At 39.5% G+C, this 57671-nt stretch carries 58 protein-coding genes and 3 pseudogenes (2 of these 61 only partly in view); 24 read left to right on the top strand and 37 right to left on the bottom strand.

Annotated features, from left to right (window positions below; all coding sequences use genetic code 11):
• The 10 genes and pseudogenes from KTR06_RS07035 to KTR06_RS07080 all read right to left on the bottom strand — a co-directional run.
• Positions 1-553, bottom strand: the 5' portion of a protein-coding gene (locus KTR06_RS07035) for an STM4014 family protein (protein ID WP_120068055.1). It extends 458 nt beyond the left edge of the window; only the first 553 of its 1011 coding nucleotides appear in the window; the start codon lies at positions 551-553; its stop codon lies beyond the left edge, outside the window.
• Between the two features lie 3 nt (positions 554-556).
• Entirely contained in the window at positions 557-1630 is a 1074-nt protein-coding gene (locus KTR06_RS07040) for an STM4015 family protein (RefSeq protein ID WP_120068051.1), read from the bottom strand.
• A 215-nt stretch (positions 1631-1845) separates the two neighbouring features.
• Positions 1846-2979 carry an OmpA family protein gene (locus KTR06_RS07045; protein WP_207895147.1) on the bottom strand — a complete coding sequence of 378 codons (1134 nt, stop codon included), beginning with the start codon at positions 2977-2979 and terminating at the stop codon, positions 1846-1848.
• A gap of 401 nt (positions 2980-3380) precedes the next feature.
• Positions 3381-4967 (bottom strand): ATP-binding protein, encoded by a 1587-nt coding sequence (locus tag KTR06_RS07050; RefSeq protein WP_120068044.1) that lies wholly within the window; start codon positions 4965-4967, stop codon positions 3381-3383.
• Between the two features lie 682 nt (positions 4968-5649).
• Positions 5650-6855, bottom strand: a pseudogene (locus KTR06_RS07055) (carboxymuconolactone decarboxylase family protein).
• Between the two features lie 203 nt (positions 6856-7058).
• Entirely contained in the window at positions 7059-7634 is a 576-nt protein-coding gene (locus tag KTR06_RS07060) for a sugar O-acetyltransferase (protein ID WP_120068036.1), read from the bottom strand.
• 266 nt (positions 7635-7900) lie between these two features.
• Positions 7901-9058, bottom strand: a complete 1158-nt coding sequence (locus KTR06_RS07065; protein WP_120068033.1) for a MalY/PatB family protein — start codon at positions 9056-9058, stop codon at positions 7901-7903.
• 3 nt (positions 9059-9061) lie between these two features.
• On the bottom strand, positions 9062-9925 hold the full coding sequence (locus tag KTR06_RS07070; RefSeq protein WP_120068029.1) for a DUF3737 family protein: 864 nt from the start codon (positions 9923-9925) through the stop codon (positions 9062-9064).
• Positions 9926-9980: 55 nt separating this feature from the next.
• Positions 9981-11012, bottom strand: a complete 1032-nt coding sequence (locus KTR06_RS07075; RefSeq protein WP_118195306.1) for an alpha/beta hydrolase — start codon at positions 11010-11012, stop codon at positions 9981-9983.
• Positions 11013-11422: 410 nt separating this feature from the next.
• Complete coding sequence (locus KTR06_RS07080) at positions 11423-12190, bottom strand: class I SAM-dependent methyltransferase (RefSeq protein ID WP_120068026.1); 768 nt, start codon at positions 12188-12190, stop codon at positions 11423-11425.
• Positions 12191-12368: 178 nt separating this feature from the next.
• On the opposite strand from KTR06_RS07080, the gene KTR06_RS07085 reads away from it, so the two are divergent.
• A complete protein-coding gene (locus KTR06_RS07085; RefSeq protein ID WP_120068023.1) occupies positions 12369-14126 on the top strand; it encodes a 1-deoxy-D-xylulose-5-phosphate synthase in 1758 nt (585 codons plus the stop codon).
• 169 nt (positions 14127-14295) lie between these two features.
• Here KTR06_RS07085 and KTR06_RS07090 read toward each other — a convergent pair whose 3' ends face one another.
• Positions 14296-15186 carry an AraC family transcriptional regulator gene (locus KTR06_RS07090; protein WP_004304051.1) on the bottom strand — a complete coding sequence of 297 codons (891 nt, stop codon included), beginning with the start codon at positions 15184-15186 and terminating at the stop codon, positions 14296-14298.
• Positions 15187-15341: 155 nt separating this feature from the next.
• On the opposite strand from KTR06_RS07090, the gene KTR06_RS07095 reads away from it, so the two are divergent.
• Complete coding sequence (locus tag KTR06_RS07095; RefSeq protein WP_004297076.1) at positions 15342-16013, top strand: YitT family protein; 672 nt, start codon at positions 15342-15344, stop codon at positions 16011-16013.
• 156 nt (positions 16014-16169) lie between these two features.
• Here KTR06_RS07095 and KTR06_RS07100 read toward each other — a convergent pair whose 3' ends face one another.
• The 3 genes from KTR06_RS07100 to KTR06_RS07110 all read right to left on the bottom strand — a co-directional run bounded on the left by KTR06_RS07100 (position 16170) and on the right by KTR06_RS07110 (position 21091).
• Complete coding sequence (locus KTR06_RS07100) at positions 16170-19460, bottom strand: S41 family peptidase (protein ID WP_217290125.1); 3291 nt, start codon at positions 19458-19460, stop codon at positions 16170-16172.
• A 17-nt stretch (positions 19461-19477) separates the two neighbouring features.
• Positions 19478-20299 carry an MBL fold metallo-hydrolase gene (locus KTR06_RS07105; protein ID WP_128858898.1) on the bottom strand — a complete coding sequence of 274 codons (822 nt, stop codon included), beginning with the start codon at positions 20297-20299 and terminating at the stop codon, positions 19478-19480.
• A gap of 252 nt (positions 20300-20551) precedes the next feature.
• On the bottom strand, positions 20552-21091 hold the full coding sequence (locus tag KTR06_RS07110) for a flavodoxin family protein (protein ID WP_009039862.1): 540 nt from the start codon (positions 21089-21091) through the stop codon (positions 20552-20554).
• Positions 21092-21337: 246 nt separating this feature from the next.
• Between KTR06_RS07110 and KTR06_RS07115 the strand changes: the two genes are divergently transcribed.
• Complete coding sequence (locus KTR06_RS07115) at positions 21338-22027, top strand: Crp/Fnr family transcriptional regulator (RefSeq protein WP_074708081.1); 690 nt, start codon at positions 21338-21340, stop codon at positions 22025-22027.
• Between the two features lie 177 nt (positions 22028-22204).
• Here the strand turns inward: KTR06_RS07115 and KTR06_RS07120 are convergent, their stop codons facing one another.
• The 12 genes and pseudogenes from KTR06_RS07120 to KTR06_RS24730 all read right to left on the bottom strand — a co-directional run.
• A complete protein-coding gene (locus tag KTR06_RS07120) occupies positions 22205-23485 on the bottom strand; it encodes an alginate export family protein (protein WP_049702493.1) in 1281 nt (426 codons plus the stop codon).
• 29 nt (positions 23486-23514) lie between these two features.
• Positions 23515-24306, bottom strand: coding sequence for a cytochrome c biogenesis protein (locus KTR06_RS07125; protein ID WP_217290126.1), 792 nt, complete (start codon positions 24304-24306; stop codon positions 23515-23517).
• Positions 24303-25538, bottom strand: coding sequence for a cytochrome c biogenesis protein ResB (locus KTR06_RS07130; RefSeq protein ID WP_217290127.1), 1236 nt, complete (start codon positions 25536-25538; stop codon positions 24303-24305). The genes KTR06_RS07125 and KTR06_RS07130 overlap by 4 nt, the downstream gene beginning before the upstream one ends.
• A 23-nt stretch (positions 25539-25561) precedes the next feature.
• A complete protein-coding gene (gene nrfA / locus KTR06_RS07135; protein WP_009039867.1) occupies positions 25562-27043 on the bottom strand; it encodes an ammonia-forming cytochrome c nitrite reductase in 1482 nt (493 codons plus the stop codon).
• A gap of 39 nt (positions 27044-27082) precedes the next feature.
• Positions 27083-27682, bottom strand: a complete 600-nt coding sequence (gene nrfH, locus KTR06_RS07140) for a cytochrome c nitrite reductase small subunit (protein ID WP_008019659.1) — start codon at positions 27680-27682, stop codon at positions 27083-27085.
• A 153-nt stretch (positions 27683-27835) separates the two neighbouring features.
• Positions 27836-28327, bottom strand: a complete 492-nt coding sequence (locus KTR06_RS07145; RefSeq protein WP_004313310.1) for a DUF4625 domain-containing protein — start codon at positions 28325-28327, stop codon at positions 27836-27838.
• The gene (locus tag KTR06_RS07150) at positions 28324-30483 is read right to left on the bottom strand and encodes a TonB-dependent receptor (RefSeq protein WP_217290128.1); all 2160 of its coding nucleotides are present in this window, start codon (positions 30481-30483) and stop codon (positions 28324-28326) included. The genes KTR06_RS07145 and KTR06_RS07150 overlap by 4 nt, the downstream gene beginning before the upstream one ends.
• A gap of 87 nt (positions 30484-30570) precedes the next feature.
• Positions 30571-30882: a hypothetical protein gene (locus KTR06_RS07155; RefSeq protein ID WP_217290129.1), complete on the bottom strand. Its 312-nt coding sequence runs from the start codon at positions 30880-30882 to the stop codon at positions 30571-30573.
• A 173-nt stretch (positions 30883-31055) separates the two neighbouring features.
• Positions 31056-32268 (bottom strand): annotated as a pseudogene (locus tag KTR06_RS07160) (AAA family ATPase); the annotation flags it as partial.
• A 77-nt stretch (positions 32269-32345) separates the two neighbouring features.
• Entirely contained in the window at positions 32346-32963 is a 618-nt protein-coding gene (locus tag KTR06_RS07165; RefSeq protein ID WP_004313318.1) for a DsbA family protein, read from the bottom strand.
• A 269-nt stretch (positions 32964-33232) separates the two neighbouring features.
• Positions 33233-35479 (bottom strand): hypothetical protein, encoded by a 2247-nt coding sequence (locus tag KTR06_RS07170; RefSeq protein WP_217290130.1) that lies wholly within the window; start codon positions 35477-35479, stop codon positions 33233-33235.
• 371 nt (positions 35480-35850) lie between these two features.
• Positions 35851-36084, bottom strand: a pseudogene (locus tag KTR06_RS24730) (hypothetical protein); the annotation flags it as partial.
• 326 nt (positions 36085-36410) lie between these two features.
• Here KTR06_RS24730 and KTR06_RS07180 point away from each other — a divergent pair.
• From KTR06_RS07180 to KTR06_RS07230, 11 genes are all read left to right on the top strand, one after another.
• Positions 36411-36872: an SMI1/KNR4 family protein gene (locus tag KTR06_RS07180; RefSeq protein ID WP_008025556.1), complete on the top strand. Its 462-nt coding sequence runs from the start codon at positions 36411-36413 to the stop codon at positions 36870-36872.
• Between the two features lie 77 nt (positions 36873-36949).
• On the top strand, positions 36950-37291 hold the full coding sequence (imm45, locus tag KTR06_RS07185; protein ID WP_008025557.1) for an Imm45 family immunity protein: 342 nt from the start codon (positions 36950-36952) through the stop codon (positions 37289-37291).
• An 84-nt stretch (positions 37292-37375) separates the two neighbouring features.
• A complete protein-coding gene (locus KTR06_RS07190; RefSeq protein WP_008025559.1) occupies positions 37376-37843 on the top strand; it encodes a macro domain-containing protein in 468 nt (155 codons plus the stop codon).
• A 75-nt stretch (positions 37844-37918) separates the two neighbouring features.
• Positions 37919-38449 (top strand): hypothetical protein, encoded by a 531-nt coding sequence (locus KTR06_RS07195; protein ID WP_008025562.1) that lies wholly within the window; start codon positions 37919-37921, stop codon positions 38447-38449.
• 47 nt (positions 38450-38496) lie between these two features.
• A complete protein-coding gene (locus KTR06_RS07200) occupies positions 38497-38796 on the top strand; it encodes a hypothetical protein (RefSeq protein ID WP_118160708.1) in 300 nt (99 codons plus the stop codon).
• Between the two features lie 38 nt (positions 38797-38834).
• The gene (locus KTR06_RS07205; protein WP_008025567.1) at positions 38835-39164 is read left to right on the top strand and encodes a hypothetical protein; all 330 of its coding nucleotides are present in this window, start codon (positions 38835-38837) and stop codon (positions 39162-39164) included.
• Positions 39165-39253: 89 nt separating this feature from the next.
• A complete protein-coding gene (locus KTR06_RS07210; RefSeq protein WP_008025569.1) occupies positions 39254-39682 on the top strand; it encodes a hypothetical protein in 429 nt (142 codons plus the stop codon).
• Between the two features lie 101 nt (positions 39683-39783).
• On the top strand, positions 39784-40158 hold the full coding sequence (locus KTR06_RS07215; RefSeq protein ID WP_032812093.1) for a hypothetical protein: 375 nt from the start codon (positions 39784-39786) through the stop codon (positions 40156-40158).
• Positions 40159-40226: 68 nt separating this feature from the next.
• Positions 40227-40628, top strand: a complete 402-nt coding sequence (locus KTR06_RS07220; protein WP_008025573.1) for an SMI1/KNR4 family protein — start codon at positions 40227-40229, stop codon at positions 40626-40628.
• A gap of 77 nt (positions 40629-40705) precedes the next feature.
• Complete coding sequence (locus tag KTR06_RS07225) at positions 40706-41020, top strand: hypothetical protein (RefSeq protein WP_008025575.1); 315 nt, start codon at positions 40706-40708, stop codon at positions 41018-41020.
• A gap of 61 nt (positions 41021-41081) precedes the next feature.
• Positions 41082-41513 (top strand): hypothetical protein, encoded by a 432-nt coding sequence (locus KTR06_RS07230; protein ID WP_008643520.1) that lies wholly within the window; start codon positions 41082-41084, stop codon positions 41511-41513.
• A 180-nt stretch (positions 41514-41693) separates the two neighbouring features.
• Here KTR06_RS07230 and KTR06_RS07235 read toward each other — a convergent pair whose 3' ends face one another.
• Positions 41694-41915 carry a hypothetical protein gene (locus KTR06_RS07235; protein WP_049702484.1) on the bottom strand — a complete coding sequence of 74 codons (222 nt, stop codon included), beginning with the start codon at positions 41913-41915 and terminating at the stop codon, positions 41694-41696.
• Positions 41916-42092: 177 nt separating this feature from the next.
• On the opposite strand from KTR06_RS07235, the gene KTR06_RS07240 reads away from it, so the two are divergent.
• The 5 genes from KTR06_RS07240 to KTR06_RS07260 all read left to right on the top strand — a co-directional run bounded on the left by KTR06_RS07240 (position 42093) and on the right by KTR06_RS07260 (position 44609).
• Positions 42093-42605, top strand: coding sequence for a hypothetical protein (locus tag KTR06_RS07240; RefSeq protein WP_049702483.1), 513 nt, complete (start codon positions 42093-42095; stop codon positions 42603-42605).
• Positions 42606-42739: 134 nt separating this feature from the next.
• Positions 42740-43180, top strand: coding sequence for a hypothetical protein (locus KTR06_RS07245; RefSeq protein ID WP_227237032.1), 441 nt, complete (start codon positions 42740-42742; stop codon positions 43178-43180).
• 19 nt (positions 43181-43199) lie between these two features.
• Positions 43200-43538, top strand: coding sequence for a hypothetical protein (locus KTR06_RS07250; protein WP_004313330.1), 339 nt, complete (start codon positions 43200-43202; stop codon positions 43536-43538).
• 10 nt (positions 43539-43548) lie between these two features.
• The gene (gene lepB / locus KTR06_RS07255; protein ID WP_049703322.1) at positions 43549-44082 is read left to right on the top strand and encodes a signal peptidase I; all 534 of its coding nucleotides are present in this window, start codon (positions 43549-43551) and stop codon (positions 44080-44082) included.
• 38 nt (positions 44083-44120) lie between these two features.
• Entirely contained in the window at positions 44121-44609 is a 489-nt protein-coding gene (locus KTR06_RS07260; RefSeq protein WP_049703321.1) for a hypothetical protein, read from the top strand.
• Here the strand turns inward: KTR06_RS07260 and KTR06_RS07265 are convergent.
• Positions 44592-45137 carry a hypothetical protein gene (locus KTR06_RS07265; RefSeq protein WP_049702482.1) on the bottom strand — a complete coding sequence of 182 codons (546 nt, stop codon included), beginning with the start codon at positions 45135-45137 and terminating at the stop codon, positions 44592-44594. The genes KTR06_RS07260 and KTR06_RS07265 overlap by 18 nt on opposite strands.
• A 6-nt stretch (positions 45138-45143) precedes the next feature.
• Positions 45144-45530 carry a hypothetical protein gene (locus KTR06_RS07270; RefSeq protein WP_008643529.1) on the bottom strand — a complete coding sequence of 129 codons (387 nt, stop codon included), beginning with the start codon at positions 45528-45530 and terminating at the stop codon, positions 45144-45146.
• A gap of 937 nt (positions 45531-46467) precedes the next feature.
• On the opposite strand from KTR06_RS07270, the gene KTR06_RS07275 reads away from it, so the two are divergent.
• The 4 genes from KTR06_RS07275 (at position 46468) to KTR06_RS07290 (ending at position 49213) form a co-directional block, all read left to right on the top strand.
• On the top strand, positions 46468-47187 hold the full coding sequence (locus KTR06_RS07275) for a WGR domain-containing protein (RefSeq protein ID WP_008643530.1): 720 nt from the start codon (positions 46468-46470) through the stop codon (positions 47185-47187).
• Positions 47188-47296: 109 nt separating this feature from the next.
• Positions 47297-47887, top strand: a complete 591-nt coding sequence (locus KTR06_RS07280; RefSeq protein WP_217290131.1) for a hypothetical protein — start codon at positions 47297-47299, stop codon at positions 47885-47887.
• A 106-nt stretch (positions 47888-47993) separates the two neighbouring features.
• The gene (locus KTR06_RS07285) at positions 47994-48461 is read left to right on the top strand and encodes a macro domain-containing protein (protein ID WP_008025599.1); all 468 of its coding nucleotides are present in this window, start codon (positions 47994-47996) and stop codon (positions 48459-48461) included.
• Positions 48462-48640: 179 nt separating this feature from the next.
• Positions 48641-49213, top strand: coding sequence for a GrpB family protein (locus KTR06_RS07290; RefSeq protein ID WP_009039877.1), 573 nt, complete (start codon positions 48641-48643; stop codon positions 49211-49213).
• Between the two features lie 101 nt (positions 49214-49314).
• Here KTR06_RS07290 and rsgA read toward each other — a convergent pair whose 3' ends face one another.
• The 4 genes from rsgA to KTR06_RS07310 all read right to left on the bottom strand — a co-directional run bounded on the left by rsgA (position 49315) and on the right by KTR06_RS07310 (position 52957).
• Positions 49315-50403: a ribosome small subunit-dependent GTPase A gene (gene rsgA / locus KTR06_RS07295; protein ID WP_118407525.1), complete on the bottom strand. Its 1089-nt coding sequence runs from the start codon at positions 50401-50403 to the stop codon at positions 49315-49317.
• Positions 50404-50620: 217 nt separating this feature from the next.
• Complete coding sequence (locus tag KTR06_RS07300; RefSeq protein ID WP_004313340.1) at positions 50621-51322, bottom strand: SIMPL domain-containing protein; 702 nt, start codon at positions 51320-51322, stop codon at positions 50621-50623.
• 84 nt (positions 51323-51406) lie between these two features.
• Positions 51407-52009: a DUF1062 domain-containing protein gene (locus KTR06_RS07305; protein WP_118407526.1), complete on the bottom strand. Its 603-nt coding sequence runs from the start codon at positions 52007-52009 to the stop codon at positions 51407-51409.
• Positions 52010-52117: 108 nt separating this feature from the next.
• The gene (locus KTR06_RS07310; RefSeq protein WP_118407527.1) at positions 52118-52957 is read right to left on the bottom strand and encodes an RteC domain-containing protein; all 840 of its coding nucleotides are present in this window, start codon (positions 52955-52957) and stop codon (positions 52118-52120) included.
• A gap of 331 nt (positions 52958-53288) precedes the next feature.
• On the opposite strand from KTR06_RS07310, the gene KTR06_RS07315 reads away from it, so the two are divergent.
• Positions 53289-53564 carry a putative quinol monooxygenase gene (locus KTR06_RS07315; protein ID WP_004313343.1) on the top strand — a complete coding sequence of 92 codons (276 nt, stop codon included), beginning with the start codon at positions 53289-53291 and terminating at the stop codon, positions 53562-53564.
• 132 nt (positions 53565-53696) lie between these two features.
• Here KTR06_RS07315 and KTR06_RS07320 read toward each other — a convergent pair whose 3' ends face one another.
• From KTR06_RS07320 to KTR06_RS07335, 4 genes are all read right to left on the bottom strand, one after another.
• A complete protein-coding gene (locus tag KTR06_RS07320; protein WP_118219435.1) occupies positions 53697-54113 on the bottom strand; it encodes a pyridoxamine 5'-phosphate oxidase family protein in 417 nt (138 codons plus the stop codon).
• 81 nt (positions 54114-54194) lie between these two features.
• Positions 54195-55019 (bottom strand): helix-turn-helix transcriptional regulator, encoded by an 825-nt coding sequence (locus KTR06_RS07325; RefSeq protein WP_217290132.1) that lies wholly within the window; start codon positions 55017-55019, stop codon positions 54195-54197.
• A 37-nt stretch (positions 55020-55056) separates the two neighbouring features.
• Positions 55057-56535 (bottom strand): ammonia-forming cytochrome c nitrite reductase, encoded by a 1479-nt coding sequence (nrfA, locus tag KTR06_RS07330; protein ID WP_004313347.1) that lies wholly within the window; start codon positions 56533-56535, stop codon positions 55057-55059.
• Between the two features lie 39 nt (positions 56536-56574).
• Positions 56575-57671, bottom strand: the final stretch of a protein-coding gene (locus KTR06_RS07335) for a HAMP domain-containing sensor histidine kinase (protein ID WP_151922914.1). Its footprint extends 1333 nt past the window's final position; the window shows 1097 of its 2430 coding nt (coding positions 1334-2430); its start codon lies off the right edge, out of view; its stop codon occupies positions 56575-56577.

Consider the following 57671-nt stretch of genomic DNA (forward strand, 5'->3'; position numbering starts at 1 on the left):
GATTGATTCGTTTGGTATTATGAATCACTCCGTCCACTTGCCGCAGCGTAGTATAGACTACCCACTTATTCCGGTTGGGCTGATAACGAATCGCCATAATGCCTCCCGCACCCGAACCATAACGGGGTTTCAAAAAGCATCCTCTACCGCAATCGGCAAGAAGCTGCCGTAACTCATCGAAGGATTGTGGAGACGGTAACATCGGAGTCACTTTCAGACCTTTGTCCATCAGGACTTCTTTTGTTTCCTTTTTATCAAGAGCACGCAACAAAGCATCAGGAGTATTTAAAAAGCACACATCATCAGGCAGGCTCATCTCGCTCAAACGTTGCAATGTCTCCTTATATGCCTGATTCAACAGCGCATATTTCAGGAAATCAGTTTCATCACTTACACAAGGTTCCAGTTTGATAACTGCCTGCCGCAATAGCGGCAAGCAGCTAAAAAGTTCCTCATAAGTCATAAAACAAACTTCTGTCTGCAAGTGCTTACCTGCTTCAACAAAATATTCTATACGTTTGGATAAAGAGTTGCTGACAACGATTATCTGCATCTCCTATTCTGTAATCATCGGGTAATACCACAATTCACCATCATATTCATCCGCCTCTTCGGTTTCGGCAATGTCTATTTTCATAGGAAGGTTCTGCAACTGTTTCTTCATGTCCTTGCTCAAATAATTATAGCGCATATTGATAAACTTCAAGTGAGCGATTTTATCCATATTATCCAGTAACAACTGTGCACCTTCATCTTTCAGAGTACCAGCCGAAATATCCATGGTTTCAAGTTGAGGAAGAATATCCGATTCCAGGAACATTTCTACAATGCTGTCCTGTTCTTCAGAGTTAACAAGCCCCAGATAGGTCAGCTTCGGGAAACGCTCTTTGGAGAAAAGCGGACGGAAGATCTCAATATCACCTTCAAATCCGTAATCTTCCACACCAACATATAGAATCAGTTTTTCCAGATTGGGAAAGTCAGAAGCAAGAATGTCCTCTACCACTTCAGTAGGCATACCACCACTGATTATTTCCAGCGACCGCAACTCCGGACGTGAAGTTCTTCCCAAGCGCAGATTGTTTGTTCCTTTTATTTTCAGATCCTTCAATTTAGGCATACTATCGAGCAGCGGACTAAGGTCGGCTTGTTCAATCCATGAAATCTCCTGTTCTTCCTGTTCAATATCACCCCAGAACAGGCCTTCTATCTGCGCAAACTTGTCCTTATTTTCAATGAGGCCCTGTAATAAAGCCGAACAGTCATCACCTTCATAATCCCAACAGCCAATCGTTATTTGCTTATATTCAGAGAGATGCTTGTCTTTCAATATCTTATCCAAAAGCTTCACATCGTTTTCATACTCATCATAGCTCAATGTATATTTCTTAGCTTCCACTTTCATTTCACGTGCCGTTTCTTCGGCAGTTTCCACATAACCTTTCTTTGTCTTCTCTGCAATCAGTTTGTTGGCAGCCTTTTCAGCTTCTTCAGTAGTTGCGTAGTTTTTCACTTGTGTTTGTCCGGCAGTCCCCAGCTTACCATAATTTACAGTAACATCTGTTCCGACTACCTCTATACTCCAGAATTTCTGCGATTTAAAATCTTGAAAAACGAATACTCTCTTCATAATACAGTTTTTAATGGTTGATATTTGCACACTCAACACAGAACGCGCATGAACAATACTTGCAAAAATAGCTATTTTATGTAATGTACAAAGAAATCTGTTTACTAATCTTTCAGGCTTATTCAAAAATAAGCCGCTTATCTATAAAACCAGTACATACAACAAAGGCTGCCTTTTGGGCAGCCTTCATTATTCTATTTATGTAATCTATTTGTTTAATCTTCAATCGTACATATACTTACACGGTTCCAATCCGGTTCGGTAAACATGTCGCCTACGCCCTGACCTTCAGCAGTGATGCGGGATGCACTAATCTTGTATTTATTAACGAGGATAGTTTTTACAGCCTCTGCACGTGCAGCAGCGATTCTTGCGTTGACCTCCACACTACCTTCCGGAGAAGCGTATCCTTTAATAACTACTTTTGAGTCAGCATATTTCTTCATGTATGAAGCTACACGTTCCACGTTAGGAAGTTGGGAAGCGTCAACCGATGATTTACCTTGTCTGAAAGTAATGATAGATTCAGGTACACGGGCGGTTTTCACTACTGTCTCTACCGGAACAACCTTTGTACGGCAGGCTTCAAGTTCTTCTTGCAGTCCGTTGATGCGCTGGTTGGCGTTGCTGATCTGACCGTCTTTGTTGTTCACTTCCGAACGAAGCGCATTGATGGAAGAGTTCAATCCGTCAATTTCAGCTTGGTTGTACACTCTCACTTTTGCAAAATGATGTGTTCCGTTACTTGTCTTAAAGTGATATGTCAATCCGGCTGTCAATTCGAAACCTGCGTTATTGGCATTGAAACGACTCTTTGTTTCGGGGTAAGTGCCTTGCATATCATATACAATGACAGGTTTGATACCCAATGTCCATGCTTTGCTTTCGCCCAAGTTGAAGTTGAAATTCAATCCCAAACGGGTAGACCAAGTGTTCTGATCTCCATCACCATTCACATAATAATGTAACCAGCCCATTCCTGCAACGGCTTCCACTTCAAACAAACGGGGTTCGCCTTTGTAACCTGCAAACAGGTTCATCAGGTTGACTTTACCCAATACGCTGACATCGGAAGCATCGAAAGATGTTTTACTCGGAGTAGTATTAATGTATCCCATTCCTTGGAATCCCAAACCGAAGATAGGAGTTAATTGCTTGGAAACTCCCACTCCAAAAGCAGGACGCATACTTTTAAAGAAAGCACTGTGAGTAAGGGGAGTGATTGCACCCGCATTGACTTCCACAGACCAATTGTCTGTTACTTTTGTACCTTCTACAACTGATTGGGCATTTGCTGTAACGCCACCCAATATCAAGGCTAATAAAATAATCGATTTTCTCATAATCATAAGTTTTAAAATGTAATGTTTTATCTGCTAAATCATTAGAAATGTTTTATTTGTCCATGTCTAACTTTCTAGTTCATTTTTTAATTCGTTATTCACTTTAAACAACATATCATATCAAAAATTAGTTCGCAAGCCTGGTATCCAATTAACATCTATTGTGTTTTCGAGCAATCTAAAATATGAAAAATAGAACATCGACCGGGAGTTGTCAAAGGAAACATTAAAATCAACGTCTATATCGCATAGGGAACGGAGTAATGGAAGATATAAGCTATCGTTTCCTTCCTCATCCTTCCAAAAAGATTTCTAAAAAAAAACGCTCAAACGGATGCTGTTTTACCGTTTGGGCGTTACTTTTTGGGGTTGAAATTATATACTATACTTTTATTATCAATTCCCTACTATCCTTCTTCCTCTACTAACCATCGACTCAAATTGCGTTCTTCCTTACTGAACTCTGCACCTATTTTCACTATACGGCAACCATTAGTAGTATAAGGTATGAGATAGCCGCGATTATTAATCTGTGCCAATGCTTCTTCTGCGGTACCGTTTAGCTTAAATTCGAAGACATAAACAGCATTTGCTGTTTTCACCACAGCGTCAGCACGTCCCAGGGCACTTTGCACTTCGGCGTTAATAAACTGCCCCAGTAGTTTAAAAACAAGATAGAATACCACTTGATAGTGACGCTCTGTCTTATCATTCAGTTCGTAGGGAAAATCGGCAAAGAACGCACGAAGGCGGGTGAGGAAAGCCTCAACATCTCCTGCCCTTAGTTCTTTTACAAACTGTCCGATATAGAAGGGGGCTTTCGATTCATCCAACGAGGTATAAAACGGAGTGATAAAATTAAGAAAGCCATACTTCACTTCATCATTGGGGTAACCCAGCTTGTAGAGACGCAGTTCTGTATCATATCCTTTAATGGTCAGATAGCCGCTTTGATAAATCATTGGCACAGGGTTGTTTACGTCAGCACGGTCGTCGGTAAGAGAGGCGGCAGTTACTTCCAATCCGTCCAGTTCACGCAAATCATAATGGGTCTTCTTCAGCATTTCGGCAAGGAAAGTGGGTGTTCCGCTGGCAAACCAGTAATTCTCAAACATCCCGCTCCTAAGCACATTCAGTATGCTGAACGGGTTGTACATACCTTCCTTACGGACATAGTTGAAATGATATCCGTCATACATACGAGTAAGGTATGCCATACAGTCTTCTTTTGTCAAACCGTTCCTTTCTGCCAACCGTTCCAGTTCCGGGACGAAATTGGCTTCAATTTCCGGGCGGGTCATACCACAAAGAGCATTGTATTGCGGGTCGAAGCTGATATCGATCAGTTGGTTGAGAGTGCTGAATATACCCATTTGAGCAAATTTGGTCACTCCGGTGATAAAGACGAAGCGCAACCAGGGGTCTGCATCCTTCAATACAGTGTAGAAAGCTGTGAGCATTTCGCGGAACTTACTTTGTAATTCCGGGTTATGCATAGAGCGGAGCAGCGGTTTATCGTACTCGTCAATAAGAACAACTACACCACGACCAGTCTGTCGGTATGCCTCTTTGATAACTTGCATGAAACGACCGGAATAACTCAAGCCTTCCTCGCTGATTCCATAGTTTTTTTCCCAACTACGAAGTTGCAATTCGAGTCCGTTTCTCAATCCTTCTATTTCAGAGTAGTCTTCGGCATTCAGGCTAAGATGCAGTACAGCGTGTTCGTTCCATTCTGTTTCAAACTGTTCAATGGCAAGTCCTTCAAAAAGTTCTTTCTTTCCACAGAAATACGCTTCCAGCGTAGAAAGCAGCAGACTTTTGCCAAAACGACGCGGACGGCTAAGGAAATATGGATTGCCCGTTGAGGCAAGTTCGTAGACAAATGCTGTTTTGTCAACATACAAATAGCCGTCGCGACGAAGTCTCTCAAAACTTTGTATTCCGATAGGCAGATTGCGCCGGGGGCCTTTCAAACGGTCCATGATATCCATAACTTCTTCTCTTTATAAATGAAACCTTTGCAAAGATAACAAATCTTACAGTGAATCGATCATCAAATATGAGGTTTTATTATCTCGTCCTGCAAAGTTTCCGACAGATAAAAACAGGTATTCAAGGTGCATTTCAAAACAAAGCTGATAGATAACATAGAGTAACAATAACAAGAATAGTGGAGGAACTATATTTTATAAAATTAAATTACCCAGTCAACATATCAATTATTATTACCACAACCACACAAGTTTCTACCCTTTAGAGAAAGGTTATACAAAAAAGATAACAACCTACCACATAAACATAAAGAGCGTTATTAATAAATACTGTGACCGTTTATTATAAACGTCCCCCCTGTTTATTATAAACTTTAAAATCTGAATTTGCAAAAATATATTCAATAATAGGTTACAAAAAAGGCTGCGAACTCTATAAAGTTCGCAGCCTTTGGGCTATATCTGTTGCCTTATCCCCTAGTATAAGCTAAGGGAATGAGCTAAGTTCGTTGTAATATTATACTATTTTCCATCCATTTCATATCCATATTCCGTCTCTTTTTTCATTTAGTAATCATTCGTTTCATACTTTCCCGGACTACAAATATATAACATTAAAAAGCGTTTGTCAAGTCCCGGATAGATTTTAATCGTTATCTTTCGGGATGCATCAATGTCTTTATTATTTTTCCGGAATCACTTCGTTCAGACAGGCTATGGCATTGAGTGTGCGCGGATAACCAATAAATGGCAAGAGTTGCGTTACGACTGCCAGCAACGTATCTTTATTATTCCCTACGTTGGCATTTCCCTGTATGTGACTTTTTACCTGCGATTCACAGCCGCCTAAAGAAACAAGTATCGAGAATGTAATCAGTTCGCGGGTCTTTACATTCAGTCCGCTACGTGTCTGATAGTCGCCGAAACAGTTGGCGGAGAGGTAACGTTGGATGTGCTTCTGATTGTCGGGAGCGTTCTTATGCATCTGTTCTATCCGTTCACCAAATATGGATTTCTGCAATTCTAGTCCCTTATTGAAACGTGTTTCGGATGATACAACCGATTGTTCTTCCAAAGGAAGACGCACGCCACGGGCGAGCAATATATCATTGGTGATACCGATAAAATTTCTGACCTTAGCCATGCCCGCATAGGCTACTGACTGGTAAAGGATTTCTTTTATTTCTATCGGAGCAATGCCTTCATTAAGTGCGCTTTCGAGTGTGATGCGGTATTCGGCCTGCGCTTGTGAAGCAATATTGGATGCCAATGTTACCATAAGACGGGTTTTAATGTCCAGTGCACCGTATTCTTGCACTTCTTTTGTAAAATTACTAAATATATCGTCCTATTCAGGATCGGTAGCTTGCAGTCCGATTGCTACGTTACCTTTCGTTGCTTCGGCATACTGTTGGTCATCCACTCGTTCCAACCATGTATTCTGGTTGGTCTGCGGATTGCATCCGATAGCCAGATGTGAGAACCAACTATCGGGAGCGGCGCCATGCCAGTGTTCTATGTCCGGAGCAATTTCAACCACATCACCGGGAAGTAAACGGCGCGCCGCTTTACCACGTTCCTGATAATATCCCACACCGCCGACGGCAATCAGGAGTTGTCCACCCGTATGGCTGTGCCAATTATTCCGGCAGCCAGGCTCAAAAGTAACGTTGGACATGGGTACATTCAAGTCTTTGTTACCAGTCAGCGGTGCCAGCCAAGATCTACCCGTGAAATATTGTTCGAATCCTGTATTCGCTTTTCCTACCGGAAATGCGCTGATGTTTTGAGGTACTTCTTCTTTTTTCATATTCTGTGCATTTATAGATTGCATCGGGATTTGCATCATTCCGATAGCTGTTACAATAATAAAAAACAATTTTCTCATATAACTACGTATGGTTTATTATTTATGAACTCTCTGATAATGCAAAGTTAGCTATTCTGTTCCAACTCTTTATGATACAAATTACGGATATAGAAACCCAAATTACAGATTTTGAAGTATGTGCATTTTCTACACATTACGAACAAGAAGTTTTTACCACAATACAGGTAAATTATTTAATATATAGATGGAAAAAAGAAGCGTCAATCCTCTATCTGTTTAAGGATTCTACACGGATTGCCAACCGCCAGCACATTGACCGGAATAGACTTTGTGACAACGCTCCCTGCCCCAATAGTTGTATTATCGCCAATAGTTACTCCCGGAAGAATGATGCATCCTCCACCAATCCACACATTATTGCCAATAATCACCGGAGCTGTCTGCGACTTCCAAAAAGTACTGTTTTCAGAGGTTCTTTCCGATGCCTTTGTAGAATGAAAAACAGTATAAATATGTACTCCCGGCCCAATCCCCGAATTATCACCGATAACAATCTTGTTACAATCAAGAAAAACGCAATTCATGTTGATCTCTACATTCTTCCCGATATAAATATTCTCACCATAGTCCACAAAGAAAGGAGCACTAATCCAAACATTATCCCCCCTTGAACCGATTAATTCATCTAATAAATCAGAAATTTTACCTGCATCAGTAGTGAGAGTATTATTATACTCCTGTTGAAGCTGCTTTGCTTTATGCCATCTGGTCAATAACTCATTATCAGCACAATCATAAACTTCTCCCGCTAACATTTTTTCTTTTTCCGTTCTCATTTTTCAAATTATTGATTTATTCATCCTGATACAAATATAAGGAATTATATCATTAAAATGAGAACGTTTGACCAAGCTTTTTCTTTATAACTTTATAATTTGTTCTCCCCGCAAATGACAAATTCCAAGAAATATAATCCCGGTAGCCATAAACTAGAGTGCTCCGAGAAGGAAAGGCAAAAAGTCTTTCAAGGCCACTACTTTTTTTCATTCGTATTTACGGGGAGTGAGAAGGGGGATCTCTCAATAAACTGACAATTATTTTATTATTTCAAAGCCCGCTTCAATCTGTTTAATCCATCTATCAACCGCTGTCGCGGACAGGCAATATTGATACGGATAAATCCTTCACCAGCCTCTCCATACAGGCTACCTTCGTTTACCCAAAGTTTTTCTTTCTTCAACAAGTCTTTGACTATTTCCGCTGACGCCAGATGCAGAACCGAACAATCTACCCAAACTAAATACGTACCTTCCAACATCATTACAGGAAACTCCGGAAGATAGGTCTCGAAATAACCTTTTAAATAGATGTAATTCGCAAACAAATAGATTTTAAGTTCTTCCAGCCATTCTTCACCCTCATTATAAGCAGCTATCAACGCCTCCACTCCCAAAGGATTCACATCACAGACTTCATTTATATTAATCGCTTTATCTATCTGCCTCCGTACATCTGCATCTGCGGAAATGATATTGGCAATCTGAAGTCCTGCCAAATTAAAGGCTTTGCTAGGCGAAACAAAAGTGACCGAGTTCAGTAGGAATTCTTCTGATATAGAAGCAAAAGGAGTATATTCATGCCCCAGAAATACCAATTCACAATGAATTTCATCCGCAACCACAAAGACATTATTTCGAATACAAATCTCACCTATCCGCCTTAACTCTTGCTTACTCCACACTCTTCCGGCGGGATTGTGCGGATTACATAACAACAGAAGTTTGACCTTCGGGTCTGAAGTTTTCCGCTCCAAATCATCAAAGTCAATCTGATAGCCCCTGTTTCTATATACCAAAGGATTGGCAATCATCTCGCATCCGTTATTACGGATGGAGGAGAAAAAACAGTTATATACAGGTGTCTGCACCATTACTTTATCTCCGGGCAGTGTCAACGCTTTAATCACAGCAGATATTGCTGGCACAACACCGGTGGTGTAAATAATCCATTCTTTCTCTATCTGCCAGGCATGCCGTCGAGCAAACCAATTTAGAACTGCCTCGTAGTATGCATCAGGTACACGTACATAACCGAAAATCCCATGTTCCACCCGTTTCTTCAATGCCTCCACGACAGGGGGAGCCGTACGGAAATCCATATCAGCTACCCACATCGGCAATACATCCGCATCTTCAGCCGAATCCCATTTATAAGAATTCGTTCCTCTGCGTGGAATAATTTCATCGAAATTATACTTCATATTTCAATTAAAACAGGTTAGATCGTCCCAAAGTTTCAATTCGCAATTTGCTGGTGATTTAATATTTTCGTCCAAAATGATTGCTCCGAAACTTTCGGCAACAATACTTCCCGTACGAGGATTTTTTACGCTATGAACGGGACTTTTAGTCGTTGCCTTCACACTACTGTGTTCAAAAGCAAGGTCAGCATCTTCCGCCATCGTACAATTTTCCATCACCAGATCATGTGCGTAGCAAAGCGGTTGAGTCCCCGAAATCCTGCAATTTACCAGACGTAAGTTTTTAGAATGCCAGCCCAGATATTCTCCGTTCAGCTCGGAATCATAGACTGTTACATTTTCCGTATTCCAGAAAGCATCTTTGGAGTTGATAACTGCATTACGGATTTTTACATTCTTGCAATATTGGAACGAATAGTTCCCGTTTTGGGCATAGTTTTGTATCTTAATATTCTCACTGTGTATAAAAAGGTAATCCGCTTTATCAATCTGTACGTTCTTCAGCTCTATATTACGACAATACCAAAACGTTTCCAAAGCATTAGGCAACTGCACGTTTTCGAGTTTTATTCCGTCCATTTCACGGAACATCTTCGGTGCTTCTACCAAGGTATCTGCCATTTGCAGACTTTGAGAGTACCATAGAGCAGCACGGGCTTCCTCTGTAAAGAGACAGTTTTTCACAATGAATCCGTTGGTATGCCAAAAAGGATATTTTCCTTCAAAGCGACAGTTGATTGCTATAATATTACTACATTCTTTCAATGCAGATTCACCGGCGTGAATTGTTACATCTTCCAGTTGAAGGTCGTGGGTCGCGAACAGAGGACGTTCGCCTCCATATTCTTTATTTCTTATTTGTTCCATTAGTTTATTCTTTAATCTGTTATTTCAAAAGTTACATTTACACTTCCTGTTATCACTATTTCTTCAGATACTCCTTGAAGAAAGATTCCAGCTTGTCAAATGGTATAAGGCTTACACGGTCGTAAAGGTCTACGTGTCCGGCGCCGGGTACTATATACAGTTCTTTAGGTTCGGCGGCCAATCGGTAAGCGTCTTCACTAAATTCACGTGAGTGGGCATTTTCACCGGTGATGAAAAACATAGGGCGGGGTGAAATAGTCTCAATATCTTCGAAAGGATAGAAATTCATAAATTTCACATTACTTGAAAGTGTAGGATGAGTGGTGGTCATAGGAGTTGCTCCGTCGGGGGTAAATTCTCCTCTTTGTGTACGGTAGAACTCATAGAACTCCCGTTCAATCGGACTGGACTTTTCTGTCAGTTGATGTACAGTGCCACCGGTATATTTAGTTTCTCCACCTAAAAATTCAGCATAACGCTGTTCTGCTGCTTCAGCCATTATTTGCTTTCTCTGTTCCAATGTCAATGAGTGTTTTAGCCCGTTACGGCTAGCCGTACCCATATTGTACATACTGATTGTCGCAATGGCTTTAAGGCGAGGGTCTATTTTCGCTGCACTGATAGCAAAACTTCCACTGCCGCAAATTCCGATTACTCCAATCAGATTCCGGTCGACAAACGGACGGGTACCTAAAAAATCAACTGCGGCACTAAAGTCTTCCGCATAAACTTCCGGCAGAACAGCATTGCGCGGCTCGCCTTCACTCCCACCCCAAAAAGACAGGTCTATGGAGAGTGTTACAAAACCCCGTTCGGCCATTTTCGTTGCGTAAAGGTTCGCGCTCTGTTCCTTGACAGCTCCCATTGGATGTCCGACAATGATTGCAGGGTATTTGTCCCCTTCTTTCATATTCTTAGGCAGAAACAAATTTCCGGCTACCTTCATTTTATACTGGTTGGAAAAAGAAACTTTCTCCACACTTACCAAATCACTTTTATAAAAGTTATCTGCATCTGTCTGTGCAGAAGAAAAACTAGTTCCAAGCATCATCATAAATACAGTTGTTAATAATAAAATCCGTTTCATATCTCTTATTTTTAATTATTAAAGAATTGATTGTCTACTTTCTACATTGTAAAAATACGATGAAAGAAAGAGACTGTATGTAGATGAATTACTGACATTATTACCCGAATTACAGATTCTATTTTTTATCAATCTGCTATAATATCTATTCTAACCTATTTAAGGAAATGAAGTAAGTATCAAAACCAAGGAAGCCAAAGTCAGACTTCCTACTTTAGCGAACGCCAAATTTATTACGAGAAGTAACAAAAGAATCATTAAACAAAATGAGAAAAGTCAAAACTGAAAAAGAATTCTGATGAGTACTTCCAGTTCAAAAGGATGAAAACAGCCCCAAAAGGCCTTTAGGCAACCACGCTACCATACTGATTGCCGACAAATTACATTTTCACTTATTTATTAATAAAATCTCAATACACTAAGTCACATTGACAAATAAATATCTGTTTTGCCGAATTATCGTCAAATGCCTCTTCTTCAAATCCGCCATACTTATGAATAATATGAAAACCATTCCATTCCAAATATGAATCTAACTCTTGAGGGAAGAACATTCTCATATCCAGATTTTGAATAGAGTTGAACTTGCCATTGATAAAATAATGCCATTCGATACGGTTAATCTGAGTTTTATTTTCATATCGCATTGTCTGCTTTATCAATACTTCTCTACCGTCATCGGTTGTATATGCAGCAATTTCTTTCTGCTCTTTTTCACCTTCAACTATATATTGGATATTCGGATTAAAACAATCAAACAGAAATAAGCCACCGTCTTTGAGGTGATTCTTAACGACATTAAATACCTTAAATAAATCTTCATTCTTATATAAATGATGAATTGAATTAAACGGAATAAAGATAAAGTCGTATTTTTCCGGCAAATTCAAAGTTCTGATATCTGCCTCGATAAAACTTATTTCTAATCCTGCTTCGGAAGCTTTAATTTTTGCCTGGGCAAGCATTGAAGGGGTATAATCAATCCCAGTAATATCATATCCTTCCTTTGCAATGGGCAGAGTGAGCCTGCCCGTACCACAACAAAGTTCAAGTATCCGGGCATCCTTGTTTTCCGGCAGCCATCGCTTATAAAAGTACCAATCATCTAGATTAGTATTCATCGCATCATAAATATTTGCATCATAAATTAAATCGCCCACTTTATAATCACTATTCATATATGTTGTCCTCCAATATATATTATCTACTATTTTTATGTTTATCGTCAGTCCTATTTTCCAAGGTCGGTAATATAGGTAAAATAATCCGTAATCTATATACAAACCGAATCTAAAATCAGCAGTATCTTTGCAGTGTGATAAAGATAATAGGTATAAACGTAAAAAACAAATTGATATGTATTTAGAAAATATTTACTCTCCCGCAGACGTAAAGAAGTTATCGTTTAAAGAACTCAATGATTTAAGTAATGAAATCCGTGCATCACTCCTGCAAAAGTTGAGTGAACACGGCGGGCATTTCGGCCCTAATTTCGGAATGGTGGAAGCGACTATCGCTTTACATTATGTATTCAACTCACCAGAAGACAAGATTGTTTTTGATGTATCGCATCAGAGTTATGTACATAAGATGCTGACCGGACGGAAAGATGCTTTTCTCTATCCGGCAGAGTATGACAACGTATCCGGTTATTCCGAACCACAAGAAAGTAAGCATGATTTTTTTGTTATCGGTCATACTTCCACTTCCGTCAGCCTGGCTAGCGGATTGGCAAAAGGACGCGACCTGATCGGTGGCAATGAGAATATCATAGCTGTGATAGGCGACGGTTCCTTAAGTGGCGGCGAAGCATTTGAAGGATTGGACTATATGGCGGAGCTTGGTACAAACATGATTATTATTGTCAATGACAATCAGATGTCTATTGCCGAAAATCACGGTGGACTATATAAGAACCTGAAAGAATTGCGTGACAGTAACGGTCAGTGCGAATGTAACTTCTTCAAGGCGATGGGACTGGACTATATATATGTAAATGACGGTAACGATGTACAGGCGTTGATTGAAGCATTCTCCAAAGTGAAAGATATTCAGCATCCGATAGTAGTGCATATTAATACCTTAAAAGGTAAAGGTTATGCACATGCCGAACAAGATAAAGAGACTTATCACTGGCGCACTCCATTCAATCCGGAAACCGGAGAAGCAAAAGTCAGTTATGAGGAAGAAGATTACAGCGAAGTAACCGCTCAATATCTGCTAAAAAAGATGAAAGAAGATTCTCGTGTGGTGACAATCACTTCGGGTACTCCTGCCGTTCTCGGATTCACTCCGGACCGCCGCCAGGAAGCTGGCAAACAGTTTGTAGATGTCGGTATTGCAGAAGAACACGCAGTAGCTCTTGCTTCGGGTATCGCAACCAATGGCGGAAAACCTGTTTACGGAGTGTATAGTACATTTATCCAACGTTCATACGATCAACTTTCGCAAGATCTCTGTATCAATAATAACCCGGCTGTTTTGTTGGTATTCTGGGGTACACTGTCCGGAATGAATGATGTAACTCACCTCTGCTTCTTCGATATTCCGCTTATCAGTAATATTCCGAATATGGTTTATCTGGCACCGACTTGCAAAGAGGAATATCTTGCTATGCTAGAATGGAGCATCCGCCAAAATGAACACCCGGTTGCAATCCGTGTGCCGGCAACAGATGTTATTACTTGTGGGGAACCGGTGGAGACTGATTATAGTGTTCTCAATCGCTATAAAGTGACGCATCGTGGAGCGAAAGTAGCCATTCTTGCTTTAGGTTCGTTCTATGGATTGGGACAGTCGGTTGCATCACTTCTGAAAGAAAAAGCCAATATTGACGCAACACTCATCAATCCACGTTATATCACCGGTGTAGACAACGAACTGATGGATGAACTGAAAGCAGATCACGAATTAGTGATTACGTTGGAAGACGGTGTATTGGATGGCGGTTTCGGTGAAAAGATTACCCGTTATTATGGTGCTACAAACATGAAAGTTCTGAACTTTGGAGCTAAAAAAGAATTTGTTGACCGATATGATATACAGGAGTTTCTCCGTGCCAATCATCTGACGGATGAACAGATTGTAGAAGATATCACAGCAGTGATCGGTTAAAATCAAACCCATGCACTATATATTCAGGTAGGTTGATGTATACGGTCTTTAAGGACAGTTGCATCAACCTACTTCCATTTTCATTCAAATCAGTCAACTTATTATTTAAATTCATTATATTCTCTATTCAGTTCAGTAATTCCCCATTCAGTTCAGCAATCCTTTCCGTTCAAATCAATAATCCTTTCCGATAATTCAACGGAGTCTGTCCCGCATTTCTTTTAAAGAACTTACAAAAACCGGCTGCATCACTAAACCCCAGTTTAGCAGCAATCTCGCCAACCGTAAATTTGGTAGAACTCAATAAAGTACGCGCTTCCATTACTAACAATTCATTAATAAGGCTATTGATAGTCTTACCTGTTCCAAGACGTACAATGCGTGCCAGGTACTGTTCACTAATAGCCAGTTTATCCGCATAAAAGCTCACGAAATGTTCTTCCCTGAAATTACGGGTAACGAGTGCATGAAATTCTTGCAGAACATGGTCTTTACGACTGATCTCTTTTTTGATAACGGTCTTTCGAGAAAGAAAATCTGCTATATCCAAAAACAGAGAATTGCAGGCTGCCTGTATACGCCGGAAAAGGAAATGATGTTCAATATTCATCAGATGCATCAATACTTCCAGCTCCTTATGGATGATTTGAGCTTCATACTCTGTCAACTGAATCGTATATTGCTTATTCCGCCTCATGGTTGCCAACAGGATTGCCGTGATTTGTGTCAGATATGAATCGTCCGTCCGCATAGATTCGGAAAGGGCGAGAGTGATAAATTTAATATCCCGGCTTGAATAAAGATGTTCCGTGAGATAATTTGCTCCGTGAATAAGTAACATATTCGGTTCTATCGCAATAAACTCTCCATTCAGTAGAATTTCCGAACGGCCTTCAAGAACGAATATCATATAAAGCTCCCGATTGAAATAACATTCATTTGCCGGATAACTTCTATCTTTATATTCACTCCGGAAACAGACTACCTCCTCTTTATAATGAGGAAGTTCAGGATGCTCCTTCAACAACTGTGTATTATCAAATATACGAGATTTTACCATTTACACCTTTATTTTATGACGTAAAAATACGATTTGTTTCGGATATGACAAAAACTGTATGGAATTAGATAATCTATTTCAGAGTAAAAAACAAGACCTTTGCATATCCTTTTCAATACATGAAAAAGGAATCAATAGAAAGAGGTTAAAAAGACATGGAAATGAAAGAGATTTTTAAGAGGTATTTAGTGTTTGTTATCGGACTCTATTTTTTAGCGGCAGGTATCGTGTTGATTATACGCTCGGCATTGGGAACTACTCCCATATCGAGCATCAATTATGTATTAAGCCTGAATAGTCCTTTATCGTTGGGTACTTGCACATTTATCATCAACATGGTACTTATCCTGGGACAGTTCTGGTTAATCCGAAAGAATAGAACCCGACAGGATATTATTGAAATTCTTCTTCAACTACCGTTCTCTTTTATCTTTTCGGCATTCATTGATTTCAATATGATGCTGACAAGCGAACTGCATCCCGCTAATTATGGTATGTCGATTGCTTTATTACTTACAGGATGCATGGTGCAGTCTATCGGAGTAGTGCTTGAACTGAAACCAAAAGTAGCCATGATGAGCGCAGAAGCATTTGTGAAATATGCATCCCGCCATTATAACAAGGAATTTGGAAAGTTCAAAGTTTATTTTGATATTACTTTGGTTACATTAGCCGTGATTCTCTCGCTCCTGCTGACTCAAGGTATTCAGGGAGTACGCGAAGGATCACTCATTGCCGCTTGTATAACGGGGTATATCGTCAGCTTCCTGAATCAGAAGATAATGACTAGAAAAACCCTCCATAGATTACTGCCGGTCTGGAAGTAAGCCCTATATCTATTTAAAATAAACGCCTTATAAAAGAAGTCATATAAAAAGGTCAATATAAGAAAATCACTATAAAAGAAAGTCGCTTCTCTGTTAGAATCTGATTGATTCTTTCAAAGAAGCGACTCTTTATTTTAGATATAATTATACTCGTATTTACTTCTTCTGACTATCTATCTCTTTCAGAAGTTCATCCACAGCCATCTTTAGTTGGGTATCCTCTCCTTTGACTACTGTTTCCGGATTATTGGCAACCTTTACATCCGGTTCCAATTGGGTATTTTCCAAATAACTGCCGTCAGGCAAACGATAACCGACGATAGGAATACCAAAAACCAGTGAAGGATCTTGTAAAGTTTCCCAAGACACACTTGTCATAGTACCTGGAACAGGCATACCGACAAGTTTGCCAATCTTTTGATGTTTATATACCCACGGAGTTCCGTGTGCATTCGAGTAGTTGGCCTCACATTGCAACATAATGGAAGGTTTGTTCCAACGACGGCTCGGCATATCACAGGCTTCACGTCCGCGTACCACTTGTGTAAAATACTTCTGACCACTGAACAGTATTTCAATATCTTCATGCAGACGGCCACCACCGTTGAAACGGGTATCAATCACAATGCCTTCGCAGTTGTTATATTTTCCCAGAATGTCCGAGTATACAGTACGGAAGCTGTCATCTCCCATCGACTGAATATGAACATATCCCAAACGTCCTTTCGACCATTTTTCAACATCTGCCGCACGTTGTTTTACCCAACGTTTGTATAACAATCCATTCAGTTGCCCGTTGGTGACCGGCATCACCACTTCTTCCCAACGCTCTTTACTTTGTGGATTGTAGATTGAAATTAATGTTTTCTTCCCTGCTTTATTATTCAGCAAACAAGTTATGTCATTATCGAGAGTTATCTCTTCTCCATTAATCTTTTCAATGATGCAACCAGCCTTTACTTTGGTACGTGAATGATCGAACGGACCTTTTTCTATTATTTCAGCAATCTGCATTCCTTTTCCCTGATAATTCCAGTCGAACAAGAGTCCGAGATTAGAAGTGACATCTCCTTTTCCTTTGGGAGAATAACGTCCTCCGGTATGTGAAACATTCAGCTCACCCAACCACTCACTCAATAATTCTGCAAAGTCATAATTGTTATCAATATGAGGCAGGAACTTACGATAAGCATTAGTCATAGCATCCCAGTCAACCCCGTGCATATTGACATTGTAGAAACGTTTTTGATGCTGTTTGTACACATGGTCAAACATCGTTTCACGTTCGGCAGCCAAGTCCATTTTCATTTCAGCCTGATAGCTGATGGACTTCAACGCATCCGACTTGGCATCCATCTTTTGCATAATCCGGCTTCCCAACAAAAAGATATCTCCTTTTTTGTCCAGCATCAACGATGCCCAACCGGTATTGAGTTTGTGCAGACGCTTCGTATCTTTTTCACGGAGATTCATTTTCCAAAGGTCATATCCATTTTCGAACGCAGAGAAATAGTAAAGATCTTCCCCGTCTTTTGAAAGTATGGCACTACCCAAGTCGGATGAATTGGGAGTCAGACGTACGATACGGTCTTCAATGCCGTTCAGCTCGACAAGTATCTTTTTTTGGTCTGCCTTATCCTCGTCGATCTTGTCTTTGTCAGCATTTCCTTTATCTGCTTTTTCCGCCTTAGACTTCTTTCCGTCTTTCGTCTTCTCATCGTCTTTCTCTTTTACTTTCTTCTGTTCCTTTTCAAATTCCTTGAGTAATTCGAAATCTTCCTTACTCAAACGGTAACGATCATAAGCATCCTGATTGAGAAACACCAACATCACATCTTGCTGCGATCCCCAAGAAGCGTGCGCACGCATACCATAGCGTTCGGTTTGGAAAAGAATAGCATTCCCATCGAGTACCCAACGCGGAGCACCACTGATATATCCACTATTTGTCAGATTAGTAATTGCCCCTCCCTGTGCGCTGACAATGCCTACATCCGAATAAGGATCGTGGCGGTTGCCTATAAATTCAAGAGTGAACCATTTACCGTCAGGCGACCATTCGTAATCGAATCCACCTCCGGTGTTATACCATGTAGAACCATCCGTTACCTGACGTACCTTTTTTGTTTTCAAATTGAGTACCATCAAACGATTACGGTCTTCGATAAAAGCCAATTCTTTACCGTCCGGTGAATATTGCGGATAAGTACGTTCTACCGTTTTAGACGGTAATAATACTTCCTCTTCAATAAGAGTGGCATTAGGGAAATTCGGGTCTTCCTTACGACTTATTTTGGCGGTATAAAGTTGCCAGTTACCGGTTCGCTCGCTGGCATAAACCAGTGTCCGGTTGTCCGGAGCAAAAGAAACGGCAGCTTCTTTTGCCGAAGTATTTGTGATTTGCTTGGTGGTAGCATAATCAGTTGAAGTCACGAACACATCACCACGTACAATAAAAGCAATTTGCTTACCGTCCGGAGATACAGAAGCGGAAGTTGCTCCCTGTGAGAATTTAAGTGTAGCAAGCTGCTGCCCATCATCACGGACCAGTTCTACTTTTACTTTTTCCGGACGTGCACCAGACTTCTGTGTGTATAACTCACCATCATAGGTATAACATAAGGTACCTTTATCGCTGACAGACAAAAAACGTACCGGGTGAGTTTTGAAAGTAGTCACAGCTTTCACTTCCTGTGGAGTATTCAAAGAGAAAGTATACACATTGAAAGAACCTCCATCACGCTCACTTAAAAAATAGACAGCATTACCATCAGGTGCATACACAGGATTACGGTCCTCTCCTCCCCGGTTTGTCAGGTTCGTATGTTTTCCCGTTTGGGTATTATATAACCAAATATCTCTCGTAATGGAAGAAGTATGATGCTTTCTCCATTCATCCTCAAACCCTTTACGATCCTGATAAAGAAAGTTCTTCCCTGTTTTATCAAAACAGACCAGTTCGGCAGGAGTACCCAGCACTTGCTCGGTACGTCCGCCGGCAACAGGAACTTTATATAATTCCGTCATTGCTCCTGTAGGAAACAGGGCACTGCTTGCCGGATCCTGTATAGAGGCAGAGAAAAAGACATACTTTCCATCTGGAGTAAAAGCCGACGGTATTTCTGATGCAGAATGACAGGTCAATCGCCGGGCGGCACCTCCGTCAGCAGGCATAATGAATAAGTCAAAATTTCCATTCCGGTCACTGGCAAACGCAATTTGCTTGCCATCGGGCGACCAAACCGGATTGGCTTCATAAGAGGTTTGTGTGGTGAGTTGAACAGCTGTTCCTCCTTGTGCAGGGACTTTATAAATGTCACCCTTGTAACAAAAAACAATTTCTGATCCATCCGGTGATATACGTGCATCACGCATCCACAAAGGAGTAATTGCATAGCTGGATAATGCTGATAATACCAGCGCTAAAGAAGTTATTAGTTTCTTCATATCAAATTATTATAAATTTATTCCGATAAATCGGTTTGAATTAGTTTTCCCGTGTAATTATAAAATGTGTTGTCACCAAAATCTTTATAAAAGAAGGCATATTTATCCACTCCCGTACAATGACAAACGCCAATCTGTCGGGGAAGATATTCCTGTAAATAATCTGCAATGACCTGATATTTTTGTTTTTCCGCATTATGGATATGAAAACCTCCCAGAAGTAACTTACAAGGAGATTCGGGAAAGGCAGCCTGAACCGTACGCAAAATATTGGTTATTCCCCGATGAGAACAGGCACTTAATACGGAAAATCCTTCCGGTTCCACCAATACCACCGCCAATTCATCCTGAAAAGTATCCGGTATTTTGCATCCATCTTCTTGCTGAACCCAAAAACGTTCAAAATGGGTATCTGCCTGATTTATAATATCAATAGAGGGAAAAAGGAAAACTCCGGGAAGCAGTTCGATCTGCTTTGTAATAAAGCGGAAACGGGAACGATCGAGATTTTGTGTATGCATCATCCCGTTCTCACGTTCATCCTTGAATTTAGGAGAAAAAATCTCACGCTTACAGACAACGGTTGCCTGCGTATTCAATTCCAAAAAATAACGTAGTCCGCCCGTATGATCGCTATGACCATGAGATAATATCAAATAATCGACTTTTTGCAAGTCAATATGCAACAAGCGGGCATTACGGATAAACAAGTCAGATGCTCCCGTATCGAAAAGTAATCTATGTTCTTGAGTCTCGATATATAGAGAAAGACCATGTTCTGCCTGCAATTTACGTCCATAGACACAATTCTCCACAAGAGTCGTTATTTTATAGCCCATGATACTTAGTTAGTTATCAAACGAATTATACAAAATAAAAAGTTCTGCCACAAAATTATAATAATTCTGTGGCAGAACAAGCAATCCAGTCAATTAAGTAATCGTAAAAAGGGGAAAATCTGGAAAACATAACCGTCTTTTCCAGATTTCCCGTCAGGTTTTAAAAGTTAAGTTCAAAACTATATCTCAAATATTCGAACAAATCCATTTATCATATTCTTTATGAATATCTTTAATATGGAAAACAAACAGTTACACCATCTTTCCCATATTATATGCTTCCTGCATGTAGGGAGTATCTTTAATCTCTCCTACTTTCCATGCACCGATTCCATAGACCGTCCCTTTTTCCTGTGGTCCTTCCAAGCAATCGAGGAAGCCACGGAAGCCGTCGATAGTACGCTCCATCATTGCTTTATCGTTTTCTGCTGCCGCAATAATGAAATAAAATTCCTTATTGGTTATTTCCGTATAACGTGCGCAACAACGGTCAATCATAATCTTCATCTGCCCGGACATGGTATAGAAATAAACAGGAGTTGCCATTACAATCACATCGGCAGCAATCATCTTCTCCACGATTTCCGCTGTATCATCCTTCTGCGGACAAGGTTTACCGTACATACTGCAAACACTACATCCCGTACAAGGATGAACCGTTTTGTCTTTCAGAAAAATCTTCTCTACTTCATTGCCCGCCTCGATAGCACCTTTCATAAATTCATCACAAAGCAAATCCGAATTACCACCTTTACGTGGACTGGACGAAATGATCAAAACTTTTTTAGCCATAACTTTCTTTTATTACTTTTTATTTTCAGAATTCTTTTTATCAATAATTCATGTTGCAAAAATAGACAAATAAAGGTATCCTGCATGTAGATAAATTACAGAGAAAGATACCATAATTACAGATTCTATATTTTACATTCGTTTTAACAACTTTCTTGTATATAGTTATTCTACAAATAGTTCTGAAAGTTTCTTTCACTAATATATAATTCATATCTTTGCCCGTGATACAGACAACATGATACAATGAAAAAAATACAACTGACCGACTCACATAAAGAAAAGCTGTTTCAAATCCCCTTATTCAGGGATTTACCCTTAAACATCAAAGAATCCTTATTAGAAAAGCTGGATTTTGTAATCTATGCGGCTAATAAAAAAGAGATAGTCGTTACACAAGGAACACCCTGCAACAAGTTATTTGTACTTTTGGAAGGAAAACTACGTACAGATATTATTGACGGATTAGGTAATGAGGTGATGATTGAATACATTATCGCTCCACGTACCTTCGCCACTCCTCATCTTTTTAATTCGAACAATACTTTGCCGGCTACTTTCACTGCTCTTGAGGACAGTGTGATACTTATGGCAACCAAAGATTCAACCTTCAAAGTAATTAGTCAGGACCCACAAGTTCTTCATAATTTTCTTTGTATCGCAGGTAATTGTAACATCTGTACCGTATCCCGTCTGAAACCTCTTTCACGCAAAACCGTACGGGAAAGGTTCATTGTCTATCTATACGAACATAAGAAAAAAGATGCGTTAGTAGTAGATATCATGCACACCCAATCCCAGCTCGCCGAATATTTAAATGTGTCACGCCCTGCTCTATCTAAAGAAATCAATAAGATGATGAAAGAAGGACTCGTCATCATGGAAGGAAAACGAATCGAGATTTTAGATAAAACAACTTTGGAAAAGTATCTGTAACGACGTATCTAGAAAAATATCCGTAACAACAGACGTAACAATGAGAGTGTAGCTATCAAGAAGTGGTTAAAACAAAAAATCATCCTCACTTCAGATATACTGTGGCAAGGATGATTTTACAAATTCAAAACTTTCAAAAACTCTCTCTTTATTTAAATTCTATCTATTCCCTTGGATTTACCACTTCACAAACAATATCTTCGGATTAATATTCAACGATAGCCAACCCCAGTCCTGCCAGCTTTTATGATTGCCGGTTTTCACAGCGTCCATCGTCTTCGTACCACGCATAAAAGAATATCCGGCAGAGAGTTTCACATCTTTCATTATCGACCAGTTTATCTGATAATCGACTTCCGAACCTAAATATTTCTTCAAGTCCTGAACCTTTACGGCTGTGCTAAAGTAGTGATAATTAAGTTCCATATCCACTTTGTCAGAAGCACGGAAACGGCCTCCGATACGGGCATCCATCAATCCAGGGGCATAACCGTTCGCAAAGGTAGAAGCATAAAAATAATCCATTGCTCCATAGAATTTATGATGAGTTCCATAAAGAGGATCGAAAGCTTTGTACTTACCGCCATTTCCCTTATCACCACTTAGATAATCAAAGCTAGCCACAGCTCCCCATGTATGGTCAAACGTATAAGCAGCCTGTATGCTTCCCATCAAAGCTGAAACTTTATCAGCAGTTTTATTCTTACCCATCTGATAGTAGAAAGCACCATCCAGATTCCAGTTACTGTTCTTATAAGTGAGGTAGGTTCCCATTGTTTGTAAGTAACGGGTGTGAGAATCATCCGTAGCTTTATCGCCCGTTTCCAATCCCAAGTTCATAAACAATAAAGAAGCCCCGAACGGAACATTGTCCGCCTTATAGTGATACCAAACGGTTTGCATATTCTTATAAGGCTGTCCCGTAGAAGAATCATAGTAAGTGCCTCCGCTTGTTCTATTGTCATTATTCTGATTAAAAGCAAGAATCAAATGCACTTCATTATTTTTGTTGGCATACCCCAGCTTCAACGCATCGTGGTAACGACCCGCTACATTCCAGTCCAATCCTCCCAAAATACGTTCATCATCATAAATCAACGACTGACGTCCCAGTTGGGCAAAGAATCCTTCGCCAAAGTTCATCTTTGCCCAAGCCTCATTCAGCATAAAACGCCCGTTCTTTTCAATCTGCGGGTCCTGTCCCCAGACACCTACATGCTGTGCCGACATCTTCAGTTCCAGATCCGAACGTTTATAATCCATCGACAAACGTGCGCGGTTATTGATGAAGGACGTAGGAGCCACCCCTTCATCCCGTGGAGTCAAGGCACCGTTCCGATACTCTGCACGAGGTCTGATTTGCATAGACATCGTAAATTCATTCTCTTTCTCCGTGTTTTGTGTGTATGCCATGCTTGGCAATAGCATAAGCAAGAATGACCAATAAAATGTTTTCATTGATAGTGCAGTTTAAATGATTCGATATTTCAATTCAAATTATACGTATGTACACTGACTCCTTGTGCGGACGGAAGATAATTGATTCCATACCAACACATTTGTAATAAGACAAAAGAGACCAATAAAATAACCAATGCCGGACGTGCCTTCAATGGCTTTCCCAATCTGAAATGGATATATGCCAGATAAGCAAACCAAGTCGCCGCTGCCCAGGTTTCTTTCGGGTCCCAAGCCCAGTAGTGTCCCCAGGCTTCTTTCGCCCAGATAGCTCCTGTAAGCATACCTAATGTCATAAATGCCAAACCTACATAAGTGAGGTTATCGCACAAATCCATTTCTTTCCGTTCAATCTTTTTCTTCTTGAACCAAAGCAGATAGACAGCCATCACCGTCGCCGCTCCCAACATAGCGTAAGCAAACATATACACAATGACATGAGGAGCAAACCACGGACTTTGCAAAGCGGGCATCAACGTTTTATTGTGAATCTCCGGTTTGAAGATATTGATACAGATAAAGACGAACGAAAGGATGCAACTGAAACTAAGAATCCATTTATACTTCCAACGTACGTAGGTTATCAATCCCGCCAACGGAAGGAAGAAAGAATACCACAGCCGGGTCTCCCCCATGGTCCGCATCGGAGGGCGTTCCAATGAAATCCACATTCCGATAATGAAGCTGAAAAAAATAGCCAACCCTAAGAAAGTAAATCCATAAGCCCATCCCGGTTTTGTTCTTTTCCAGGCAGCAAAAGCTCCTAAAGCCCAACAAACCAGTGCAGCTATTGCAAATAATATAAAGTACTCCCAATTCATGCTTTGTCCTCCTCTTTTCTCTTTTGTGCACTGACGAACAAGCAGACAGCTCCTGCCATCATCATTATAATTCCTGCGTAAACGAACGGTAGCCACGGATCGCGAACCAGTTCGAAGACACTGACATCACTCCATCGTCCTTTTGTCTCATCGTAGCTAAGTTGATAGATTTTCCATCCTTCTATCTCCATCGGACGGTTCACTTCAATGGTACCTTCCGTTATCGTTCCTTCTTGTGTGTAAATTTTCACTTCCGATGCAAATCGCTGCGGTTCCCGTTCCGGCATCACAAGACTGGTTAAAGAATCCAGTCGGATTGCCTTATAAGGAAAAAGAAAACTGCCACAGCTTACCCAGCCTTCTTTTATTGTTTGATTCTTCTGATTGACTGCTTTCAGATAAACAGCATAAGTTGCTCCCATCGAATGAAATTCTGTAAACTTCAAGGTATCTTCAGTAGCCACAGAAGCTGCCATCGGGATAGATTGTTCGATTGTCAATTGCCAGTCCTGCAATGTTCCCTTTATCACTCCCTCTTCCAGCAATACATGTTCAGGAGATTTTTCGGGAAGCGTACGCCCGGTTTCGTTGTCAATCAGCATCAGTTTTGGAGGATATTCGTCGATAGTAAAATCCTTCAGTTCGATAGCCAATGGAAGTTCAATCAGTTGACCTTTATCGTCAGTAGCCCGCCATTCGGCACTCCCCATCCGGGTAGTCATTTTCAACCTTTGCATATCGGCATTTCCTAAAGTGGCTGTTATCAATGCAATAAACAATCCGATATGATTCAGAAGAAAAGAAATCCGGCTGACCTTCAAGGAGAAACCTGCACGAAGAATCGTCAGTCCCAATATAGTGACCATCCAGAAGTAGAGCAGAACAAAAGGCCAGGAGGCAATCATCTGCGAAAATCCTAACAGATCGGTCGAAGCATGACCGAAAGGAGCCTGCCGGATCAGTCCCATCACCACCGTCATGCCGACCACCCACAATAGAGACGAGACAGCAGCGGAATAATGGCTTAACCAACTGAATAAATACACACGTTTACGAAGAAGGTGCATGGCTATCAAGGCAACGATATAAACCAGCAGCACAATCACGTTGACCGGACAGGCAAACAAATCCCAGTTAATAGCACCCACTGTCATTTGCAGCAATATGCCTATTATCAGTAATCCTGCGCCAATCGCCAACCCTTCTTTATAACTCCACGGTTTGCTCCACATATATATCTATGCTTATATTTGTTTTATATCTGCGCCAAACGTCCATTTTCTTTTGCTTTCTCCAACCAGGCGGGAACGGTTATTTTCAGGAATTTCTCTTTCGCTGCTCTTTCAGCGTCCATATCCAAGCCGATATATTCCTGTGCCTTTGCCTTCGTCGAGATGTCCGGCATCGGAACATCACCAGTGTATCCGTTCTTCGCCAATACTTTGGATACAGCAAGACGGGCTTGCATAGCACGGTCAAGTCCGTGAGAAAGGATTCTCTGAATTTCCTGTGGTGCATGGAAAGAGCCGCCGTGTGAAGCCACTCCGAAATCCCAACGCCATTGTGCCTGACGAATCAATGCGAGAACATCTTTCATTTGAGCTTCTGTCGCTCCATTATCCCAGGCAAATTTAGCTTCGATATGCGCTTTCGCCAATTCCTGTTCCAAGCGGTTGCGGATTTCGTTCGCTTTGCGTTGTCGTTCGTAAACGTTATTGCGCAAAGTCTCTTCGCTCTCACGATGGCAAACCTGGCAGGTACGATCAATCATAGCCAACGGACTCTGAATGTGGTGATCGCTGAATTTCACACCGCCTTCACTCTTATACGGCATGTGGCAATCGGCACAAGAAACACCTCTTTGCCCATGAATACCCATTTGAGCAATCTCATAATCAGGATGCTGTGCTTTCAGAATCGGAGTACGACTCAATTTATGGATATAATCATAGAACCCGGCCTCATCATAATAAGCCTCCATATCTTCTACCGTGAAACCTTTATCCCAAGGGAAAGTCAGGTATTTGCCATCACCTTTGAAGAAATATTCAACGTGACATTGCGCACAGACCAATGAACGCATTTCTTGCGGAGTAGCTTTGGTGATGTCTTTACCTTGGCGTTGGAAAGCTTCAATCAAAGCCGGACGGCTGATATGAAGATTCATTGTTTCCGGGTCGTGGCAATCAGAGCAGCCAATCGGATTTACGATTTCGGCCCCCATAGCTCCCCATTTATTATTATAGAAAGAATCGACACCCAATGCTTCCATCATACGGGGAACATCCGGACTTTTACAAGTCCAGCAAGTAGACGGTTGCGGACCATCCGTCGGGTTCACAGGTGCACCGGTACGTAACGATGCCGTAATATCCTCAATAGCATGCATGTGCCCCCGTGGAGTAGAATAATCTTTAGAGAAAGCGTATCCCGCCCATAGAATCACCATTTCAGGACGTTTTTCCAAGGCATCCACAGCTATATTCCCATTAAATTCGCTTTCAAAGTCAGTCTTTGCAGTTTCCGTCCAAGTTTGATATTCACGGGGGAAATCATCCTTGAATAGTTCATTTCGCGCTTCAATCCCCTTGATGACGTTTTTACGGTTGTTGAAAATGCTGGCAACTTCCGCCCTCCGTTCCATCAACGCAGAAACGCATAATCCCAAAACAAATACAACGACCATTGAACCTCCGAACAACAGCCATCCTTGCCATGATTTTAATTTCTTTTCCATTGTATATCGGTTTTATTATTTTATTACGTATTTCATTTCCTATTTATCTTTCTGATTCACCATCTTCCGGAGCCATTCGGGAACGGGCGATTCCGGAAGAGGAACAATAGCTCCCGGAGTGCCGGACAGAGAGTTTTTTCCACCATGAGGAACATCACGATGGCAATCCCAGCAAGCCTTCCCCTCTCCTACTTGTGACATCATATAATCAATCTTCCCCGTCTTCACAAATTCCGTATTGAGTTGCGTATGACAGCGAATACAATTATTCATTATCACTTCGGAACTGGCTTCATGAGCCTGAATCACCTGCGGCTCGCTTTTGGTAAGAAATGCAGCTACGTGTTTCATTCCGTCCATCCCTTTAAAGGTCCATTTTTTCACAGCATTTTCATGCGGCACATGACAATCATTGCAGGTGGCATTCCGGGCATGTGAGCTATGAAACCAAGTTGCATAGTAAGGAGTCATAATGTGACAGTTCACACAGGCAGCTGGGTCATCTCCAAGATAGGTATGCGCCCGGAGCATGTACATAAACAATGCCCCTCCACCCACAATAACACCGCCAATGATGACAGCCGCTACTTTCCATTTAAAAGAAGGAAAGAATCGATTTATTATTGGAAACTTCATCATACGAAATAGAATTTTTCACAAAAGTAAAGGATTGGAAACAAAAAAGGTGTAATATCTATTACACCTTTCGAAAGAAAAAATACTCTTTATACAAAAAACAGCCTATCTATCGTCCTGTAGCCAACAGATATTCCAGTTCCTTTATATAGTTGTCTATTCATTATGATGGTGGTCTTCATCTTCCACCTCATTGCTCAATTTAATATTGCGCGCGATATAAGATTCGTTGCCTGCGGCATCTGTGCAATAAACCATCAAATGATAATCCCCTGCAGTCGCATTGGCTGGTATTACAATATCGTGATGATGAATATGTGCTGTTTTCTGTCCTGACACATCATACGATCTGTTAAAACTAAAATCTACTGTTTCCTGCACAGCCCTACTATTACCGCCGTGTGAATGATGGTCGAAATTGCTATGAATTTCGATCTTATAGGATTTCAGCATAACATCATCCGACAAATCCATCTCAAAATGAACTCCATGTTCGTTTCCGATCTCCAATGCCTGACCTTCTTCCGGTTCATGAAGTTCAATCAAAGGTTTGATCGTATCGCTGGAGTCATCATTATCACAAGAGGAAAACATGAAAGTAACTGTTGCCAAAAGGCTAACCATTGGGAGATAAAATTTATTTTTCATTTCAGTAATTTTTTAAATGGAACTTTGATTAATATCTGGAAGTTACGTCCCGGTTCGGGAATCTCAACTTTCCTGTAAAAACTAAGATGATTGTAATATCGGGTATTGAATATATTCCGGGCGGTCAGGGTAATTTCAATTTCATTATTTCCACCTATCGGAATGTTTAAAGATCCGCCCAAATGGAAGAGATTTGCTCCGGCTGTACGGTCTTCGTTACGGTCCACTCTATTTTGCCGAGCAATGCTCTGCCATTCTGCATACAACATATACCGGTTCTTTTGCCAGGTTAATGTATTGCGCATAACAGGTGGCGGCGAGAAACTCAATGGAATATGTTCATCACAATTATAGGTGTAAACGTATTCAGCGGAAATCCGATAATTGAAGTTACGCAGAAAATCAACATCTACGGTAGCTTCAGTTCCTGCGAACAGTGCTTCCGCTCCGGTATAGCGATAGATTTGTCCGGCATGAGGCAATACAGACCACTCTCCGGTAGGACGCAGAAAGATGTAATTGCTGAACCAACTGACAAATGGAGAGACGGAGAAAGAAATTCTCCGGTACTTCAGATGATAAGAAGCGTCCAGTTGCCAGCCCTGTTCCGATTTTAAATTGGCATCTCCCTGTTCATGGCGGAAAGTGCCGTGATGTACTCCGTTGGCAGCCAACTCATTCGCACCGGGCAGGCGGAAACTACGCCCGATATTCACCTTTACCAGATGCTTGTCGGAGGGAGTCCATACCAATCCCAGAGAAAGAGAATAATCACCATAGTGTTTTTTCACCTGGTGACTGTTCCACTTATAAAGGTCTATCTGTTCCTGGGTATATCCCTGTTTTTGAAGATAATCGGCAAGGTAAACATCTTCATGCGAAGAAATATTTATGTATCCGTAGTCATACCGAGCTCCTCCGCTGACGGAGAGCACATTGTTAGGTCTGTACGTTGTAAGCCAGAGCATTCCGGTGGTGGAACGGTGATATTCGGGCAATAAAAACGAATAGCCGGCAATGTTATTCCGTTGATGCTGTCCATCCCACCCCAATGTATGTTCCCATGAAGAAGATCCGATAAAACGAGCTTTCACTGAAGCACTGAAGGTGTTCAGATTAAATGCGAGTTCTTTGTCGGGGTCTTTCTCTGGTGCGGGTTGCGAGCCATAGTGAGTATGGAAAGCACTCCATTCTTCACGGTGATTGTTCTGGAAACCCAAATCACCTGACAAGATCAGTTTCTCCCACGCATATTGCTGATGGATGGTCACCTTCAGGTGATTCACTTTGCTATAAGGCAATTCGATATTACGGCTATCTCCATCATCTTCCACACGGGACGCATCGGGTATGCCATGCGCTCCGGGGAAGAAACCTGTCTTTTGATAGACATTACTCACGGAGAAATTCGCTCTATATGCCCTTCGCTGATATTGGGTAAAGAGTCCGATATTGCGTTCAATGCCTGCTGTATTCTTCAGTTTACGCCCATAGATGGGGATTCTCTGTGTCAGGTAGACAATAGAATCCGTAGGAATATGATAGTCGCCGAAGTGCTGTTCCGAATAACGAATGTGAGAGTACCATGCATTTTTCCTGATTCCCAGCATCAGTGATCCTCCGACGGTTCCATTGACTGATTTACCAAGCAGTGTGACATCTCCAAACACCCGATTATCCACAGGCACGGCCGGTGGAACAACATCTATCACTCCTCCCATCGCATCACTGCCATAAAGCAATGAGGAGGGGCCTTTCAAAACATTGACCGCTCCTATATTGAAGGCATCCAATTCTAAACCGTGATCGGCTCCCCATTGTTGTCCTTCCTGCTTGATTCCGTTTTCCAATACGGCAATCCGGTTGAATCCCATTCCGCGAATCATCGGTTTGGAGAATCCAGAACCAATATCCATTGCTTGTACTCCGGAAATGTTCTCCATCGCTTGCATGAAGTTTCCTGTAAAATGTTTGCGCAGAAAATCCTGATCTGCTACATCAACCGTAAGGGCAGACTTTTTAGCTTGACGTTGTTGGTACGTTTCGGTCACCACAACATCAGGCAAAAGCATACTCTTGATTGAATCGGATTTCTGTGCATGGACGGATAAGGTTACAAATAACCCTATTACGCCCGAAATAATTCCGATACGCATCAATTACAATCTTTTATATAATGTGTAAAATGAATAGGAGGACAGATTGAAGGTCAATCTATCTCCTTTGAAAATATGATTATGTAATCAAGCGACGGGAGGTCCGCGTAAGTGATGCGAATAAGTTCGTTTGCAAACAACCTTATCCTGATAAATAACCGGCTCGTATGGGACGAGCGTCAATGTACAATGAAATTCTACCGGTTGAGGTTCCGTAAAAAGAGAAAGGGAGTATTTACATATCGCACAATCATCAGAAGGATTATGGGAATGTTTTGCATGGGAACATGATGTCTCATCTTCACTTCCATGATAGTGAAAGGTTTTCACCACAAAGAAGGGAATGAATGTCATCAACAACACCCACGCTATTACCTTTATGTCTCTCTTTTGATACATTCTCCCTCTATTGATAATATAGAATAGCGAGGACAAATATAGATGTATGAAAGAGAAGGTGCAAATTATCAGGCTTAATATGTGTTATCGTGAACGATCAAAAAGAATCAATAACACACCCTATTCGATTTTAATCTCTTTCAATGCCAAAATGGAGATATACACAACTATGCCAATAGAATATTACGCATTATTTTATCAGGAAAAGCCATATAATATTTATCTTTTAAAGTTATCACTCCATAAAAGAATAAAATAATAGGATAAAATCTTATATCAAAAACTCTCTGTTTATCAAGCTTCTTTGAGAGGTCAGAGAAATTATAAGGCAACTCATCATCAATAATCAATGCATCCAACATCGCTTTCGCGTTATCCAGTGAAAGGGTAAGCCGACGAATCCAATTAATATCGGTACGTAGATTTTCATCCACCAGTTCGTCGGGAATACTACCGGCATTGGCCGCAAACTTCTTGAAGAAATAAGTCAAGATAGTAGCATTGAACAACCGGTCACCATTGGGACGGAAACGATAACCATCATAGTTACTTACAATTAGCTGCCAGATTTCATCAAAACGTTCTTGTCCTGTGGAGTATTTATCAAGTACATAACGCAGATATGTCTCTGTCTCTTCGTATGTAAACCCGAGCATATTCAGAAAATTAGGTTCAAGAGTCAATATCTCTGCTATATTATATCCACTGGTCAAATCATCCATCGTAACAGGTAATACACCTGTACAGAAACAGGTACGGATACTCCCCTCACCTATTCCGGCTTTTATCACTTTAAAGAAAGTACGCAAAAAAACTGTCATTCGTCGTCACTTCCTCATAAAGCGGATCGTTGTATGCTGTAAGCAACTGATTAGTGAAGTTATCATATTCATCAATCAATAGATAAACTTTTGGAAATTCATGAGAACGGGCATAATTAAGAACTTCTTCCAACATTTTGGAAGCGTCTCCCCGAGTAGTAAACTGAAAATCACCGAACAAATCTCTGTTATGCTCTACCATCACATCTACCGGACCACAGTTCAAATCATTAAAGTTTTGAGCCAATCCTTCAATAGTATCCGCCATTACCATTTTCGAAAAATCGTAGCGAATAATCATATAACTGTTATGCTCTTTTGTCGGATGGTTACCTATCCAGGTTCCCCCAAACAGTTCTTCAAACCGATGCGCTTTTGTACGGTCATAATAGCAAGCTAATGTAGAAACCAACAAACTTTTTCCAAAACGACGGGGACGGAGAAATACAGGAGCATTATAATCCTCTAATTTAGGAATATAATCAGTCTTATCAACATAATAAAAACCACGTTCACGCAAATCTATGAAATCCGCTACTGCATAAGGAATAGTTATTCTTGCCATAATCTTACTATTTTCTCTATATACAAACAAAGGTACAAAATTGTTAGCAAAAAGAAGGACAATTACTTATTATAATATTATTCTTCCTGTTTCCATACATAAAACACATTCCTTCCCGCCCCTCTCTTACGCAGTTTTCCCTCCTGAATAAAAGTATTCAAATCATCAACAGCTTTCAGCCGGGCTACTCCTGTCAGTCTGCTGTATTCTATGCGGGTGATTCCTCCATTCTTCTTCAAAAACTCCTGTAACATTTGAAGACGTTGTTCAATAGGTATCTCCGTTTTACTGACAGTACGTCCCGATTTGGGAACACGTTCAAGTCTCATTTCCCGTCTTACCTTCAATTTAAAATTTTTGGAAGTACGCAGGTGTACATTGTCAAAACAGATAGATTCAGAACGGATTTCTTTTTTAGTCATTACCTTCTGAGTGCATTTCAAAGAGACACTAAGATGTCCCAGCTCTCCAAGCTCCACAATATAGCCACGCGCCAAGAGACTACCAAGTTCATCTATTACAGCCCCCAACACCCCGTCAACCATATTCTGGGGAAAATGTTGATAACGTGACACACGTTCTATAAACTCTTTTTGGGAATAAGTCCCGCTCGGAACTATCCGCGCATGAAGGGGTTGCTTCTCGCCGGTATTCTGAACGTCCGGTGTCTCATACAAATCATAATACGCACTCATAAGCAGCTATATTTTATTGATTATCATTTATCATTTTCTTGCCTGATATTTAATCTCTCTTATACCAATCATTAGTTCTTGGCTAGCATATATTTATTCGTCTGACTATAGTGTAACTTGCATCTAACTATAGTTATTCTTTCGTCTGACTATAGTTAGACGAAAAAGTAACTATAGTCAGACGATTAGTTTATTGCATACAAAGATATACTTTATCGCAATACAACTTATAAATATTAGGAAGAAAAGATTCAGTTAACCGCTAGAAATTAATCACCCAACAGCAACTTAGTCACAGCAGCCGTATTCAATGCCCATTCACGGGTATATACTTCATCGGCTTCCGGTGTATCAGCCAACTTCAAACCCTGTGCTTGTGCTTTGATTGCCAACAGTTCGCCCACAGTGGTTTTGGCTTCCAGTTTATCCAGATACTTTTCAATAGTCTGTGTATCCAAAGAAAGAACCGTCTGTCCGCCGAAAGGAATTTCCAACCATACCACTTCCCGTTCCTTCACTTTCAGGACTCCGAAAACAAGTCCTTTCTGCACGCTTTGAGAAACTCGCACCTGATGCTGAACACAAGAAGGGTCATAAGCCACTCCGTTTCTCTCCGATATTTTCATCGGGTAAGCGGAGTTCATCCAACCTACCACCAGATTAGGAGAGATAGCCCCATTGCTATACGCATTGCAGGTGAAAGCAACATATTGCGCACCTACACGGCTCAAATCATTCAAATCCAATTCGATATACTCGGCAGTACCTTTCTTGTCGGGGATGCTTCGGATATCTCCGCTATGTTTAGCACCAATAGCTTTCAGATTGAAGTAGGAACATACTTCTGTCGTTGAGGGCAAAGCGATATGACAGCTCAAGTCCATATCCAAATGCTGTGCCGGAAGTCCCTTTCCCCATTGCATAAACAATCGAACTTTATCTCCTTCCACCGGGAAACGTGTACCCTGCAAGGCACAGGAAGTATCCTGAACCGTTTCGCTACGGTCACCGATAGACAATGGAATATGAAACAACATAGGATCAATATACATACTTGCGCTTCCACTTCCGGCACCCGCATTGGCAAAGCGGGTAGCAACAACCTCTTTACACAAATCCTGTACCTCTTTCACCATCTCTTTAAGCTGGTCTTCCATATAAAGACTCACCAAATAGTGAGGCTCTATCAAAAGCGCATTACCACCCAAAGGTTTCACCATTCTCTTATGTCCTTGCTCAAAGTAACTCTCCGCATACATACCCAAAGTGACCACCAAACGAGCCGGCAACAAATGAACGACTTCTTTAAATGCCGCCAACGTTTCTTCCGGACCGAACCAAAGCATATTGGCAAACAAGGAACGTGCAAACATACCCGGACGTTGCTTCAACAAAGCGAATGTCTGTGCCGCATCTGCTTTCAAACGGCTACGTTCCACTTCTCCCTGCCAAACTGTATATGCCTGACAGTAGAATACGTCCATCAACTCTTTCAAATTTTCGAATCCCGGTTTACGAGCATATTCCGCCAAACGCAATGCACGTATCATACGTACCCACATTTCCCTTTTCGAATGCATCATTTCACAAGACTTCTCCGGTGTCATCGCCAAATTGTTCAACCAAAGAGCCACCATTTTACACTCGCGACGGGTATATTTCAGTTTTAATTCTTCCCGCTTTGCCTGGGCAGCCGAACGGCTTTTATCCAAAGCATTGCACAGATGTGCATTGTTTCTACCCGCTTTACGAATGAGGGTCTTAGGCTCTATGATTTGTAAGAATCCGGTTTTCTTATACCACAAATAACGCAATATATCATTCGGAGCAGAGAAATAAATCTGCGCTTCCTGTGCCCTATCCTGCTCTACCAGTGTGTCGATCACCAGCATCAGAGTTTCTTTCATCTTGATTCCGACTGCCGGCAACGGAAGTTCAGCCAGCAAGATTTTCAAGCTGTCCGCTTGTGTTGCATCAAGAGCCGTACGTGATTCCAGCAAGTCACCAAAGAAAACATTCAGCTCTTTTTCCTGCCAAAGTTCCAACACTTTCAGTTTACTGGCTTGTCCGAAATATTCTGTAGATGCCGTTTCAAACGGAGTTCCGCAGAACGGACAACCGTTGTATCGTTCCAAGGGGAATGTATTATCAGGAATCACGTGTCCGCAAGATAGTTTCACACCTTTCTTACTATTGAACATATTAGCAAGCCATGTAATCCAATGATCCAAACGTGTTTCTCCGGTAGGTGTATCCCAGCCTTTCACCAATGGAGCCCAGTTGAGTGACACACCCAATACTTCTTTCATCACCTGAAGAATCTCCACCTGTTGTGCCGGATACAACTGATTGACAGCATGCAGCAACTCTTCGGATAAGCTATATCCCACTTTTCGAAGTTGAGCAACCAATGTTACAGTAGTCGAAGTCAATGCTTCGCGCTTTTCTGTTCCTTCTATCGCTGGCAAATAAATTGCATGTTGCCTGATAGATACTTTCAACAAATCTTTTTTCATACGTTGTATTTTTTAAGTAAGGTAATCGGAAGACTGTGAATCAATGGTGCATTCCTGCGGTTTTGAAGTAAGTCTTCCTTGACCTTAGTTTATAAAAAAGAGGTAGAACAGGCCGGAGTCGAACCGACGACCGTAACTACCCACTGAGCTACTGCCCCTTTGCGAAACAGGAAAAACGGATAATCGTACTGGTATATTCTACCTAAAAGAGTGTGTTGAAGTAACCCGTACTTGACCTGTTTTCTTGTTTCTTCGACAAAGATAGATGCAGTGATGCGCAGTCTTTTTGCGTAACTCAAACTTTTTTTTCGGAAAAGGGGACAATCTCTATATGATTTAAAATATAAAGTATCTTGTTTTATATTTCTTGTTTAATAAACGCTGGCCGATTGAATAACAATCTTTTCCAGCAACTTCTGCATCTTTCCAATCACCGATTCTTTATCAAGCCCATATTCTGTCGCCATCACATCTTGAGCATTCTTGCCGTGGTCGAATTTCGCAAATACTGGGATTCCCATATTTTTCAATGTTTATTCGATACGCGCCATTGTCTCTACTACACCGAACTGGCTTTCATAAGTGTAAAGCAAGTTATTGGCTGCCAAAGGATGAAATTGTATAGGATAGAGGAAAAAACTAACAGATTCCTTTGTGAATAATTAGATAAAACCGTATTTTTAGAGGCATAATTATATACAGCAAAACAATATGAATATAATTTACTGATAAACAAAACATTAAAAGTCAGAATAAGAAATTATAGCATATAGTGTAAATTTATCAAATATTGTAATTGGATAGACAAGGAGACAACTTATAGGTAGTCATATAATATAGATAATATGCCTGATGAAATAAAGAATATAAAAACAACAGCGAAACATTAAATGACCGCTGTTAGCATAACGTTACAAGCAAATTAATAAATATGGAATATTTGAAATTAATAGAAGATAAAGAAGGCTTTGTTCATTGGGATGGTGCAACAGAACAAGAAATAGAATATGCAGAACAGGAATTAGGCATATCTTTCCCATTGCAATACAAAACTTTTTTATCTCAATGCGGAATGTGTAACTGGAGTGATGTTTGCATTTCGGGAATAGCGAAAGATTCAGAAATTATTTCATATCCTATAATTGAATTAACCAAGGAAATTCAAAAACAATTTCAATTATCTATGGATTGGATCGTTTTAAGTTATGAGGTAGGAGAATATCTCATTTTATATAAAATTCCAGTTGGTAATAATCTGAAAGATTCTTCTATTTGGGGAGCTGATGTATATTGGGAAGATGATACCCCCCATATGAGTAAACCTGTAAAATTATATGATTCATTTATGGATTACTTTAAGGAATTTCTTAAATATTCAGAAACTGAAAGCTAATCACGCTTGTAACAATCACCTTAACTGCTAAACGCAGTTAGTTGAACCCCATTATTCACCAAGAATAAAAAAATAAAATGGTTAAATTAATTAATTATACAGAATATCTTTCAAGAGGAGCAATCCTAAAATGTAAGGGTAAATACCCTTATGAAGATACCTTATATTTTATGGTAGCGGAGCAAATAGGCGTGCAAGCATATCAATTATGGACTATATCAGGATATTATGCAGGTATGATATTGCACAAATTACCTTCAGATGCTAATTATGAAACTTATGCAGTGAGCACTAAATGGCTTGTAGGAAATTGGCATGAGTGGGGATATATTGATTGTCCTCTTGAAGATGTTTGGGTAGTTGAAAATGAAGAACTATTTTCCAATCTTAATATCAAAATGTTAAATAGCTCTTATTAAATAGTGGTGGATAACAAGCGGATTAATCTCCATAAGGGTTGATTATCCGCCGGACATTATAAGCAACAGAAAAACGGAAACAATATGATAAAATACATTTCGGGAGATATATTACAGAGTAAAGATGAGTACATAGCACAAGGTGTAGCTGTTGGCTCACAAGAAGGATTAGGAACTGGGCTTGCCTTTAAGCTATCAAGTCAATCCCCTGAAATCCAAAAACTCTTTAAGAAGTACACACGAAACACTAAATTTCAAGCTGGCGATGTGTTTATAGGAGAAATCAAAGGTTTCTCTCCAGGTATAATTTACATCGCTACACAACCCGATATGTATCATGCGGAACTCACATATCTGAATAAAGGTTTGAAACGCTTGAAAAAAGTGTGCGAAAGCAGAGGTATCAAAACTGTGTCGCTCCCGAAAATAGGTGCAGGTTTGGGTAAGTTGGATTGGAATAGTGAGGTCAAACCTTTGTTTGAAAGTATTTTATCTGATTGTGAAACGGTATTCAATGTATATGAAGATTACAAGATTGAATACGAAATTTAGCTTATAACATGCACCTGCTCCGCCTAACGGCGGCAAGCTGCAACCCATTACCAATAATGCCATAAAATAATAAAAATGAATTTGAAAGATAAAACGTTAGATATTACAATTAAAGACTACTTGTTGTCAGGTGGCATTAAACATATTAATCCATATGCCGATTTTAAAATAAATGAATTTAAAAAGATGGCAACAGAAATATGGACAACGCCTGAGTCTGATTCAATAATTATTTCGATAAACATAAACAAAGTGACAACTTTTGAGATTGTATATGATAATAAAGATCATTATTATGTACACGATTCTTTAAATTTCAATATCGGGTTATTAAGAAATTTCCCCAAGTATGTACATAGATTAGGATTGTTTTACGCTAAAGAGCTTGAAAAATCAGAATACATGAATAGCCTAAAAATTGTCGGTGAAGTATCAGACCAAGAGGAAAAGGTTTTATTCTTGAGCAATGGAGTTAATTTGCATTTTCTAAAAAGTGATAAAACAGATGATTATTTAATCATAAAAATCGTCCCTGATGGAGAAGAATACAGGAGTTCTATCAGGAAAATTTTTAGGGAAGTTAATCTATCGGTAACAAACAGATGAATTGCCCTAATGATCAATTATCCGCCAAACATTATCGGTTTAATAAAATGGAAAAGGAAGGAGTAATATATTGGCTCAAACCAGAAGAAGGCGGATTGAAAAATCTGCCGACTTATGAGTTGTGTTATGCTGTTACAGTTTTACCGCAAGTGGAGCCTTCAGCATGGAGCATTAAAATGTTTATTCTTGAGCCTGATAAATATGTAAGTGATTGCTTGGTCGCTTTTCTGGTTGATCATGCACCTCATGAAGTTTTAAATACCATAGAATCCGTAGATGTATATGCAGGCAATAAAAAAGTAGCCACTATAATATTAAAAACCGATAACAAACAGCAGACCGACTGAATAAGCGGAACGCTGCCAAACATTAATCGCTAAAAACAATGGCAAGTATAGAAGAATATAAAAAACGAATACAAGAATTTATATATTGTTTAGTCCGTAAAGACTATCAAGCCGTAAATAATCTAATGTTGGCTAATAGTGTGCCTATTCAAGATATACGGCGAGTTATAGAGGAATACGGTTGTACAATTATACCTCTACCTGTAAAAGCGTTTGATTTGGCATTGTCCTATCAAATTTCCGATAAACAGGTAGATATATACATTCCTCTATGGAGTGAAGAAGAAGGTCAAAGCGACCTCACTCTTTCGCTTTCTTGTTTCAAAAATGAGAATAAGATAAAAATAAATGACTTAGAGGTTTTGTAAAACGATTAACAAATGGCTTAACCGCCCCAAAAAGTCGGTTAGCCACTGACATTAGCAATAAAGTAAAACAAATAAAATATCATCAAATCATGCTAAGTAATAAAGTGATAGACTATTTGAATAAACAAGGTGTATATTCAGAAAAAGAAGATAAAGCATATAAAAAGGCTTTGATTGATTTAGGAATTGATTTAAATAGTGATTTTGCACTGTTTAATCTAAATACTACCGAAATAACATTTCGAGGACAATGTGGCGAAATCTATAATGTGTGTTGGTTTAAAATTTACTCTAATGATTTAAGTTATGGTATAGAAAGGCAAGCAGTGTTAGGCATTCCCTCCGAATACTTACCTCTTGATAGCTTTGAAGGTGAAGGCGGTTTTTTCTATAACCGTAATACAGGAGAAGTTCTTGAAATTGAATTGGGAGAGAAACTAATCAATTTTCAGAATGGAAAGTTGTCTCCACAATGGAAAGACTTCAATTCTTTTTTGGAATGGTATTTTGGATTATAATAAGTTATTGCTAACAAGCGAATGAACTGCCCTAACAATCAGTTATTCGCCAGCCATTATCGGTATTAAAATAATGAGAATAATCCAATTTCATATTATAGATGAAGAACTATGATAAAATGACTAAAAGAGCAGTAACTTTAAAAAGTAGTTATATGAGCAATGCCAAATGGTCTAAGTTACTAAAAGCTATTGCAGAATCAGATATTAAGTACATTGCAAGTGAAGTCCTTGCAAAAGATCTTGTGTGTGATACTCTTTGGCATATACTTCTTGCAGATTATCTTGGGAATGGGAAATACACAGCAGATGGCATAGCTGGGGCAATAAGGACTAAGAATATAGAATATGTCATTATCCCCTTTGAATCAATAAACGAATTATCCAGAATGAAAGATTTAATTGAAAAGATTGGGAAATTTGAATATGATATTGATAATGAAAAACTAATTATAAAAATATTTGGATACCGATAACACATAGCTAACCGACTGAATAAGCGGAACGCTGCCGGACATTAGTAACCATAAAAATAGCGAAGAATATGAAACAAAAACTTATAGAACGATTGAGTACATTTCTCAATAAACATAAAATGCGTGGTACTCCCGCTACGGACGAACAAATAGAACAAGCCGAAAAAGTGTTGAATGTAAAGTTTAGTTCTGACTATATTGATTTTATCAAACACTTTGGTCGTGCTTGGGCAGACATTGAAATTTTTGCTTTTGAAGGTAATGAAACTGTTGTAGGTTATACTCAATCTTTGAGAGAAGTTCATGCGGAAACTTCAGAAAACTATGCTGTTGCAGATGATGGAGCAGGAAATCCAATTATGATTAATCCTAAAGGAGAAGTGCTAATATTTTATCATGATAATGGAGAGAATGAAATTTTAGCTTCATCACTTGAAGTTTTTATAGAAGAGAACTTTGAAGAATGGTGAAATGGGTTACTAACAAACAGCATACCGCTTAAAGCGGCACGCTGTCAAGCATTAGCATATCACTAATCAAATTAAGAATGAAAGTAAAACAACAGATAATAAACTTCTATCAGATACTTAAAGAGTTACCTGATAACGAAGAATATAATGTAGAAGGCATTAGAAATAGAGTTTCGATGAAAGCTGATAATCTATTATTTACTTTGGACAACAAGGGTAATCAAGGTATAGATATAGATGCAAAAATATTCTCTTTCTTATCTTTTGTAAAAGGCTATGATATGCCAAGATTTGAGGATAACTATTACCTATTCACAAAAGAAGATTTGGACAGGGAATATAAAGCATTAGGAGATATAGAATCATTAAATGGAAATGAAATAGATTGCTAACAAACAGATAAAGCACCTTAATATTCGATTATTTGCCGAACATTACCAACAGAGTAAAAAAATGAAAGTATATAGAATAGCAATAAATATGATTAAGCAAACCAAGATTTTAAAATTTATAATCCCTATTGTAGTATTCATTCTATTGTATGCTGTCTCAACAATTAGAAATAACAATGTAAGAAAAGATGGCATATATTCTATCGTAACTCTTGTCAAATACGGTTCTGCTTATAGAGGGCAAAGTGCAAAATATGAATTTATATATAATAAGACTTTATATGAAGGAAGTTTTTTTATATCATTTGCCGAGAGTAAAAACACTCCAATCGGAACCCGTTACTTTGTAACATTCTTAGCCAAAGCCCCCGACCGACATCTTATATTAGACAGCGTACCATCTTGGTTTACTCTAAAAGCACCAGATAAAGGATGGAAAACATTACCTACACAAAAACAACTACGAATAATGATGAAAGATAGCTTGAATTAAAATGCTGCCACCGGACATTAACTTGATAATAAATAAACGAAAAATGAAACAGAAATACTATATAATCAAACTCTTATTGAAAATATGGTTTGGAATATTATGTATTAGTCTATTGTGTACCACGGGTATTCTTTGGCTAAGGACTCAAAACATAAAACCTGTACCAGATATGGATACTTCTTATAGAGGCATGGCATTGGCTTGGTCAATTTTGGGAATTTTGGCATTATCTATCGGAGCAATCACTTTGTTCTTGAACTGCTTTGCAAGAGTTAGAAACAGTATACTGTATAGTTCTCTATCATTTTTTCTTATCCCTATTTTGATGATTTTATTTTCTGGAACAATGTGCTTGTATGATACTACAATACCATTTTTACTTTGTTTATTGGTGTCATACATATTGTTTAGAAATAAAATAATACAGAAAACAAGCGGATGAATCGCCCTGATGGTCGATTAGCCACCAGACGTTATCAGAATATATATGATAAAAATCAGAGTATAGGATTGAAGCACATAACGTATATTTGCAGTCTACTTCAATGAAATAGATGAAATCATAAAAGTAATTTGAATATGAAACACTTTAAAATAATAACGATGGGAATACTTGCCTCTATTCTGAGTTTACTGGGATGTGGATATGGAAACAAGCGAGCTACGCAGAGTGAGAGTATAAATCCTTATATTCCGGTAGCCGCACAGATTACAATGGATAAGTTGTCGGGCGTGCTGAAAAACGTACAGGCAGGACGAACGGAATATGATTTTACGGGTATCTGTGCCAATGGTGTGAATTGTATCTATTTCATGCTAGATAACGGAAAGTTCTACATTGATTTTGAAGCCATGAGCAAAGACCAACTTCCCTATCTGGATACATTGAAGCAGTTTGCCAAAGAGCATAATTACCCAATTATCGAAACGACCTATAACAACACGCCCATAGATTACGATCATGTGAAATTTGCTCCGGTTCTAAGCCTGAAAGTCAATGCGGATATTGACAGCATCGTTCATGTTGGAAAATTGATTGAACAAACCATTTTCAAGAATAACGATCAGACCATTTACGATATAGTGCCTTAGAGGGTATAAGGAGAATATAAAAGAATAATGATAAAATGAGAGATAAGGATTCCGGGAAAAAGATATTCTGGATTTACCCTACAAATAAGTTTGTTTGGGCAGGAGTTGTCATATGTAGTATATTCTGTGCATTTATGATCTACTTTTTATGTGTAGCCAATTTAAGTGAGAATAAAGTCCTCTTTATTTTCCTGTTGCCCATATCTTTGTCTATCCTGTTAATCTGTTGGGCACTACCCAGTAAGATTTTGCTTTGCGAAGATAGAATAGAAGCACGAAGCCTGTTCGGGAAAAGAAGCATCCAGGTGGATGAGATAAACTCGTGGGGAGTTGTGCAAATGTATAAGCCCTACCGTTGTAAAGAGGGTATTTATTCTTACATACCTGCCAAGTCATTCAAACCTTCCCGTAAAATAGAGGAGAACATGATTTTCTCGTATAGCCTGTTTTTATCCAATATTCCGCACTATGACGGGAAAAAGAAAAATTCGTCCCAAACAGATAAAACTATTTTTGTCAGTTATCGGAAAGAAGTGTATATTGCATTGGAAAAGTATCTGAAAGAAAAAAAATAATGTATTAATATTAGTATATATGAAAGAATTTGGAACTATCGGAGATTTAATCAATGCTTATAAAGCAATACCATGTGACGCTTATATCTATTGCTCAAAAAGTGTTATTGAAACAGAGAACTTGGAGAATGGCAAATATTTAGTCATTGAATCGGAAGAAGAGGATGGATATGTGGAAACAGAAGATGGTGAAGTCCCCAAACAAGCATACGATTTGGGCATGAGTTCGTTGGTCGATGTTGAAACATTTAAGGATATATTGAGCTTTCAATATAAATTGAATCCCAAAACATTATACAAAGATTGTATAAAGGCTATTGAGTATTATCTAAGTAATGATGATTTTCTGGATGAATGAAATCAATCTTATGAAAAAGTTATTGTATTTGCTTGTCATGCTATTGATATTGGCGGCATGTAACCCAAAAGTTGAATTGACCAGTGCCGGAATGTACCCGAACTATCAAGTGGGTGAAATAGTAAATCTTATTCCGGTGGATTCTCTGACTTATGGGGACGTAATCGCATATCATTCATACATTCCCGGCTTTCAGGAAAGGGCATTTAAACGAATTGTCGGACTACCGGGCGATACTGTCCGCTTTCAGGATCAGCAATGTATCGTGAACGGCAAAAAGTGTGAATGGGTATTCATACGGAAACTTTTCTATGAAGAAGATGAATGTGAAGAGTATTGCGAAAGTCTGCCCAATGGCATGAAGGTGAACATCTGTAAAAGCGTTGTACCCATAGATTCGGCAACGGCTACCACGACTGCGGTTGTCGTCCCGGCGGGCAGCTACTTCGTTGCGGGGGATTACAGGGGCGGCTCGATTGACAGCCGTTCGCAAGGATGCGTAGCTGCGGATTCAATTATCGGGAAAGGTGTAAAAAGAAAGTAAGTACAGGGCTTTAGTTCCGATTTATTATGCTGAATACAATGAATATAAGAATCATTTCATTTATCTGTGCAGGATTGGTCGCAGCAAGTTGCGTGTCCTCACTCTGTTTCTATGATTATTTTGCCAACGATGGCACTACCAGCAATCCCATCTATTGGATTTTCGACTTTTTTCAGTTATCCATACTGCTGGGACAAGCCGGAATAGGCGTTTATACTATCAATGTGCTCCTACGGCAGAGGAAAGAAGCCATTTCTTCTCTAGGATATTTTGCGGCTCACGTATTTCTGCAAAATATAACTCCCTTGCTCCAAGCATGGTCTGCGGCTGTCATTACGGAATATCCGCAATGGTTGCTGATGAGTCAGGTCGGTTTTAGCATTGTTCTTTTTCTTACTTTGCTAATCATCCAGCCTGCATCTTTATTCAAAAAGTCGGAATATATCCCCTGGCTGTTGATGGCTGCATTTTATATCAACTGCGTATATACGGCACTTACCGTCATCGGTTTAATTATTACCCTGTAATGATTGCATATAAACAGAATCCAGCACAGCACCTTCCCAATGAATAGCAGGCGGGTATTGTTTCCAACCTCTTTCCGGTGGGGACAGTACCCATGTGGGGACAAACTCGTCCCCCAAAGCCTTATTGTATTCAGGGTTGCTGACGGCATACCTCACTATGATGCGCAAAGGATTGCTGACACCCAAAAATTTGGGATATGTCGTTGTAGTATTATATTTCACCCCATCCACATAAAAACCGAACTGGCGTACCTTATGTCCCCCTTTAATGACACCCGACACTTTTTCATAAGTGGCTAAAGTGTATCGATTGCCTTCTGCCAACGCACGGGCTTTATGTATGCTATTGTACCATGTCCAGCCGGAACCTGACATTGCGAAAAGATATAAAAGGTAAATGGATAACGAAGTCTTTTTCCCATCCGTAGCCCACTGCTTTTTCAATAGCGAGCCTACTATCATAACAAAAGCCCCCACCCCTAACAGGGAGACACAAACCAAAACCGGAATATTCATGTACTCTATCATACTGTTTTAGAATATTCTTTTCTTCAAATAATATACCCATAAATCAATAGCTTTGCCGATAACGACACCAAAAACACTAAGTGCCAACGCTATGTAAGCTGCAACAATGAACGGTTGTTCGTCTATCCACTTATTGACAAGTACGGACATCCGGGAAAAGACACCACCCGCAACAGTCAGAACGATGGTCAGGGCAATATGTATCTCCACCAGCTTATCCTGTCTGTTTGAATCTATTTCGTCATCTTTTAAATACCTGACAAGCCACAGGCACGGAACAAACAGAAACAACATGAAAAATGCAATAATTACCATTTCTTCCCCGGAGATTTCATGCAATCCTCTGCCGAAAAAGCGAAAACCGAATATTATTGCTATACAGGAAGTTATCATTTATGCCACTATTTTTAGTTTGTATTCTTAATCGTACATTCTTTCTCAATAGCCTGACAATTCGTTTCCCGGCTATCCTAATTCTTACCACCGAAAGCGCATCTACGAAGAATAGAATTGTATCGGCTTTGTTACTAATAACTCCTGATTCATATAGGATTCTTTAGTTTACAAAGTTACGGATATGACAGGAAAAAGGCAAATTTAAATCAAGAAAAGATAATAAACACGCGGATATACGATATTGATAACAATAACAAACAGCACTTCAATCTACAAAGCAAGCATCCGGAGATACCTGTATCGTTTCAATAGAGATCAACAATTAGACTGATAGGTACTTTCAACTAATCTTTTTTCATACATTGTGTTTTAAGTAAGGTAATCGGAAGACTGTGAATCAATGGAGCATTCCTGCAGTGTTGAAGTAAGTCTTCCTTGACCTTAAGTTGATAAAAAGAGGTAGAACAGGCCGGATTCGAACCAGCAATATCCACCGTTAAGAAGTAAGCCCCGGTTGACCTCATTTCAGATAATCCCGAAGCTACTGTCCTACCTCTATATTTGTTTTTTTGTGGAGCAGGCTGGAGTCGAACCGACGACCGTCTCTACCCACTGAGCTACTGCCCCTTTACGAAACAGGAAAACAGATAATCGTACTGGTAATGTTCTACCTTAAAGAGTGTGTTGAAGTAACCCGTACTTGACCTGTTTTCTTATTTCTTCGACAAAGATAGGCGTAGTGGTGCGCAACCTTTTTGCGTAACTCAAACTTTTTTGCTGTTTTCTCGAAAAAATAGTAAAAAATGAATAAACAAGACTTATTTTGTAAAAATACAGAAGAAATACGAAGACATATAGGTGATAACTCAACAGTTTTCCTACTTTTGTGTATAGTAGAGACATTACTCTCTCCCAACAATAAACACACAATATTATGAAAAGAGCATTTATTTATAAAGATGAGAAATCTCATAAATTTTGGTGGATTGATTATAGTGGCTGTGATTTTGCTGTAAACTATGGTAAGTTCGACAGTATCGGTAAATTTGAAATCAAAGACTTCGATACAGAAGAAGAATGCCTGAAACAAGCAGAGAAACTTATTCACTCGAAAAAGAAAAAAGGATATGTAGAAGATGCCAACTTCGACTTCATGCACAGATTTTATATTGATTCCGAAGAATATGGTTTGCACCCCAAAACTTCTCATCCCCGATTTACCGAACACTTCACGGAAGAACTCTATTATGATTGCGTAGACGAAGAAGCACCTTTTGGTAGCGATGAGGGAAGTGATACGTTAGATTCTCTTGAAGAAACGATCAGAAAAAATCCCAAACTCAACTTTCTTGATTATCCCAAGTATCTGATAGAACACGACTGGGGCATGGAATATATTCCTGTTGAAAGTCTTGACCCCGAAGTGGTTAAAAAACTAGCTTCAAAGAAAGAAATGGATATGACACAAAGCGACATGGTGACTTACGCTACTGCCTTTGGACAAATAAAAATCACTGGGCGTCTCTCACCCAAATTACAAGAACAGGGAGTTAAAGCTATCAAAAGATTAGCTTTACTTTGGGGAAATGGGGTGACCGAGATTCAAAGCAGAATGATTGATGACTTACTTTCATTTCCTATTGATAAGGACTGATAATATGAAACTAATAGGTAGTAAATATATGAGAATAATAGAGATTAGGAACTACACTATGAGGTGTGGTTATTAACGCATTAGCAACAATCAAATCATTATCGTTATTATGGATATAGAAAGAATACTTAAAACAAGAGAAAATGCAATATACTACGGCATTGGTGAATACCAAAAAGACTGCTTTGGTTGGGTTGGTGGAAATGCTCCAGCTTGTTTTGATGATAAGTATTTATCGGACAAAGATAATCTCTATTTTTATCTAACATTTCAAAACCCTCTAAATCCGAACAAGCAAATATCTATTTTCACTCCGGATTTTGATATTGCATTGGAATATAACACATATCCCGATTGTAAATTGTTGTTGGTTGAACATGAATTAAGTAGCCAAAGTAAAAGTGATAGATATAAACACCCCGAAATAGATGAAATTTATTCAATATACGAAATGAGTACGGAAAAAGATATGCCTGAAAAAAATTGTGTAATCAAGTTTGGGGGTAACGTAATGCCTATTCAATGGGGATTAGATAATGATGGTAAAGTGGTTAAAGATGGAAATAGCTTCATTTTTCAAATCAACGAAATTTGCATGAAAGATATTTCCGTTTTCATGGCTGGCTGTATATATGTTTATGGAAAAATTGAAGGTAATAAAGTCACAAATCCATTTGTGGCATACTGGGAATATTCCTAATAACGATAAAATGATTAATTATTTCAAATAGGTTGCTAACAACGAAAGATAGCATCTGACGATGCTCCTTTCTAACCATTATAAGCAATAGAAAAACGGAAACAATATGATAAAATACATTTCGGGAGATATATTACAGAGTAAAGATGAGTACATAGCACAAGGTGTAGCTGTTGGCTCACAAGAAGGATTAGGAACTGGGCTTGCCTTTAAGCTGTCAAGTCAATTCCCTGAAATCCAAAAACTCTTTAAGAAGTACACACGAAACACTAAGTTCCAGGCTGGCAATGTGTTTATAGGAGAAATCAAAGGTTTCTCTCCGGGTATAATCTACATCGCTACACAACCCGATATGTATCATGCGGAACTCACATATCTGAATAAAGGTTTGAAACGCTTGAAAAAAGTGTGCGAAAGCAGAGGTATCAAAACCGTGTCGCTACCGAAAATAGGTGCAGGGCTGGGTAAGTTAGATTGGAATAGTGAGGTCAAACCTTTGCTTGAAAGTATTTTATCAGATTGTGAAACGGTATTCAATGTATATGAAGATTACAAGATTGAATACGAAATTTAGCTTACAACATACACCTGTCCTGCCTAACGGCGGCAAGCTGCAAACCATTATCAGCATAAAACATTAATACAAAAAAGAATGTTGATAATGAAATAGGAAATAAAAGAATTAATTGATTTTTGGCTGTAATTTATCTATATAGCTATGTCACCTATTATTAATAACAATTGCCACATGATATGGAACAAAAGAAATTAACTGAATTATCATTAGACGAGCTTTGGCAATTATTCCCCATAACCCTGACTGCACACCAAGACTATTGGACAGATTGGTATAAGGAAGAAGCGGAGTTGCTGAAAGAGAGACTTCCCTGTATTGAACGTATTAGCCATATAGGTAGCACAGCAATTAAAGAAATTTGGGCAAAGCCTACCATAGATATACTTGTGGAAATCCCAAGAGAAGAAAAAGTCGTCAATTTGAAAGGTACAATTGAAAGATGCGGCTATATCTGCATGGCAGAGAACGACAGTCGCATTGATTTCAATAAAGGTTATACATTACAAGGATTTGCTGAACGGGTATTTCATCTACACTTATGTTATGAGGGAGATAATGATGAATTGTATTTCAGAGATTATCTTCAAGCAAATACAGCTATTGCGAAAGAATATGAACGGCTTAAACTTGATTTATGGAAACAATATGAACATGACAGAAATATGTACACTTCCCACAAAGGTGATTTCGTAAAACAATATACACAGAAAGGGAAACTGCTTTTTACAGGCAGATACGACAATAAGTAATAAAAAAACTCTTCATAAATGTAAATCCCCAATAGATATAAGCTTAAGTTAGTATAACACGATGCAGGCATCCGGAGATACCTGCATCGTCTCAATAGAGATCAACGATTTGCCTTGCGGTTCTTCACTTCTTCCACGAGTTTGGTAAATGATTTTTCTTTTTTGCGTTTCTCATGTTCGGAAGCAGAAAAGTGCCACGCTTCCCGGCGAAGTTTCAGATAGCTCGCATAAACTTTATAATCTAATACACCACTGTTGACTGCTTCTAAAACAGCACAGCCCGGTTCGTTGATATGTTTGCAATCTTTAAAGCGACACAATTCAGCATAGTCAGAGATTTCCAACACTTCGGCAAGAGAATCGGGATTGTCAATGGCCAAGCCAAATTCACGGACGCCCGGAGTGTCGATTAAAACACCCGAACTGTCCATCAATACCATTTCACGACGGGTCGAAGTATGACGGCCTTTTCCTGTGGACAGGCTTATATCAGATGTGAGCAATACCGGCTTTTCACAAAGAGCATTCACCAAAGAGCTTTTCCCGACACCCGAAGAACCGACAAACACAACCGTTTCGCCTTCCGATATGGACTTCCGTAACCGGACAATTGTTTCGAGCTGATGAATACTCGTGAAAAATACGGGTATCTGACTGGAGATATGTTTTATTTGTTCCTCAACACTCTGTCTGTCAAATTCTAAATCGGCTTTATTAAGAACCAATACAGAGCTGATATTTTCCTCCATTATCTGAACCATAAAGCGTTCTACCCTGCGAACATTGAAATTATCATCAAGGCTCTGCACAATAAATGCCTTATCGACATAAGAAGCAATGGCCTGCTTATCAGCAACCGTGCCACTTTTCTTGCGATACAATGTCCGCTCACGAGGCAAACTATCAACTATAATCCCTTTATGTTCATCGAACGGTTGAAAAATGACCCAATCACCTGTACAAGGTAATTCATCATCCGATTTTCCATACATCATATTTCCCGTGAGTTCACACTGAAACAATCCGTTTCCGGAAATTACCTCGTAGCAAGTACGGTGTACAATGGAAACACGCCCATGAGCAAGGGCACTATATATTGATTCTTGTTTTAGCTGATTGAGTTTCTCATTCCAACCATAAATAGTTAGGTTATCGTCGGATTTGTGAATTGTTTGATTTTCGTTATTCATGATCTTAATATATAGAGCGCACACGTTGAAAAGCATAACAATGCTTTTCACACCATTGTACGCAAGTTAAAAATTGAATTTATAAAAACATAGAAAACACCCTCGAATGGAATCATCCGAGAGCAAACGAAAGGACAACCTGTGTCAGAAACACAGATTGTTTATCAAACCAAATCCGATTTATTATTTTTAGTCATGCCACAAAGATAGGCATTTTTTATTTGATGGCAAAACGGGCAGTCATTTCATATCTCAACTTGATGACACGGTACTGTTCGGTAGCAGCCGTCCCCATGCTGACATTGCTCTGTGCCTGAAAAGGAAGATAACGGCTTATATTATTATCAACAGGTTCTACAATACGAATCACTTCACCCAATTCCTGCCCCATCGCTTCCACCAAGTAAGATGCTTTTTCACGGGCAGCTTTCAATGCTTCAATCTTACCTTGCTTCCGATACATTAGCAAATCCTTATGCTTCAATTCTCCGATGCGCATGGACTCAATTCCCCATGTGTTGACAGAACGGATAATGGAATTAATCTGCTCAAAATCGGTCAACCGGATATCCAATTGCTTACCTATCAGAAATTCCTTTCCTCTCTGGCGCCAATAATCCCCTATTTCCTGTGTACGGATAGCATCATCCGCTATTCCGATTTTGCGCAAACTCCGACGCAAATCCTTTTCAATCATAGCCAATGGCACTTTTGTCCGAAAATCTTCTTCTTTATTAGATTTACCTGTGTACTCTTCCTGCCAATACTCCTTAATCTGAATCAGAAAATGTATTTCATCCGGAACGACTTCAATCTCCGAAGAACCTGTCACTTCAATATATTTCCCATCACTCTCTTGAGCATTGACAACCATACTCCATGCAAACAAAACAAAAGCTAATAAAAATACCTTTTTCATATCTTTGATTTTATAGTACAACCTCATTTACAGCATCCGAATGATTATATCACAAAGCTATTAAAAAAAACTGTAAAATCGATCTTATCCCCAAATATCAATCAAGCTTTTTCGATCTATCAAAATTATATCTCCATTCTTTACCTTACACTTTGGAGACGTCTTACCGGAAAGCAAAGAAATATTTCCTTCTTCAAACAAATGCTTCAACCGGGTAGTGGAAAGAGAAAAACACCTTTTTATCAATGATAATAATTTTAGGTTCAATTCAAAATCACATTCGATCCGAATACTTATTATCGCGTTGTTCATATTCATAATATCTTCGAAGGAGATATTACTTATCACCTCATATTCAACGCTATCGTAGTCTATTTGAAGCTTGTTCTTACTTGCCATTCCGGCTGAAAAAGCATACTGCCAGGCCGCTTCCCTATCATTCATAGAAAAGCTATGAAACAGTTTTTTATCAATCAAGTTCGGTTTGGTGCGTGACAGCAAAGTCATATTACAAGTGTTATCGCACTTCACGCATCTGTAAATCAGCCAGACATCAATGTTCTTTTTCTGTGCATTCATTCTGAACTTATCACTGCAATAAAAGCGGTCACCGTCGCAGTGGCTGCATTTCTTAATCAATAAAGGAGTATTCTTCACCTTTATCTCCCATGTAAATGTTGTTTCCATAATTATACAAAAGCTATTATCTTTCTTTGTGAATCAAATCTTTTTCTCCGCAAAGTTGGATATTAGCCATTTGTATAATTCACAAGATGTCACAAGACGGCATGAAATTTATTTGTCCAGCTCATCCATCATCTTTATAATTTTATCTTTCAACTTATCAAGAAACTGCGTCCGACTCTTCTTCCGGTTTCTGATTTCCAGGAATATGCGATAAAAGTCTCCGATCTCAATATTGAAAAGAGTCTCGCAGCAGAAGGCTATGTCTTTTAAACTGGTATTTCCATTATTGAAGCATTTGCCCGCATACAGGGCATAGATAAACTCAACCAAAGCAACCTTGCTGTCCGTCCACTGCAATAGCCGGTTTTCTACCATTGAGGTGAATTTCAAATGAAGTTCCTCTGATAATATCTCTATTTGAGCAGACAGGTATTCCGCCAAACGATTGTTGGCTATGATTTCAGCCACACTTGAATCATGCAGGGTAGTGAAAGAAGAATCCCTGTCCAGCAACCCGAAACGGGTGTCTGCCAGAATATCATAGTTTCTTCTGACAAAATATTGTTCGTCGAGTTCCGTCCTGCCGGTATGGTAATAATCATAGAAAGAATTATTCAGGAAGTATTTTTTCAGGTTCTCCAGTTCCGACTTCAGATATTTGCATTGGGAAGACGGAGATTCGCCGATACGCTTATTTTCAATCTGATACAAGCGGACATAAAACATCAACAGCCCGGAAATCTGTGGTTTCCAGGTCTTAAAGAAAAGAATCTCTTCTTTCGGATTCGGGAATTGGTATTCGGCAACGGCGGATTTCAACAGAATAAGAGACATCTGTATGACATCAATAATCTGCTTAATCTTATCTAGTGGGGCAATCGGCTGTCGCTCAATTCTTTCAATCTCTTTTTCTATGTTCTGCTTACTATTTCTTACGAAATTTTCCATTCGTTTTCATATCGCATACGTTTCGAGAAACCATGCAGTAAATAATAAAAATAACAAAATGAAAAACCGGTTCGAGTGGAATTACTCAAACGAAAGAAATTAGCCTGTGGTTCGTGAGGCTAATATTAAGCCAGAACAAATTTAAGAGTTGCGCCCAAAATAGTTGCTTTTTGATTTCAAGGGCAAATATAATCGTTTTTTATGATTATATGACGTTTTGGTGAAATTTAAAGAACAAGGTATCCGAAAAAGCACAAAAATAGTATCTTTGCCTGCGATTTATTACCAAAGATGTGATAAAGCTATTTTTAATCATTTAATAATAAAGACTATGATTAGATTAAATGTTTTCGTCCGCGTAAGCGAGACAAACCGCGAAAAAGCGATTGAGGCAGCTAAAGAACTGACTGCTTGTTCTCTGAAGGAAGAAGGATGCATTGCTTATGATACTTTCGAAAGCAGTACCCGTCACGACGTTTTCATGATTTGTGAAACATGGCAGAATGCTGAAGTATTGGCAGCTCACGAGAAATCTTCTCATTTCAGCAAGTACGTAGGTATCATTCAGGAATTAGCTGAAATGAAACTGGAGAAGTTCGAATTCTAAATGAAACACGAAGAATAGATATACTATCTATCCAACTATCATCAAAAAGAGAGAGACATTCTTCTTCGAAAGGAAAGAATGTTTCTCTCTTCTTATTTCCAGATCGCACGGGAATAGGACCGTATGAAGAGATTAGTCCAGCTTCTTATGAATAAATGTCCCTTCAATCCAATAAGTTGCGTGATTCGATTCAAATTTCAGCAGCACATAGCCCGGATCGGTAGGACCTCCAGGAAAATGTTCGATAAACCAGTCCTGCCAAAGTTCTTGTTTCATCTTCTCGTCGGTTACCACTTCCACCGTTCCCGTCAATGCTACACTGTCTCCCTTATCCTGAAAGCATAATCCGGCTTTCGGGTTTGCCAGAAAGTCAATAGTCTTTAATGAGTCCGATCCGGTAGACATCCAAATAGTAGAAATTCCTTCTGTTGCAATCTTACTCATCGGCACAGGACGGGGATACCCCTCTTTATTTACAGAAGCAAGCACTACCACTTCACACCTCTGCAACAACTCGGTTGCTTTCTCTTTCATTGTTTTTGTTGACATAATCTTATTGGATTTATATTACGATTGCAAAGATAACGGCATGAAGTTCTTTTCTATTGTAAAAAATCGACTTTTACCAGCCTACTTTCCAGGTTCGATATAGGTCAGCGTCGTATCTTCCGGCACAGTAAGTGAAAGAAATGACGTAGGAGTACTGCCCGACAATGATTTCACTTCTTTCGAGAAATGCGCTAAATCGTAATATCCCGCATTAATCGCCGTAGTCAACAGATTGGAAGGTGCGGTATTCCTTAACAATTCTACGGCATTCTTGAATTTGATAATGCGACTGTACTCTTTAGGAGTGTATCCGGTGTAATGCTTGAACTTCCGTTCGAAATGGCGCTGGCACAAACAAACTTCGTCCATCAGGCTGCGGACAGAACGTTTGCCACCGGACTGGTTAATCATATTTACCGCCATGGCGACATGGGAATCGGCAGATTGATAATGACGGGCCAAATACGCCAGCAGGTATCCTTCCACCAGTTGTATCCTTCCTCCTATATGCTCCTGTTCGCATAGTCTTTCAACAAAAGTATCATCAAAAACAGCCCTCATCTCCCTTGTACTGATTCTGCTGTTCACAAATTCATGCAAAGGCAACTTTGTGAAGCAGGACAACCCGCAAGGCAGAAAGCGGATACCAAACATATGAATGGATTCGGCGTAAGTGACCAATTCGGAGAACTTTGTCATCGGCCCTACAAAGTAAGAACGATACGGCTGCATAATCAGGCTCTCCTTCTCCACTGCTTCAGCTACTTCTCCCAGCGTAAAAATAAAATCAGTACACCCATCCGGCAGGATATGGATACGCATACCATATTCCGGAGTACCTTTCAATTCCCAGTAATTATCAACATAGGGAGCAAGCAAATGGGAGGGCTGATATTCTGTGTACATTGATTTGTTTTGCGGACAAATATAGTGAAAATAAATTTTAATTCACAATACGCCCGTTTGCCTTAGCCTTTTGAAGCCATTCAGGGACAATTTCTTTGAGAAATTTATCTTTGTCCGCCTTTTCAACAGCCATATCCAAACCGATATATTGCTGTGCTTTTTCTTTCGTTGTAATATCCGGAAGCGGTACATTATCTGTATACCCATGCGCTACAAGCACTTTGCTGATAAGCATACGAGCTTGGAATACTTTATTTAAGCCATGCCCCAAAATACGCATGGTTTCCTGCGGGGCATGAAAAGAACCGCCATGAGAAGATACGCCGAAATCCCATCTCCACTGTGCCTGACGAATTAACAGCAAGGCTTCTTGCATTTCATTTTCTGTAGCTCCTATATCCCAAGTAAACTTCGCTTCAATATGTGCTTTTGCCAACTCCTTTTCTAAAAGTGTACGCAACTCATTTGCCTTTTGCTGACGTTCGTATACATTTTTACAGAGCGTCTCTTTATTATCACGATGACAAGTCTGACAAGTGCGTTCAGTCACAGCTAACGGATTCTGAATATGGTGATCGCTATATTTTATCCCTCCTTCATCATTGTAAGGCATATGACAGTCAGCGCACGACACACCACGCTGGGCGTGTATGCCCATCTTGAAAATTTCATAATCAGGATGTTGAGCCTTTAGTATAGGGGCACGACTCAATTTATGAATATAATCAGTAAATCCGATTTCATCATAATACTTTTCCAAATCTTCAACAGTGAATCCCTTATCCCAAGGAAAAGTAGGATATTTTATATTCCCCTTGAAATAATACTCCGAATGACACTGTGCACAGACCAATGAACGCATTTCCTGTGGAGTAGCATGAGTAATATCTCTACCTTGACGGCTAAAAGCTTCAGTGAGCGACGGACGGCTGATATGCAAATCCATATTTTTAGGTTCATGACAATCGGCACATCCTATAGGGTTTACAATTTCGGCTCCCCATGCAGCCCACTTATTATTATAAAAGGAATCTACCCCAATAGCTTCTATCATACGGGGAACATCAGAACTTTTACACACCCAGCAACTTGCAAATTGAGGACCGTCAGCATCCCCCATAGGCGCACCAGTACGAAGTGAATGAACAATATCCTGTAAAGCGTACATATGCCCGCGCGGTGTTGAATAATCCTTAGAAAAAGCATATCCAGCCCATAATATGACCATTTCAGGACGTTGCGCTAAAACATCGATAGAAGTTCTTCCATTTAATCTACTGTGCAAATCGGTCGATGTCGTATCCACCCACGTCTTATATTCACGTGGATAGTTTTCAGCAAAAATAATGCTGCGTGCTTCTATTCCGTTTATTTTTATCTTTTTCTTATAGTCTACATTTACAACCTCTGCGCTGTGTTCCATCAGGAATGAAATAATTACTCCCGATGCAAAAATAACAGCCATTGCAAGAGCGAATAGTACCCACCTCTGCCAGGGTTTGAACTTATCTTTCATTATTTGCTTTTTTCTTTTAAATACCTTCTGTTTATTGTACTAAATTATATTTGCCAAAGACAAAATAACGGAGAAACAACTTCCTTTTCCTACTTCTGAATGCACTTCTATACGTCCAGCCAGTCGTTCAATAATCACTTTACAAATGGAAAGTCCCAAACCACTCCCCTGCTCAAATTCATCAGTCTTGTAAAAACGATCAAAAATCATCATTAGTTCTTTATCGTCAATCCCTTTGCCAGTATCTTTTACGTAAACGCAAACTTCCTGATGCTCTTTATATATTCTGCACCCCAAAGTAATAGTTCCTTCTTTGGTAAATTTATTTGCATTATTCAGGAAATTAGAGATGACTTGAGTAAAACGGAAGCAATCGATGTTAACGGGTAAGGAAACTGTTTCATCAAGTTCAAGGATAAAGCATAATGAAGGCTGAATCAATGTTTGGTAAGTGACATAAATCTCCTTTATTATTTTCGTAATGTTATGTTCCTTTATATCAAAGGATAAGTTGCCTGAATCTAAACGAGATATTTCTAATACGTCATTCACCAGTTTCAAAAGCAACTCATTATTATTATTGACTATTTCAATCATGGCAGCTTTCTCTTCCGGTTCTATTTCATCAGCCCCCTCACCTATTAATAAATTTGTGAAACCTACGATAGCATTGAGCGGTGTACGGATTTCATGACTCATATTATTTAGAAACGACTGTTTCAGCTCTGCTTTTTCTGCTATCTGTTTCGCTAGAATCAACTGTTGTTCATGCTCTACCAAGTTTTGAATATTCTGCATAATGCCTGCCAACATAATCTCCCCCTGGGCATCTTTCAAGGTACTGCATCGAAGTTCATACCATTGATAATCTGCCTCTTTCCCTCCAAAACAAAAACGTATTCGTTGTATTTGCATACTGGGAGACTGATATAATGTTTCGTAGAATGAGCTAAGCAATTGTACATCATCAGGATGGGTATATCTCATAATATCCTCTTTTGTAAATCTCCGTTGTTCCATGCCAACCAATCGTACATAATTATCATCAAATTCAAGAACACCTTCCTGAATATTCCAAAGTGAAATTTTCCCGCCATTCATAGAAAGAGTCAATCGTTTGTGCGCTTCTTCCAGCA

The sequence above is a fragment of the Bacteroides sp. MSK.20.12 genome (assembly GCF_019052435.1).
Lineage (GTDB): Bacteria > Bacteroidota > Bacteroidia > Bacteroidales > Bacteroidaceae > Bacteroides > Bacteroides xylanisolvens.

Bases quoted from the DNA above. Each gene is read 5' to 3' on its own strand.
- KTR06_RS07200 (WP_118160708.1), top strand. From the start codon at position 38,497: ATGGAAAAGGAAGGAGTAATATATTGGCTCAAACCAGAAGAAGGCGGA.
- KTR06_RS07130 (WP_217290127.1), bottom strand. From the start codon at position 25,538: ATGTGGAGCAAACCGTGGAGTTATAAAGAAGGGTTGGCGATTGGCGCA.
- KTR06_RS07270 (WP_008643529.1), bottom strand. From the start codon at position 45,530: ATGATAACTTCCTGTATAGCAATAATATTCGGTTTTCGCTTTTTCGGC.
- rsgA (WP_118407525.1), bottom strand. From the start codon at position 50,403: ATGAATAACGAAAATCAAACAATTCACAAATCCGACGATAACCTAACT.
- KTR06_RS07045 (WP_207895147.1), bottom strand. From the start codon at position 2,979: ATGATTATGAGAAAATCGATTATTTTATTAGCCTTGATATTGGGTGGC.
- KTR06_RS07145 (WP_004313310.1), bottom strand. From the start codon at position 28,327: ATGAAAAATAAATTTTATCTCCCAATGGTTAGCCTTTTGGCAACAGTT.
- KTR06_RS07070 (WP_120068029.1), bottom strand. From the start codon at position 9,925: ATGGAACAAATAAGAAATAAAGAATATGGAGGCGAACGTCCTCTGTTC.
- KTR06_RS07325 (WP_217290132.1), bottom strand. From the start codon at position 55,019: ATGTACACAGAATATCAGCCCTCCCATTTGCTTGCTCCCTATGTTGAT.
- KTR06_RS07285 (WP_008025599.1), top strand. From the start codon at position 47,994: ATGATAAAATACATTTCGGGAGATATATTACAGAGTAAAGATGAGTAC.
- lepB (WP_049703322.1), top strand. From the start codon at position 43,549: ATGAAAAAGTTATTGTATTTGCTTGTCATGCTATTGATATTGGCGGCA.
- KTR06_RS07310 (WP_118407527.1), bottom strand. From the start codon at position 52,957: ATGGAAAATTTCGTAAGAAATAGTAAGCAGAACATAGAAAAAGAGATT.
- KTR06_RS07205 (WP_008025567.1), top strand. From the start codon at position 38,835: ATGGCAAGTATAGAAGAATATAAAAAACGAATACAAGAATTTATATAT.
- KTR06_RS07225 (WP_008025575.1), top strand. From the start codon at position 40,706: ATGAAAGTAAAACAACAGATAATAAACTTCTATCAGATACTTAAAGAG.
- KTR06_RS07320 (WP_118219435.1), bottom strand. From the start codon at position 54,113: ATGTCAACAAAAACAATGAAAGAGAAAGCAACCGAGTTGTTGCAGAGG.
- KTR06_RS07170 (WP_217290130.1), bottom strand. From the start codon at position 35,479: ATGAAAAAAGATTTGTTGAAAGTATCTATCAGGCAACATGCAATTTAT.
- KTR06_RS07150 (WP_217290128.1), bottom strand. From the start codon at position 30,483: ATGCGTATCGGAATTATTTCGGGCGTAATAGGGTTATTTGTAACCTTA.
- KTR06_RS07190 (WP_008025559.1), top strand. From the start codon at position 37,376: ATGATAAAATACATTTCGGGAGATATATTACAGAGTAAAGATGAGTAC.
- KTR06_RS07240 (WP_049702483.1), top strand. From the start codon at position 42,093: ATGAAACACTTTAAAATAATAACGATGGGAATACTTGCCTCTATTCTG.
- KTR06_RS07210 (WP_008025569.1), top strand. From the start codon at position 39,254: ATGCTAAGTAATAAAGTGATAGACTATTTGAATAAACAAGGTGTATAT.
- KTR06_RS07090 (WP_004304051.1), bottom strand. From the start codon at position 15,186: ATGGTAAAATCTCGTATATTTGATAATACACAGTTGTTGAAGGAGCAT.
- KTR06_RS07300 (WP_004313340.1), bottom strand. From the start codon at position 51,322: ATGAAAAAGGTATTTTTATTAGCTTTTGTTTTGTTTGCATGGAGTATG.
- KTR06_RS07220 (WP_008025573.1), top strand. From the start codon at position 40,227: ATGAAACAAAAACTTATAGAACGATTGAGTACATTTCTCAATAAACAT.
- KTR06_RS07265 (WP_049702482.1), bottom strand. From the start codon at position 45,137: ATGATAGAGTACATGAATATTCCGGTTTTGGTTTGTGTCTCCCTGTTA.
- nrfA (WP_009039867.1), bottom strand. From the start codon at position 27,043: ATGGAAAAGAAATTAAAATCATGGCAAGGATGGCTGTTGTTCGGAGGT.
- nrfA (WP_004313347.1), bottom strand. From the start codon at position 56,535: ATGAAAGATAAGTTCAAACCCTGGCAGAGGTGGGTACTATTCGCTCTT.
- KTR06_RS07305 (WP_118407526.1), bottom strand. From the start codon at position 52,009: ATGGAAACAACATTTACATGGGAGATAAAGGTGAAGAATACTCCTTTA.
- KTR06_RS07120 (WP_049702493.1), bottom strand. From the start codon at position 23,485: ATGAAAACATTTTATTGGTCATTCTTGCTTATGCTATTGCCAAGCATG.
- KTR06_RS07075 (WP_118195306.1), bottom strand. From the start codon at position 11,012: ATGAAACGGATTTTATTATTAACAACTGTATTTATGATGATGCTTGGA.
- KTR06_RS07050 (WP_120068044.1), bottom strand. From the start codon at position 4,967: ATGGATATCATGGACCGTTTGAAAGGCCCCCGGCGCAATCTGCCTATC.
- KTR06_RS07105 (WP_128858898.1), bottom strand. From the start codon at position 20,299: ATGGGCTATAAAATAACGACTCTTGTGGAGAATTGTGTCTATGGACGT.
- KTR06_RS07110 (WP_009039862.1), bottom strand. From the start codon at position 21,091: ATGGCTAAAAAAGTTTTGATCATTTCGTCCAGTCCACGTAAAGGTGGT.
- KTR06_RS07085 (WP_120068023.1), top strand. From the start codon at position 12,369: ATGTATTTAGAAAATATTTACTCTCCCGCAGACGTAAAGAAGTTATCG.
- nrfH (WP_008019659.1), bottom strand. From the start codon at position 27,682: ATGATGAAGTTTCCAATAATAAATCGATTCTTTCCTTCTTTTAAATGG.
- KTR06_RS07245 (WP_227237032.1), top strand. From the start codon at position 42,740: ATGATCTACTTTTTATGTGTAGCCAATTTAAGTGAGAATAAAGTCCTC.
- KTR06_RS07165 (WP_004313318.1), bottom strand. From the start codon at position 32,963: ATGAGTGCGTATTATGATTTGTATGAGACACCGGACGTTCAGAATACC.
- KTR06_RS07115 (WP_074708081.1), top strand. From the start codon at position 21,338: ATGAAAAAAATACAACTGACCGACTCACATAAAGAAAAGCTGTTTCAA.
- KTR06_RS07260 (WP_049703321.1), top strand. From the start codon at position 44,121: ATGAATATAAGAATCATTTCATTTATCTGTGCAGGATTGGTCGCAGCA.
- KTR06_RS07275 (WP_008643530.1), top strand. From the start codon at position 46,468: ATGAAAAGAGCATTTATTTATAAAGATGAGAAATCTCATAAATTTTGG.
- KTR06_RS07065 (WP_120068033.1), bottom strand. From the start codon at position 9,058: ATGAAGTATAATTTCGATGAAATTATTCCACGCAGAGGAACGAATTCT.
- KTR06_RS07060 (WP_120068036.1), bottom strand. From the start codon at position 7,634: ATGAGAACGGAAAAAGAAAAAATGTTAGCGGGAGAAGTTTATGATTGT.
- KTR06_RS07125 (WP_217290126.1), bottom strand. From the start codon at position 24,306: ATGAATTGGGAGTACTTTATATTATTTGCAATAGCTGCACTGGTTTGT.
- KTR06_RS07290 (WP_009039877.1), top strand. From the start codon at position 48,641: ATGGAACAAAAGAAATTAACTGAATTATCATTAGACGAGCTTTGGCAA.
- KTR06_RS07100 (WP_217290125.1), bottom strand. From the start codon at position 19,460: ATGAAGAAACTAATAACTTCTTTAGCGCTGGTATTATCAGCATTATCC.
- KTR06_RS07235 (WP_049702484.1), bottom strand. From the start codon at position 41,915: ATGTATGACACCAATAAACAAAGTAAAAATGGTATTGTAGTATCATAC.
- KTR06_RS07095 (WP_004297076.1), top strand. From the start codon at position 15,342: ATGGAAATGAAAGAGATTTTTAAGAGGTATTTAGTGTTTGTTATCGGA.
- KTR06_RS07195 (WP_008025562.1), top strand. From the start codon at position 37,919: ATGAATTTGAAAGATAAAACGTTAGATATTACAATTAAAGACTACTTG.
- KTR06_RS07230 (WP_008643520.1), top strand. From the start codon at position 41,082: ATGAAAGTATATAGAATAGCAATAAATATGATTAAGCAAACCAAGATT.
- KTR06_RS07155 (WP_217290129.1), bottom strand. From the start codon at position 30,882: ATGTATCAAAAGAGAGACATAAAGGTAATAGCGTGGGTGTTGTTGATG.
- KTR06_RS07250 (WP_004313330.1), top strand. From the start codon at position 43,200: ATGAAAGAATTTGGAACTATCGGAGATTTAATCAATGCTTATAAAGCA.
- KTR06_RS07280 (WP_217290131.1), top strand. From the start codon at position 47,297: ATGGATATAGAAAGAATACTTAAAACAAGAGAAAATGCAATATACTAC.
- KTR06_RS07215 (WP_032812093.1), top strand. From the start codon at position 39,784: ATGAAGAACTATGATAAAATGACTAAAAGAGCAGTAACTTTAAAAAGT.
- KTR06_RS07315 (WP_004313343.1), top strand. From the start codon at position 53,289: ATGATTAGATTAAATGTTTTCGTCCGCGTAAGCGAGACAAACCGCGAA.
- KTR06_RS07180 (WP_008025556.1), top strand. From the start codon at position 36,411: ATGGAATATTTGAAATTAATAGAAGATAAAGAAGGCTTTGTTCATTGG.
- KTR06_RS07040 (WP_120068051.1), bottom strand. From the start codon at position 1,630: ATGAAGAGAGTATTCGTTTTTCAAGATTTTAAATCGCAGAAATTCTGG.
- imm45 (WP_008025557.1), top strand. From the start codon at position 36,950: ATGGTTAAATTAATTAATTATACAGAATATCTTTCAAGAGGAGCAATC.
- KTR06_RS07080 (WP_120068026.1), bottom strand. From the start codon at position 12,190: ATGAATAGTGATTATAAAGTGGGCGATTTAATTTATGATGCAAATATT.